This window comes from Streptomyces sp. NPDC048637, from assembly GCF_040650675.1.
Classification (GTDB): Bacteria; Actinomycetota; Actinomycetes; order Streptomycetales; family Streptomycetaceae; genus Streptomyces.
The window spans coordinates 50,553-107,797 of sequence record NZ_JBEZHQ010000020.1 but is presented as its reverse complement, the minus strand read 5'-3'; the positions used below and the strand labels follow the sequence as shown (position 1 = coordinate 107,797).

Here is a 57,245-nt window from a genome sequence, read left to right as displayed (position 1 = left end):
CAGGGTGCCGGAGCGGTCAGGACCCCCGCCGAACCGGCCGCCGCCACCGAACCGGCCGTCGGCCCGCAGCAGGCCCGAAGCACCCAGCAGGCACAGGAGGATGAAAGCAAGTGACGCGCTGCGCCGTCTACGGCACGGGGTCCTGGGGCACCGCCTTCGCGATGGTGCTCGCCGACGCGGGATGCGAGGTGACCCTGTGGGGGCGCCGCGCGGCCCTGGTCGACGCCATCAACAACGGCCGTACGAACCCCGACTATCTGCCGGGGGTCGAGCTCCCCGCGTCCGTACGGGCCACCACCGACCCGGCGGAAGCGGCGCGCGGCGCGGAGTTCGCCGTGCTGGCCGTCCCCGCCCAGACGCTGCGCGGCAATCTCGCCGAATGGGCGCCCCTGCTGCCCGCCGACACGGTCCTGGTCTCCCTGATGAAGGGCGTCGAACTGGGCACGGCCAAGCGGATGAGCGAGGTCATCGAGGAGGTCGCCAAGGTGCCCGCGGAGCGGGTCGCGGTGCTGACCGGCCCCAACCTCGCCAAGGAGGTCGCCGCCCGGCAGCCCGCCACCGCGGTCGTGGCCTGCGCCGACGAGGCGGTCGCCCGGCGCTTCCAGGCCGCCTGCCACACCCCGTACTTCCGCCCGTACACCAACACCGACGTGGTGGGCTGCGAACTGGGCGGTGCGGTCAAGAACGTCATCGCGCTCGCCGTCGGTATCGCCACCGGTATGGGCCTGGGCGACAACGCCAAGGCGTCCCTGATCACCCGGGGTCTCGCCGAGACCACCCGGCTCGGCCTCGCCATGGGGGCCGATGCGCACACCTTCGCCGGCCTGGCCGGCATGGGAGACCTCGTCGCCACCTGCTCCTCGCCGCTGTCGCGCAACAACACCTTCGGCACCAACCTCGGCCGGGGAATGACGCTCCAGGAGACCATCGCGGTCACCAAGCAGACCGCCGAGGGCGTCAAGTCCTGCGAATCCGTGCTGGATCTGGCCCGCAGGCACGGTGTCGACATGCCGCTCACCGAGACGGTCGTGGAGATCGTCCACGAGGGCAAGCCGCCGATGGTCGCCCTCAAGGACCTGATGTCGCGCAGCGCCAAGTCCGAGCGGCACTGAGAACGGCGCCGAAATGTCCCGTCCGGCGCGGTCCGCCGGGGCCCCGTCGCCCACGGCACCCCGGCGCGACGCCACCAACGGCCGCCGCAGCACTGACTCCGCGCCGGTCAGCAGGTACCCTCAACCCGATATGAGCAGCGAGACCTCCTCCCACAAGCCCCGCGTCGCCGTTGTGTTCGGCGGCCGCAGCTCCGAGCACGCCATCTCCGTGCTCACGGCCGGCGCCGTGCTGCGCGCCATCGACCGTGAGAAGTACGACGTGCTGCCCATCGGCATCACCACGGACGGCCGCTGGGCGCTGACCGCCGACGACCCCGAGCGGATGGCCATCGCGGACCGGCAGCTGCCCAGTGTGGCCGAGCTCGCCGAGTCCACCGAGGGCGGCGTGGTGCTCCCCGTCGACCCGACCAACCGCGAGGTCGTCTACAGCGAGCCGGGCTCGGTGCCCAAGGCGCTCGGCGAGGTCGACGTCGTCTTCCCCGTCCTGCACGGCCCCTACGGGGAGGACGGCACCCTGCAGGGTCTGCTGGAGCTCTCCGGAGTGCCCTACGTCGGCTCGGGCGTGCTCGCCTCCGCCGTCGGCCAGGACAAGGACTACATGAAGCGGGTGTTCGCCTCCTTCGGGCTGCCGGTCGGCCCGTACGAGGTCATCCGCCCGCGGGAGTGGGAAAAGGATCCGGCAGCCGCCCGCCGGAAGATCGTGGACTTCGCCGCGGAGCACGGCTGGCCGCTCTTCGTGAAGCCCGCCCGGGCCGGTTCGTCCATGGGCATCACCAAGGTCGACGACCTCGGCGGCCTGGACGAGGCGATCGAGGAGGCCCGCCGGCACGACCCCAAGATCCTCGTGGAGTCGCTGCTGCGCGGCCGCGAGATCGAGTGCGGGGTGCTGGAGTTCGAGGACGGCCCGCGGGCCAGCGTGCCGGCCGAGATCCCGCCGGTCACCGCGCACGACTTCTACGACTTCGAGGCCAAGTACATCGACTCGGCCGACGGGATCGTGCCCGCGCCGCTGACCGCCGAGCAGACCGCGCAGGTCCAGGAGCTGGCGGTCGCGGCCTTCGAGGCGGCGTCCTGCGAGGGCCTGGTGCGTGCGGACTTCTTCCTGCAGGACAACGGCGAGTTCGTGATCAACGAGATCAACACGCTCCCCGGATTCACGCCCATCTCGATGTACCCGCGGATGTGGCAGGAGAGCGGTGTGAGCTACCCGGAGCTGATCGACCGGCTGCTCCAGGCCGCGCTGCACCGCTCCACGGGGCTGCGCTGAGCCTCGCAGGCGGCCCGGGGCCGGTCCTGCCCTGATCCGGCGGACCGGCTCTAGATCCCTACGGGAACGGTCTTCTTCACGGCGCCCGCGAGGTCGGTGAGGGCATCGACCTCGGGGGCGTACTTCCCGGGCACCGTCACCTCGACATAGGCCTTGCGCAGTACGGTCGTGAAGCGATAGCCGTCGTCCTGCTTCTCGAAGAGCCATCGGACCCCGTTGACTTCCGCCGCGTCGGCGTAGGGGTTGTAATGTTCACTCCCGTGCGTCAGGACGTCGGGCTTCGGTACCCCGCAGCGCAGTTTCACGGCAGGATCGCCCCACATGGCAGTGAAGTCGGAGACCGGCTCGGCGGTGGCCCGCTTCAGCCCGTCCACGGTATGCGGCAACTCCTCGTGGAGCGCCTTGCAGTACCGCGCCGCCGCACCTTTGGGGGAGGGGACGGCCACGTCCTCGGAAGGGGAACAGCTCACCGCGGCGAACAGCACGGTGAGCGCGGGCAGGGCCAGGTGCCGACGGCGCGCAGAGATCACCCGGCCGAGGATACGGGGGAGCTAGAGATGCACGACCGGGCAGGTAAGGGTGCGGGTGATGCCTTCCACTTGCTGGACTTTCGCGACCACCATGCGACCCAGCTCATCGACGGTGCCGGCCTGTGCGCGCACGATGACGTCATAGGGCCCGGTCACGTCCTCGGCCTGCAGCACGCCTTGGATCTTGGAGATCACCTCAGCTACCGCCGAGGCCTTGCCGACCTCGGTCTGGATCAGGATGTAGGCCTGTACCACGGAACCTCCAGGGCGGCTACGAGGATCATGTGGGAAGAAGGGACGCCACGGTACCGCGTCACCGAGCGGAGCGGGGAGACCCGCGCGGTGAACTCGGCAAGTACGGCACAGTCGTCAGCCACGTACGGACCGTCCGTACACATGGGAAGGGCAACAGCATGAAGGGCACCGTGGGCGAGCTGGGGGAGTTCGGGCTGATCAGGGAGCTCACCTCCCGGCTCACCTCCACTCCGGCCGTACGGATCGGGCCGGGTGACGACGCCGCGGTGGTCACCGCGCCGGACCGGAGGGTGGTCGCCAGCACCGACATCCTCCTGGAAGGCCGGCACTTCAGGCGCGACTGGTCCACCGCCTACGACGTCGGCCGCAAGGCCGCCGCGCAGAACCTCGCCGACATCGCGGCGATGGGCGCGGTGCCCACCGCGATCCTGCTCGGCCTGGTCGTCCCCGCGGAACTCCCCGCGACCTGGCCGACCGAGCTGATGGACGGGCTGCGCGACGAGTGCCAGGTGGCGGGCGCCGCGGTCGTCGGCGGGGACGTCGTACGCGGCGACACCATCACCGTCGCCATCACCGCACTCGGCGACCTGCGCAACCAGGAGCCGGTCACCCGGGCCGGCGCCCAGCCCGGCGACGTGGTCGCCGTGACCGGCTGGCTCGGCTGGTCCGCCGCCGGGCACGCCGTCCTCTCCCGCGGCTTCCGCTCGCCGCGCGCCTTTGTGGAGGCCCACCGCCGCCCCGAGCCGCCGTACCACGCGGGACCGGCGGCGGCCGGACTCGGCGCCACCGCCATGACGGACGTCAGCGACGGGCTGGTCGCCGACCTCGGGCACATCGCCGAGGCCAGCAAGGTCCGGATCGATCTGCGGTCCGCGGGCATCGACATCCCCTCGCAGATGTCCGACATCGGCACCGCCGTCGGCGTGGACCCGATGCAGTGGGTGCTCAACGGCGGTGAGGACCATGCGATCGTGGCCACCTTCCCGCCCGATGTGAAGCTGCCCGCCCGGTGGAAGGTCATCGGTGAGGTGCTCCACCCCTCCGCGCTGCCCCAGGTGACGGTGGACGGCGCCCCGTGGGTGAAGGCCGGCTGGGACCACTTCGGAGACAACGGGGACGCCGAATAGTCCCGTGAGGGATACGGGCGGCACGATACGGGCGCCCGCAGGACCGAGGTGTGCCGCCGAGTAGATTCGGCGGTATGCACATACCTCCACGCGTCCTGACCGTCGCCGGGTCCGACTCCGGCGGCGGCGCGGGCATCCAGGCCGACCTGAAGACGATGCTGGCGCTCGGCACCCACGGCATGAGCGTGCTCACCGCCGTCACCGCGCAGAACTCCCTGGGCGTGCAGGGCGCGTGGGAGCTGCCCGCCGAGGCCGTACGGGCCCAGTTCCGCAGCGTCGTCGACGACATCGGCGTGCAGGCGGTGAAGACCGGAATGCTCTCCTCGGCCGAACTCGTCGAAACCGTCGCGGAGCTGCTCGCCGGACTGCGGGTCCCGGTCGTCGTCGACCCCGTAGGGGTCTCCAAGCACGGTGATGCGCTGCTCGCCGCCACCGCCCTGGACGCGGTCCGCGGCGCGCTGCTGCCGACGGCCACCGTTGCCACCCCCAACCTGGACGAGGTCGCCCAGCTGACCGGCGTACGGGTCGAGGAGGAGGCCGACATGCGGCGGGCGGCCGCCGCGATCCTGGACTTCGGGCCGCGCTGGGCGCTCATCAAGGGCGGCCATCTGACCGCCGGCCACGGGTCCGGCGACAGCGCCGTCGATCTGCTCACCGACGGCACCGAGGAGCACTGGCTGCGCGCGCCCCGCCACGACAACCGGCACACCCACGGCACCGGCTGCACCCTCGCCAGCGCACTGGCCGCGCAGCTCGCCCAGGGGGACACCGTCCCGCAGGCCGCCGCGGCGGCGAAGGCCTATGTCACCGGCGCCATCGCGGCCGGTTTCCGGCTGGGCGCGGGGATCGGCCCCGTGGACCACGGCTGGCGCTCGCGCGGCGCGCACTGACACCGCGCACGGCGGCGCTGCGGCCCGGCGCCGCCGGGGCCGGGCCCGCCCCCGGAAAGGCAGAAGCCGGTCCACCCAGAAGGTGGACCGGCTTCGCAAGCAACCGGCTGGGCTGCGCTACGGCTAAGACGTCAGCGCGAGACCTTGCCGGCCTTGATGCACGAGGTGCAGGCGTTCAGCCGCTTCGGCGTGCGCCCGATCACTGCACGCACCGTCTGGATGTTGGGGTTCCAACGACGGTTGGTACGGCGATGCGAGTGCGAGACACTCTTGCCGAAGCCCGGCCCCTTGCCGCAGACGTCGCAGTTGGCAGCCACGGGTCACTCCAAAGACTTCAGATGCACTTACGGTGAAATCCCAACGAGCCGAGTGCATTGCCCTACCGGCACCGTCAGGAGAGGAATGGCCCGATTCTCATCGGGCAACCGGAGCAGCATACAACGACCGCTCCCGTAGAACGAAACTACCACGCACCCCCGGGCCCCCGCCCCGGCCGCCCTGCCGGAGCGCGGCTACTGTGCGGTGCATCCCGCGACCCAGGAGGACGACGTGCCGTACCCGCTCGACGCCGCCGCGGTCCGCTCCTGGTGCGGGCTGGCTCTGGAGGCGCTCGGCCGGGAACGCGAGCGGATCGACGCGATCAACGTCTACCCGGTGGCCGACGGCGACACCGGCACCAACCTCTATCTGACGCTCGAATCCGCCGCCCGCGCGGTCGAGGCCGCCTTCGACGGGCACACCTCGGCCGGCACCGCCCCCTGCCTCGCCGACGCGATCGGCGCCATGGCCCACGGCGCGCTCATCGGGGCGCGCGGCAACTCCGGCACGATCGTGGCGCAGCTGCTGCGCGGGATGACGGAGGTGCTGGCGGCCACCGACGGTTCGGCCGACGCGCTGCGGCGGGCGCTGCGCCGGGCCGCCGCAGCGACGTACGAGGCCGTCGCCCACCCCGTGGAGGGCACCGTCCTGACGGTCGCGACCGCCGCCGCCGACGCCGCGGAGCGGGCCGCCGACGGGGCCGCCGGTGCCGCCGGGGTCGCCCGCGCCGCCCACGAGGGCGCCCGCACCGCGCTGCAGGCGACCCCCGGCCAGCTCGCGGTCCTCGGCCGGGCCGGTGTGGTGGACGCCGGCGGCTGTGGCCTGGTCGCGCTGCTGGGGGCGCTCGCCGACGCGCTGTCCGGGGAGGTCTCGGCGACACCGGTCGCCGTACGGGCGGACGCCCCGCTCCCCGAGGCGGCCGGCTGCGAGGTCGCGGACGGGGGGGCGGCGGACGGCTGCGGGGATCCGGAGGGTCCCGCCTTCGAGGTGATCTACCTGCTGGAGGCCGGGGACGCGGCGGTGGCGCGGCTGCGGACCCGGCTCGACGGGCTCGGCGACTCCCTGGTGGTGGTCGGCGGGGACGGCCTGTGGAACGTCCATGTCCATGTCGACGACGCGGGCGCCGCGGTGGAGGCCGGCATCGAGGCGGGCCGCCCGTACCGGGTCCGCATCACGCACTTCGGCGGCGCCTCCCGCACCAAGGAGCCGGCGATGACGGCGCGGGCCGTGGTCGCGGTGGTGCCGGGCGCCGGGCTCGCCGGCCTGTGTGCGGAGGCCGGTGCGACACCGGTCGCCGTACGCCCGGGGGAGCCGCCCGCCAGCGGCGAACTGGTGCAGGCGATCCGGCAGGCGCACGCCCGCGAGGTGATGCTGCTGCCGAACGACCCCGATCTGCGGCACACCGCGGCGGCCGCCGCCGAACAGGCCCGCACCGAAGGTGTCCGGGTCGCGCTCATCCCCACCCGCTCCGCCGTGCAGGGCATCGCGGCGCTGGCCGTGCACGAACCGGAGCGCAGCTTCGACGAGGACGTGGTCGCGATGACCGCGGCGGCGGGCGCCACCCGCTACGCCGAGCTGGCGGTCGCCGAGCGGCAGTCGTGGACGATGGCCGGGGTCTGCCAGGCCGGGGACGTCCTCGGCCTGATCGACGGCGATGTCGTGGTGATCGGCTCCGACCTCCTCCGCACCGCGATGACCGTGCTCGACCGGATGCTGTCCGCGGGCGGGGAGATGGTCACCCTGGTCCTCGGCGCGGAGGCGCCCGACGCGCTCGCCGAGCGGCTGGAGCGCCATGTGCGCGAGCGTCATCTCGCCGTGGACACGGTCGTCTACGAGGGCGGCCAGCACGCGGCGCCGCTGCTCATCGGCGTGGAGTGAGCGCCCCGGACCGGTGAGTGAGCCCCGATTGTCACAGGTGTGGTGTGCAATGGATGCGTGGCAGCGCTCGACGAACCCCTGAAGAAAATCCTCGGTGGCACCACCGCGAAGGTGCTGGCCGAGCATCTCGACCTGCATACGGTCGGCGACCTGTTGCACCACTATCCGCGCCGCTATGCCGAGCGTGGTGAACTGACCCGCCTCGCGGACCTCCCGCTGGACGAGCACGTCACGGTCGTCGCGCAGGTCGCGGACGCCCGGGTGCTGAAATTCAACGGCGGCCGGGGACAGCGCCTGGAGGTGACGCTCACCGACGGCAGTGGCCGGCTCCGGCTGGTCTTCTTCGGCAAGGGCATTCACAAGCCCCACAAGGAGCTGCTCCCGGGGCGCCGCGCGATGTTCGCCGGCAAGGTCTCGGTCTTCAACCGCAAACTGCAGCTCGCCCACCCCGAATACGAACTCCTCGACCGCACGGCCGAGGACGGCGACGACGCGGTCAGCGCCTTCGCCAACCAGCTCATGCCGATCTACCCGGCCTGCCAGCAGATGGCGTCCTGGAAGATCGCCAAGGCGGTCGACGCGGTACTGCCCAGTGCGCAGGACGCCGTCGACCCGCTGCCGGAATCGCTGCGCGAGGGCCGGGCGCTGGTCCCGCTCACCGAGGCGCTGCTGAAGATCCACCGTCCGGCCACCAAGGCCGATATCGCCGATGCGCGGGCCCGGCTGAAGTGGGACGAGGCCTTCGTGCTGCAGGTCGCGCTCGCCCGGCGCCGCCGCGCCGAGACCCAACTCCCCGCCGTGGCACGGACCCTGGCCGAGGGCGGCATCCTCGACGCCTTCGACGCCAAGCTGCCCTTCACGCTCACCGAGGGCCAGCAGAAGGTCAGCCAGGAGATCTTCGACGACCTGGCGACCGAGCACCCCATGCACCGCCTCCTCCAGGGCGAGGTGGGCTCCGGTAAGGCCCAGCCGCTGGACGCACTGGTGCTGACGCCGCGCGGTTTCCGTCCCATGGGGGAGATGACCGTCGGCACCGAAGTGGTGGTGCCGAGCGGGGAGCGCGCCGTGGTGGACGGCGTCTTTCCGCAGGGCGAGCGGGAGGTGTGGCGCCTCGTGCTGGCCGACGGGAGCACCGTCGAGTGCGACGACGAGCATCTGTGGATCGTCGGGGCCCGCGGCACGGGGGAGCGGGTGCTCACCACGCGTGAGCTGCGGGGCGATCTGCTGCGGGCCGACGGCCGGCCCAAGTGGTCCATCCCCCCGGCCACGCCGGTGGACCTGGAGGGCGGTGCGGCCCGGCCGCTCGACCCCTACGCGGTGGGCAGGGCACTGGGCGACGCCGGCGGCGACCGTCCGGCGGACCGGGTACCGGCCGGGTACCGCAACGCCCCGCTCAAGGACCGGCTGGCCGTGGTGCAGGGCCTGATGGACGCCGGAGGCATGCCCGCGGGGGGCGCCGCGCTGTACCGCGCGGCGGCCGCCCCCCTGGCCCGTGACCTGGCCTGGCTGGTGCGTTCCCTGGGCGGCCGGGCCCAGCTCCATCCCCTGCGGGACGGCGCGTACGACGTCTCGGTGGCGTTGCCGGCCGGGTATCCGCCCTTCCGCGACCGGGCCCGTGACCATGCGGCGCCGCGCGGATCCGACGGCCGCCCGGAGGACGGCGCCGGTTTCCGGCGCCCCATCCACGCCATCGAGTACGTCGGCCGCAAACCCGTCCAGTGCATCAGCGTCGGACACTCCAGCCACGCCTATGTGACCGACCACTTCACTGTCACGCACAACACCATGGTCGCGCTGCGCGCCATGCTCGGCGTGGTCGACAGCGGCGGCCAGGCCGCGATGCTGGCGCCGACTGAGGTCCTGGCCCAGCAGCACCACCGCTCGATCACCGAGATGATGGGCGAGCTGGCCGAGGGCGGCATGCTCGGCGGCGCGGAGCGCGGCACCAAGGTGGTGCTGCTGACCGGCTCCATGGGCGCCGCCGCCCGCCGCCAGGCGCTGCTCGATCTGGTCACCGGCGAGGCCGGGATCGTCGTCGGCACCCATGCCCTGATCGAGGACAAGGTGCAGTTCCACGACCTGGGGCTGGTCGTCGTCGACGAACAGCACCGGTTCGGCGTCGAGCAGCGGGACGCGCTGCGCAGCAAGGGCAAACAGCCCCCGCATCTGCTGGTGATGACGGCGACGCCCATTCCGCGCACGGTCGCCATGACCGTCTTCGGCGATCTGGAGACCTCCGTCCTGGACCAGCTCCCCGCCGGACGCTCGCCCATCGCCAGCCATGTGGTGCCCGCCAAGGACAAGCCGCACTTCCTCGCGCGCGCCTGGGAGCGGGTCCGCGAAGAGGTGGCGGCCGGGCACCAGGGCTATGTGGTGTGCCCGCGGATCGGCGACGAGGAGGACGCGCCCAAGGGGGCGAAGAAGGGCGCGGCAGGCTCCAAGGGTGCGGCGGCCAAGGAGAGTTCACCGGAGGACGTGGCGGAGAAGCGACCGCCGCTGGCGGTGCTCGACATCGCCGAGCAGCTCACCACGGGGCCGCTCGACGACCTGCGGGTGGCGGTGCTGCACGGCCGGATGGCGCCGGACGACAAGGACGACGTGATGCGCCGGTTCGCCGCGGGCGAGCTGGATGTGCTGGTCGCGACGACCGTCATCGAGGTCGGGGTGAACGTGCCGAACGCCACCGCCATGGTGATCATGGACGCGGACCGCTTCGGCGTCTCCCAGCTGCACCAGCTGCGCGGCCGGGTCGGCCGTGGCACGGCGCCCGGCCTGTGCCTGCTGGTCAGCGAGATGCCCGAGGCCAGCCCGGCCCGCGCCCGGCTCGCCGCCGTGGCCGGCACCCTCGACGGCTTCGAACTCTCCCGTATCGATCTGGAACAGCGGCGCGAGGGCGATGTCCTCGGCCAGGCCCAGTCCGGCGTCCGCTCCTCGCTGCGGATGCTCGCGGTCATCGACGACGAGGAAGTGATCGCGGCCGCCCGCGACGAGGCCACCGAGCTCGTCACCGCCGACCCCGAGCTGGCCGGATATCCGGAGCTGCGGATCGCCCTGTCCGCCCTGCTGGACGACGAACGGGAGCAGTATCTGGACAAGGGATGAGAGACGCCGCGGCGAGGGCGGGGCGGGGCGGAGGGGGCCGGCGGCCCGCCGCCACGTGAGATCGATCACCGCACGTCGCGCTCCCCGGACGCTCCGGCCGGGCCTCGGCCGTCGGCTGACGGAATATCGTGGAGGTGCGGAGCCTGCCCGGCTCCCCCTCAGTACACCGACCACGCGCAACGTAAGGACGGGCCCATGACCCGCGTGATCGCCGGTACGGCCGGCGGCCGCCGCCTGGCCGTACCACCGGGAAACGGCACCCGCCCCACCTCCGACCGTGCGCGCGAGGGCATGTTCTCCACCTGGGAGTCGCTCGACGGACCGCTGGCCGGTGCCCGGGTGCTCGATCTGTACGGCGGTTCCGGTGCGGTCGGCCTGGAGGCGCTCTCCCGCGGCGCCGCGCATGTCCTGCTGGTCGAGGCCGATGCCCGCGCCGTGCGCACCATCCGGGACAACGTCCGTGTGGTCGGCCTCCCCGGCGTCGAGGTCCGGGCCGGCAAGGCCGAGCAGACCGCCGCCGTACCCGCCCAGGGCGAGCCCTACGACATCGTCTTCCTGGACCCGCCCTATGTGGTGACCGACGTGGAACTCTGCGAGATCCTCCTCACACTCCGTGGTCAGGGGTGGCTTGCGGAGCAGGCACTCGTCACCGTGGAGCGGAGCACCAGAGGCGGCACGTTCCCATGGCCGGACGGATTTGAAGCGATCAAGGCCCGTCGCTACGGCGAGGGGACGCTTTGGTACGGTCGCGCCGCTTCGACGTCCGCCGAATCGACGTCAGCAAGCGTGTCATGACCGGATCGGAGAGCGAGGAAACCGAGTTGCGCCGCGCCGTCTGTCCGGGGTCATTCGACCCCATCACCAACGGGCACCTGGACATCATCGCCCGTGCCTCCAAGCTGTACGACGTCGTCCACGTCGCCGTGATGATCAACCAGTCCAAGCAGGGGCTGTTCACGGTCGACGAGCGGATCGACCTGATCCGTCGCGCCACCGCCGAGTACGGCAACGTGGAGGTCGAGGCCTTCCACGGCCTGCTCGTCGACTTCTGCAAGCAGCGCGACATCCCCGCGATCGTCAAGGGGCTGCGGGCCGTCAGCGACTTCGACTACGAGTTGCAGATGGCCCAGATGAACAACGGCCTGTCCGGGGTGGAGACGCTCTTCGTCCCCACCAATCCGACCTACAGCTTCCTCTCCTCCAGCCTGGTGAAGGAGGTCGCCGCCTGGGGCGGCGATGTCTCCCACCTGGTCCCGCCGTTCGTCCTCGAAGCCCTCACCGAGCGCCTGCGGAAGAAGGACTGATCACCGCACTCGGCGCACCCCTGCGCGATGCCGGAATGATGGGGCATCAGCGGTGTCGGGCGGAGGGCCGGTGGACGTACAGTCGTCCCGTTCCGTCGTTCAAAACCCTTCAGAGAGTGGCGAGTCCAAGGTGGACGTGCAGAAGAAGCTCGACGACATCGTCGCGACCGTCGGCGGTGCCCGGTCCATGCCCATGTCGGCCTCGTGCGTGGTCAACCGCGCCGAGCTGCTCGCCATGCTGGAGGAGGTGCGCGCGGCGCTGCCGGGCTCCCTCGCACAGGCGCAGGAGCTGCTCGGCGGGCGGGAGCAGATGGTCGAGCAGGCGCGGGCGGAGGCGGAGCGGATCATCGAGACCGCGCACGCCCAGCGCGGATCGCTGATCTCCGACACCGAGGTCGCCCGGCAGTCCCAGGAGGAGGCGGACCGGATCCTGGCGGAGGCCCGCCGGGAGGCGGAGGAGATCCGCGCCGAGGCCGACGACTACGTGGACAGCAAGCTCGCCAACTTCGAGGTCGTGCTCACCAAGACCATCGGGTCCGTCGACCGCGGCCGCGAGAAGCTGCTTGGCCGCGGCCCGGGGCTCGACGAGCAGGGCTACGAGGACACCGAGGCCCCGGAGCGCAGCGGCGACCCGGAGACCCTCAAGCAGCGCGCCGATGCCTATGTGGACACCAAGTTCGGGGCGTTCCAGGCCGTGCTGACCAAGACGCTGGAAGCGGTCGGCCGGGGCCGCGACAAGCTCCAGGGCGCCCGTGCGATCGATGAGCTGGCCGTCCATCTGGCGGCGCAGGGCGATCCGCGGTCCGGGCATCCGCAGGCCGACGCCGACTACCTCGCCGGACTGGCGGACATCGGCGCCGACCAGGCCCCCCAGGCCCCCCAGGCACCGCAGGCCCCCCAGGCCCCCCAGCCGCCCCAGGTGCCCCCGATGCCCCAGACACAACCCCAGCACCAGCAGCCTCTCCAGCCCCAGCTTCAGCAGCAGGGCTACTACACCGACCCCGCGGCCTACCCGCAGCAGGACGTCTACGGCTATCAGCAGCAGCCGCAGGAGGCGCCCTACGCCCAGGACGCCCAGCACCAGAATCCGTACTGCTACGACTGGCAGCAGCAGGCCCAGCAGCAGGCCCAGCAGCAGGGCTACGACCCCCACGCGTATCTCCAGCAGCAGGTGCCCCAGCAGCCCCAGCACGCCCCGCACGACCCCGCCGCCCAGCCCGGTGCGCTGGACGAGACCAGCCTCTTCGACACCAGCATGATCGACCTGGATCAGCTCCGGCAGTACGAGGAGCGGCGCCAGTAGGCGGCCCTGCCCGCGGGACCGGGGGGACGGCCGGGAGCGGATTGGGCCTATCGGGGCCCGTCCAGTATCCTGGCTCTTCGGTCGCGCCTATTTCCGCGATCTCTGCTGCCCGAATCCTGCACAGCCGGAATACGGGCGGCGCGTAAACCCCGTAGAAAGCAGGAAGCCATCAACGCCCGCCTCGACCACCGTTCCCCTCTCGTGTTCGACACGCGCGAGCTGGGCCGGCGTCCCGGCGCGCTCAAGAGGGTTTCCCGCTCCGTCGAGGCCCCCCGGGACCTCGGCAACGAGGTCATCGGTGTGCCCGAGGGCGCACCGATCGAGCTCGACCTCCGCCTGGAATCGGTCATGGACGGGGTGCTTGTCACAGGCACCGGCCATGGAACCGTCAAGGGGGAGTGCGTAAGGTGTCTGGAGCCGCTGGAGCGAGAGCTCGACGCGGACTTCCAGGAGATGTTCACCTACCCCGACGCCGATGCCCGGGTCCGCGAGGCGGACGCCGGCGACGACGCCGAGGATGAGGAGGACACCCTCTTCCTCGAGGACGACCTGTTCGACCTCGAACCCGTGCTGCGTGACGCGGTGGTGCTTGCACTGCCGATGCAGCCGGTGTGCCAGGACGACTGCCCGGGTCTGTGCTCCGATTGCGGAGTGCGGCTGGCGGACGACCCGGACCACCACCACGACGCCGTCGACATCCGTTGGGCGGCACTGCAGGGACTCGCCGGGACCGTCAAGGACGGCGAGAAGGACAACATGGGCGGCGCCGAAGCGGGCGTCGACGAGAAGCAGGAGAAGTAGCCGTGGCTGTTCCGAAGCGGAAGATGTCGCGCAGCAACACGCGCCACCGCCGGTCGCAGTGGAAGGCTGCGGTCCCCACCCTGGTGGCATGCGCTAGCTGCCACGAGCCGAAGCTGCAGCACATCGCGTGCCCGAGCTGCGGCACCTACAACAAGCGTCAGGTCCTCGAGGTCTGAGCGGCTGGTGACAGGCTCCATGTCAGACGCCAATTCGACTTCCCGCAAACGCGGGGATGAACCGACTCCGGCGGACACAGCCTCGTCCCACACGCTTCTGGAAGGGCGGCTCGGGTACCAGCTCGAGTCCGCCCTTCTGGTGCGTGCGCTGACACACCGCTCGTACGCATACGAGAACGGCGGTCTGCCCACCAACGAGCGGCTCGAATTCCTCGGGGATTCGGTGCTCGGCCTGGTGGTCACGGACACGCTGTACCGCATCCACCCCGATCTCCCGGAAGGCCAGCTGGCCAAGCTCCGGGCCGCGGTGGTCAACTCGCGTGCGCTTGCCGAGGTGGGCCGCGGCCTCGACCTCGGCGCCTTCATCCGCCTCGGACGGGGCGAAGAGGGCACGGGCGGCCGGGACAAGGCCTCCATCCTCGCCGACACCCTTGAAGCGGTGATCGGCGCGGTCTATCTCGACCAGGGCCTCGACGCGGCCGGCGAGCTGGTGCACCGGCTCTTCGACCCGCTCATCGAGAAGTCCTCCAGCCTGGGCGCGGGCCTGGACTGGAAGACCAGCCTCCAGGAACTCACCGCGACCGAAGGCCTCGGCGTTCCGGAGTACCTGGTCACCGAGACCGGCCCCGACCACGAGAAGACCTTTACTGCTGCCGCCCGCGTCGGTGGTGTCTCGTACGGCACCGGCACCGGCCGCAGCAAGAAGGAAGCCGAGCAGCAGGCGGCCGAGTCCGCGTGGCGTGCGATTCGCGCCGCGGCGGACGAGGCGGCCAAGGCGGCGGCTTCCGGCGACGAGGTGTCGCCAGAACCCGGTGCAAGCACCGGCTCCACCGGAGCGGCCACCGCCGCGCAGCCTCCTTCGGCTCCGGCCGCCGGTGACGGTTCGTCGTCGGCACACTGAAGTACTGATTCTGACCCCGTCCGGGGCGGCCGCGCGTCGCCCCGGACGGGGTCAGAAGTCTTTCGCCCCACCGTCGTTCCCAAGGAGCCCTTCGTGCCCGAGCTGCCCGAGGTCGAGGTCGTACGCCGCGGACTGGAGCGCTGGGTCAGCGGCCGCACGATCGACGCCGTCGAGGTGCGGCATCCGCGGGCGATCCGCCGGCACACGGCCGGGGCGGCCGATTTCGCGGCCCGGCTCAAGGGGCTGCGCCTCGGTACGGCGTGCCGGCGCGGCAAGTACCTCTGGCTCCCGGTGACCGGTGGCGGTCCGGCCGCCCAGAGCGCCGCGGAGGGCATCACCCCGAGGGTCACGCCGTCCGTCACCCACGGGCTGGCGATCCTCGCCCACCTCGGTATGAGCGGCCAGCTGCTGGTCCAGCCGCAGGACGCCCCCGACGAGAAGCACCTGCGGATCCGCATCCGCTTCGCCGATGACCTGGCCACCGAACTCCGCTTCGTCGACCAGCGCACCTTCGGCGGCCTCTCGCTGCACGACACCGTCCCCGGCGACGCCGACCACCTGCCCGACGTCATCGCACACATCGCCCGGGACCCGCTCGATCCCGCCTTCGACGACGCCGCGTTCCACGACGCGCTGCGCCGCCGCCGGACCACCGTCAAGCGTGCGCTGCTCGACCAGACGCTGATCAGCGGCGTCGGCAACATCTACGCGGATGAGGCGCTGTGGCGCAGCAAGCTCCACTACGAGCGGCCGACCGCCACCTTCACGCGTCCGCGCACCGCCGAGCTGCTCGGCCACGTACGGGACGTGATGAACGCCGCGCTCGCCGTCGGCGGCACCAGCTTCGACAGTCTCTATGTCAACGTCAACGGTGAGTCCGGCTACTTCGAGCGCTCCCTGGACGCCTACGGCCGCGAGGACGAGCCCTGCCGCCGCTGCGGCACCCCGATCCGCCGCCGTCCCTGGATGAACCGCTCCAGCTACTTCTGCCCCCGCTGCCAGCGGCCGCCGCGCGCCTGAGCGCGGGCCCGCGGCTCACCCGCGGGGCCGCGGCTCACTCCGCCGTGCGTTGTGCGTCGTAGCGCTCGCGGGCCTGGAGGACCTGCGGCATCCGGTCCTCCACCAGGTCGATCAGCATCCGTAGTTGACGGGCGACCTGGTCGCCCAGGGGCGTCAGCGCGTAATCCACCCGGGGCGGGTTGGTCTGCTGTGCCTCGCGGTGCACGAGTCCGTCCCGCTCCAGTGCGTGCAGGGTCTGGGCCAGCATTTTCTCGCTCACCCCTGCCACCCGGCGCCGCAGTTCGTTGAAGCGGAAGGTCCCGTCGAGCAGTGCGCCGAGCGTCAGGCTGCCCCATCGGTCGGTGATGTGCCGGAGCGCGTCACGGGACGGGCACTCGCGCGCGAAGACGTCGTAGGCCAGGTCGTCCGTACAGCCGGGGGTGGGCTCCCCGGCCGTCTCGCCGGTGGTTTCGGTCGCCATGGGCACACCATACCCTCGCGCAGCGCTAACCAATGGGTTGCGCTTTCTAAAAGTTAGTGCTTCTCTTTCCCTCATCGCAGCCCGGCGTTCCCGGGCGCCGACCGTCCCGGGATGCCGTGACCTTGAGGAGAACCGCCGTGACCACGCCTGCCCTGCCCGCCCCTGTCGTCTCGCTCGCGTACCACTCCGGCTACGGCCACACCGCCGTACTGGCCGAGGCCGTCCGGGCCGCCGCCGCCGAGGCCGGCGCCACCGTTCACCTGATCAAGGTCGACGAGATCACCGAAGCCGAGTGGGAGCAGCTCGACGCCTCCGACGCGATCGTCTTCGGCTCGCCGACCTACATGGGGACGGCGTCCGGCGCCTTCCACACCTTCGCCGAGGCGACCGCCAAGCGCTGGGCGACCCGTGCCTGGCAGGACAAGCTCGCCGCCGGCTTCACCAACTCCGCCTCCAAGAGCGGGGACAAGCTGCACACCCTGCAGTTCTTCACGGTGCTCGCCGCTCAGCACGGCATGAGCTGGGTCAGCCTCAACCTGCTCCCCGGCTGGAACTCCTCCACCGCCTCCGAGAACGACCTCAACCGGCTGGGCTTCTTCCTGGGCGCCGCCGCCCAGTCGCCCAACGATCAGGGTGCCGAAGGGGTCCACAAGGCCGATATCGCCACCGCCGAGCACCTCGGACGGCGTATCGCCGAGCAGGCCCGCATCGTCGTCGCGGGCCGCGCCGCCCTCGCCGTCTGACCGGCGCACCACGGGCCGCAGACCGCCGGGCCCGGTACGCAGAACGCCCGCGCCGCCCCGTGATCCGTCACGGGGCGGCGCGGGCGTGCGTGCGGACGCGGCGGGGTCACCGCCGGGCGGGCTGCCTCAGAAGCCGAAATTCAGAAGCCGAAATCCTGCGTCCACCACGGGCCGCCCGACCCGAAGTGGGCGCCGACGCCGAGGGTCTTGTACTCGCAGTTGAGGATGTTGGCGCGGTGGCCGGGGCTGTTCATCCAGGAGTCCATGACGGACCGGGCGTTGGCCTGGCCGCGGGCTATGTTCTCGCCGCCGAGGTCGTCGATGCCCGCGGCGCGGGCGCGGTCCCAGGGGGTGTCGCCGTCCGGGTCGGTGTGGTCGAAGAAACCGCGCCGGGCCATGTCGTCACTGAAATCCTGTGCGAGACCGGCCAATTCCTTGTCCGCCGTCACGGGGGAGCAGCCGGCCTGGGCGCGCTCCTGATTGACCAGGGACAGCACCTGGGTCTCCGCGGACGACTGGGCGTCGGGGGTCTTCGACGCCGCCGCGGTGCGCTCGGGCGCGGCCGAGGACGGCCGCTCGGCGGGGCCGGCGGACCGGTGCGAATCGGTCTTTTCGGTGGGGGATTTGGACGGCCGGTGCGGAGTCGGGGACGCCGAAGGGGTGGTGGCGGAAGAGGCACGGCCGGCGCCGGGGGCCGTGGGGCGGGCGCTGCCGCGGCTCACCTCGTCCGTGGCGCGGTCGGTCGGGGACGCGGAGATGCCGCCCAGCGGCCGGCTGGCCTCCGGCAGCGCTCCGGCCCGGACGCGGTCCTGGTCGCCCGTGCCCCCGTCGAACTGGCCGTTTCCGGGGATCAGTCCGGAGGCGACCGCCACGGCTCCCATCGCCATCGCCGCCGAGACGCCGAGCAGTCCGGTGCGGACGGGCGTCATACCGCGGCCGCGCGCCGCGCGATGCCCGCGGTGCCGCGTCGTGGCCGGCACGCCGTGCCGTTCCGCCGTCGGTGCGTCAACAGGCCCTGCACCGGGGGCTTCGGGGGCATGGGGAGCAGAGCGTCGATGGCGGCCCATCCGCTGTCTTCCTTCCGTCCTCAGCGTCAAGACGGCTCACCCATACGAGTGAGCCTCGCTGTCGGGGGACTGTACGCGATGGCGCAAGGGGCAGAAGTGACCCCTGAGCAATTGGCCGGTTAGCGTGCACACATGAATGAAGCTGTCCGAGTGACCGCGTGGGTGCGTGGTCAGGTCCAGGGCGTCGGGTTCCGCTGGTTCACCCGGGCCAATGCCCTTCGCATCGGCGAACTCGCCGGATTTGCCGTCAATCTCGGTGACGGCCGTGTCCAGGTGGTCGCCGAGGGCCCGAAGGATCACTGCGACCAGTTGCTCGACTGGCTCCGCACCGGAGACACGCCCGGGCGGGTCGACGGAGTCACTGAGATCTGGGACACGCCCCGCGGGGGTTATGACGGCTTCGAGATTCGCTGATCCGGCCCGCCGGAACGGTCCGGACGGCCGTCAAAGGCGATCTTTCGGATGCGTCTTTGTCAGCTGCTTACGGGAGATAAGGCCTGGTGGTTGCCAACTCGGCCGACCCGTGCAAGGCTGCCGCTGTACGGATGATCTCTACGCCCCCGCGGGACCTTTCTGGGGAGTCGGCGCAGCGCCCTCGCGGCCGCGCACTCTCAGGTGCCCGAGGATACGGGGTGTGATCGTGTTGACCGTCAAACCGTTTGGTGAGACTCTGGAATCCCCGCGCACCTTAGCTGTTTGGCATTGAGTACACCAGAGAATGACAAGCACCGCGGGTGCGAATCCCTCACGACCCACACCGCTTCGGTCGGTCACTCATTGTGGAGGACCATCCATCATGGCAAAGGCGCTTCTCGGTTACGTCGGCGGCTCCGACCCCCGAGTCCTCTCCGAGATGCGACGGCTTCAGCAGCGCGTCCAAGACCTTGAATCCGAGCTTATTCGGATGCAGGCCGAAAACGACATGCTGTCCGCTGCCGCACGTCGCGACGACTCGATGCTCGACATCGACGTACCCCAGGCGGAGCCCGCGCTCACCTGACCCCAACCTCAGGGCCGGTAGGGCTGCTCGCCAGCCGCTTGAGGCACCGCTCTCTTCAAGATCTGCAAGGGACGCTTCGGCGTCCCTTCGTCGTTCCCCGGCTCTTCGTCCTGCGGCTTTCCTGCGAACCACGCGGTCACTTCGGCCTTGCCGGCCCTCCCTTACCGCATGATGTGCCCTGCACTTTCGGTAATGAAACCGAAAATGAACGGCGCGGTATACCCAGGGGCCGTACGGGTCCGGGGAGCGGCCCGGAATGTTGGGGTCACCCGCCGAGGAGCGGCCGGTAGAGTCCAACGGCGTGCACCTCAAGAGTCTGACCCTGCGAGGTTTCAAGTCCTTCGCCTCCGCCACGACGCTGCGCTTCGAGCCGGGCATCACCTGCGTCGTGGGTCCCAACGGCTCCGGCAAGTCCAATGTCGTGGACGCGCTGTCCTGGGTCATGGGCGAGCAGGGCGCCAAGTCGCTGCGCGGCGGGAAGATGGAGGACGTCATCTTCGCCGGGACGACCGGGCGGCCGCCGCTCGGCCGCGCCGAGGTCTCGCTCACCATCGACAACTCCGACGGTGCACTGCCGATCGAGTACGCCGAAGTCACCCTCACCCGGATCATGTTCCGCAACGGCGGCAGCGAGTACCAGATCAACGGTGACACCTGCCGGCTGCTGGACATCCAGGAACTGCTCTCCGATTCCGGTATCGGCCGGGAGATGCATGTCATCGTCGGGCAGGGCCAGCTCGACTCCGTGCTGCATGCCGACCCGATGGGGCGCCGGGCCTTCATCGAGGAGGCGGCCGGCGTCCTCAAGCACCGCAAGCGCAAGGAGAAGGCGCTGCGGAAGCTGGAGGCGATGAAGGCCAATCTCGCCCGGGTCCAGGACCTGACCGACGAGCTGCGGCGGCAGCTCAAGCCGCTGGGGCGGCAGGCCGCGGTCGCCCGGCGTGCCGCCGTCATCCAGGCGGACCTGCGCGACGCCCGGCTCCGGCTGCTCGCCGACGACCTCGTCACCCTGCGCCGGGCGCTGCAGGCCGAGATCGCGGACGAGGCGGCGCTCAAGGAACGCAAGCAGGCCGCCGAGGACCGGCTGCGCACCGCCCAGCAGCGGGAGGCGGCGCTGGAGGAGGAGGTCCGTACGCTCACGCCGCGGGTGCAGCGCGCGCAGCAGACCTGGTACGAGCTGTCACAGCTCGCGGAGCGGGTGCGGGGCACGATCTCGCTGGCCGAGGCGCGGGTCAAGAGCGCCACGGCGGCCCCGCCGGAGGAGCGGCACGGGCGCGACCCCGAGGACATGGAGCGGGAGGCGGCCCGGATCCGCGAGCAGGAGGCGGAGTTGACGGCCGCGCTGGAGGCGGCGAGCCGGGCGCTGGAGGACACCGTTGAACACCGTGCCGGGCTGGAGCGGCAGTTGGCGGACGAGGAGCGGCGGCTGCGGGACGTGGCCCGCGCCATCGCCGACCGCCGCGAGGGCCTGGCCCGGCTGAGCGGACAGGTCACCGCCGCCCGTGGGCGGGCCGCCTCGGCGCAGGCGGAGATCGGCCGGCTCGCCGAGGCCAGGGATGCCGCCCGGCGCCGGGCGGACACCGCCCAGGAGGAGTACGAGCAGCTCAAGGCCGAGGTCGACGGGCTGGACGCGGACGACGAGGAGATCGCGGAGCGGCACGAGGCGGCCCGCCGGGAGCTGGCGGAGACGGAGACCGCGCTGACCGCCGCGCGCGAGGCGCTGAGCGCGGCCGAGCGCAAGCGGGCCGCGACCGCCGCACGGCATGATGCGCTGGCGCTCGGGCTGCGCCGCAAGGACGGGACCGGTGCGCTGCTGGCCGCCGCGGACCGCCTCACCGGACTGCTCGGGCCGGCGGCGGAACTGCTGACCGTCACGCCGGGCTTCGAGATCCCGGTGGCGGCGGCGCTCGGCGCGGCCGCGGACGCCGTCGCCGTCACCGGCCCGGCCACCGCCGCCGAGGCCATCCGGCTGCTGCGGAAGCAGGACGCGGGGCGGGCGGCGATGGTGCTGGGGGGAAGCGGGGGCCGGAGCGGGACGGGAACGGTGCCCGCGCCCGCACGGGCCGTGGAGGCTGCCGGGGGTGGCGGAGCAGCGGATGCCGTGGGGGCCAGTGATGCTGCCGGGATGTCGGCGTGGGGTGGGGCTGGTAGGGCTGAGGGGGCTGAGGCGGTTCGTGGGGCCGGTGGGGCCAGCGCGGCTGGTGCGGCTGGTGCGGCCGGTGGGGGTGAAGGGGGCACGGGAGCGGTCGAGAGGGCCGTGGTGGACGTGTGTGAGGGTGCGGCCGGGGTGCCGGGGGTGGCCGAATCGGCCGGGCACCGTGTCCCCGGGCCCCGTTCGGAGCCCGTACCGGCGGCGGAACTGGTCCGGGGGCCCGGGGATTTGACGGCCGCCGTGGCCCGGTTGCTGCGGGATGTCGTGGTCGTCGGGACGCTGGAGGACGCCGAGGACCTGGTGGCCGCGCGGCCGGAGCTGATGGCGGTGACCGGTGCGGGCGATCTGCTCGGGGCGCACTTCGCGCAGGGTGGTTCGGCCGGTGCGCCGAGCCTGCTGGAGGTGCAGGCGTCCGTCGACGAGGCGGCGGCCGAGCTGGAGGAACTGGCGGCGCGCTGCGAGGAGCTGGCGGAGGCGCAGCGGGCCGCGGCGGAACGCCGTACGGCGGGCGTCGCGCTGGTCGAGGAGTTGGCCGGGCGGTGGCGGGCGGCGGACCGGGAGAAGTCGAAGGTCGCCGGGGACCTGGGCCGGCTCGGCGGGCAGGCGCGGGCGGCCGCGGGTGAGGCCGAGCGCTGTGACGCGGCGGCGGCCAAGGCCGAGGAGGCGCTGCTGCGGGCCACCGAGGAGGCCGAGGAGCTGGCCGAGCGGCTGGCGGTGGCCGAGGAGGAGCCGGGCGTCGGCGACGAGGAGCCCGATACCTCCGTACGGGACCGGCTGGCGGCCGACGGTGCCAATGCGCGGCAGACCGAGATGGAGGCCCGGCTCCAGGCGCGTACGCACGAGGAGCGGGTGAAGGCGCTCGCCGGGCGGGCGGACTCACTGGACCGGGGAGCGCGGGCCGAGCGCGAGGCGCGGGCGCGGGCCGAGCGTCGGCGCGTCCGGCTGCGGCACGAGGCGGCGGTGGCCGGGGCGGTCGCTGCCGGTGGCCGGCAGCTGCTGGCGCATGTCGAAGTGTCGGCCGTACGGGCCGAGGAGGAGCGGGGCGCCGCGGAGCGGGCCAAGGCCGAGCGGGAACAGGCGCTGGTGGCCGAGCGCAACCAGGGCCGGGAGCTGAAGTCCGAGCTGGACAAGCTGACGGATTCGATGCACCGGGGCGAGGTGCTGGGCGCGGAGAAGCGGCTGCGGATCGAGCAGCTGGAGACCAAGGCGCTGGAGGAGCTGGGGGTGGAGCCGGCCGGGCTGATGTCCGAGTACGGCCCCGATCAGCTGGTCCCGCCGTCGCCGCCCGCCGAGGGCGAGGTGCTGCCGGACGACCCGGAGCATCCGCGCCACCAGCCGGTGCCCTATGTACGGGCCGAGCAGGAGAAGCGCCTCAAGGCCGCCGAGCGGGCGTATCAGCAGCTCGGGAAGGTGAACCCGCTGGCGCTGGAAGAGTTCGCGGCGCTGGAGGAGCGGCACAAGTTCCTGAGCGAACAGCTTGAAGACTTGAAGAAGACCCGGGCCGACCTGATGCAGGTGGTCAAGGAGGTCGACGAGCGGGTGGAACAGGTCTTCACCGAGGCGTACCACGACACCGCGCGGGAGTTCGAGGGCGTCTTCGCACGCCTCTTCCCGGGCGGTGAGGGACGGCTGGTGCTCACCGATCCGGGCGACATGCTGTCGACGGGGGTCGATGTGGAGGCGCGCCCGCCCGGGAAGAAGGTCAAGCGGCTGTCGCTGCTGTCGGGCGGTGAGCGGTCGCTGACCGCGGTGGCGCTGCTGGTGTCGATCTTCAAGGCGCGGCCCAGTCCGTTCTATGTGATGGACGAGGTGGAGGCCGCATTGGACGACACCAATCTGCAGCGGCTGATCCGGATCATGGAGGAACTCCAGGAGAGCTCCCAGCTGATTGTGATCACCCATCAGAAGCGGACGATGGAGGTCGCGGACGCGCTCTACGGGGTATCGATGCAAGGTGACGGTGTATCGAAGGTCATCAGCCAGCGGCTGCACTGACCGCGGTCGTGCGGGCGGCTCGCGCGGCGGCCGCAGGCCTTTGCTGACGGGCCTGGCGGCCGTTCTCGGCCCCTCTGATGATCGCCCGGAGTGTCCGATACCCCATCAGTTCACAACTTGAACGAACGGTTCCCAGGGTGTCCGAGAAACAAATTCATTACGCCCTATTGACTTCGAAACTTGAAGGCATAGTCTCTGCAACGTTGCTTTTACCTTCAAGTGGTGGGTACCCCCAACCTATGCACCACTAGAAGGGCCAGCCCCCTACGCCCGGCAGCGCAGCCGGGCCACTGGAGTTCACGTTGACCAGCACCGCGCAGCCGACGGTCCCGGAAGGCCGCAAGGCCCATCCCGACCACCTCGGCCATGTCATCTTCATCACCGCGGCTGCCGCGATGGGCGGCTTTCTCTTCGGCTATGACAGCTCCGTCATCAATGGTGCCGTCGAGGCGATCCGCAGCCGTTACGACGTCGGGTCCGCCGTCCTCGCCCAGGTGATCGCCGTCGCGCTGATCGGCTGTGCCATCGGCGCCGCCACCGCCGGCCGGATCGCGGACCGCATAGGCCGCATCCGGGTGATGCAGATCGCCTCGGTGCTGTTCACCATCAGCGCCGTCGGCTCCGCTCTGCCGTTCTCCCTCTGGGACCTCGCCTTCTGGCGGATCATCGGCGGTTTCGCCATCGGTATGGCCTCGGTCATCGGCCCGGCCTACATCGCCGAGGTCTCGCCGTCCGCCTACCGCGGCCGCCTCGGCTCGTTCCAGCAGGCCGCGATCGTCATCGGTATCGCCATCTCCCAGCTCGTCAACTGGGGCATCCTCAACCTCGCCGACGGCAACCAGCGCGGCACCCTCGCCGGCCTGGAGGCCTGGCAGTGGATGCTCGGCGTGATGGTCGTCCCGGCCGTCCTCTACGGTCTGCTCTCCTTCGCGATCCCCGAGTCGCCGCGCTACCTGATCTCCGTCGGCAAGGTCACCCGCGCCAAGGAGGTGCTCGGCGAGGTCGAGGGCCACTCCGTGAACCTCGACACCCGGGTCGCCGAGATCCAGGACGCGATGCGCCGCGAGCACAAGTCCTCGTTCAAGGACCTGCTCGGCCGCAAGAGGGGCTTCCTGCCGATCGTCTGGGTCGGTATCGGACTGTCGGTCTTCCAGCAGCTGGTCGGCATCAACGTCGCGTTCTACTACTCCTCGGCGCTGTGGCAGTCCGTCGGCATCGACCCGAGCGCCTCGTTCTTCTACAGCTTCACGACGTCGATCATCAACATCATCGGCACCGTGATCGCGATGGTCTTCGTCGACAAGATCGGCCGCCGTCCGCTGGCGCTGATCGGCTCGGCCGGTATGGCCATCGCGCTCGCCCTGGAGGCCTGGGCCTTCTCCGCCAAGACCGCGGCCGGCACGCTGCCGCCCACCGAAGGCACCGTGGCGCTGATCGCCGCCCACGTCTTCGTGCTCTTCTTCGCCCTCTCCTGGGGCGTCGTGGTCTGGGTCTTCCTCGGCGAGATGTTCCCGAACAAGATCCGCGCCGCCGCGCTGGGCGTCGCCGCCTCCGCGCAGTGGATCGCCAACTGGGCCATCACGGCCAGCTTCCCGAGCCTGTCCGACTGGAACCTCTCGGGTACGTACATCATCTACGCGGTCTTCGCCCTGCTCTCGATCCCCTTCGTGCTCAAGTTCGTGAAGGAGACGAAGGGCAAGGCGTTGGAGGAGATGGGCTAACCCCCCGCCAGTCCGTCTCCTCAGCACTGGGTACTGCCCCGGGTCATCAGGGACCCCGGGCAGTACCCCTTTTTTGTGCCCGAGTCGCCGGCCGGGTCCGGGGGCCGTTTCAGGGGCGGCCGGCGCCCTGCCCGGTGCGGCGGATGCGGAACGCCCGCCGGTACGCCGCGGGCGTGGTGTGCAGGGCCTGTTGGAAGCGCCGGCGGAAGTTGGTCGCCGACGACAGGCCGACGCGCAGCGCGATCGCCTCGACCGGCAGATCGGTCTCCTCCAGGAGGGCCCGGGCGGCGGTGATACGGCGGCCCAGCAGCCACTGGCCGGGGCTGGTGCCGAGCTGGTCGGCGAACCGGCGGGCCAGGGTGCGCGAGGAGATCCGCAGCCGTCCGGCCATGTCCTCGACGGAGACCGGCGCGGACAGCCGGCCGCCCACCCACTCCAGCAGCGGCGCCAGCGACTGGTCCATGGCGAGCGTGGGGGCGAGCCGGTCCGCCGGGGGCGGGGCCGCGTACTGGGCCTGGCCCCCTTCGCGGTGCGGGGGCATGACCATGTGGCGGGCGATCCGGGCGGCGTGGGCCGCGCCGTGGTCGCTGCGGACGAGATGCAGACAGAGGTCCACCCCCGCGGCCGCTCCGGCGCTGGTCGCGAGGTCACCGTGGTCGATGTACAGCACGTCCGGGTCCACCTCGACGCGGGGGAAACGCTCCGTCAGGGCGGCGGCCAGGCTCCAGTGGGTGGTCGCCCGGCGGCCGTCGAGCAGCCCGGTCTGTGCCAGGGCGAACGCACCGGAACAGATGCTGACCAGCCGGGCGCCCCGCGTATGCGCCCGCCGCAGCGCCCGGCGGACGGCCGGGGCGAGCGGTGCGTCGGCCGGTGTCCAGCCCGGGATGACGACGGTGTCCGCGGCCTCCAGCGCCGCCAGGCCGGCCGTCACCAGCATGTCGTAGCCGGCGGTCGTCCGTACGGGGCCGGGGTGCGGCGTACACACCCGGAAGTCGTAGTGGGCGGGCAGTCCGGGGCGCCGGGTGCCGAAGACATCGGCGGCGCAGCCGAGTTCGAAGGTCGACTGGGGTGGGCGCACCAGCGCCACCACGCGATGCGGAGAGTCGTGCGGCGGTGGGTGCCGCGGAGGTCCGGCCATGGCAGGAAAGTACCCCAGGGCGTCATTTCTGACACTGGGGGAGTGCGGAGCGCTCGGCCAGGGTGGAGTCATGAGCGCTACGGATATGAGCACAGCGGCCACCACGGACCCGACGACGCCGAAGCCCGCGGCCACGGGCCCGGCGGGGGAGGGACAGCGGGCGCCGAGCGGGCCGGACGCCGGCGGGGTGGGCGGCACCGCGGGCTATGTATGGACCGCGGTGGACGACGCCCCGGTCGAGGAGGTGTTCCCCGGGATCCGGGTCAGGCCGTTGTGGACCGGCGCCGACGGAGCGAGGGCCCTGGTGCTGGAGATGGACCCGGGCAGCCGCTGGGAGGGTATCGATGTCCATGCCCCGGGACCCGAAGAGGTCTTCGTGGTCTCCGGCGTCTTCAACGACGGTGACGGTGACCATCCGGCCGGGTCCTTCCTCCATGCCCCGGCTGGTTCCTGGCACATCCCGCAGTCGGCGGCGGGCTGCCGTCTCTTCGTCTTCTATCCGGAAGGCTGAGGCCCGTTCTATCCGGAAGGCGGAGACCGTCGGTCCGTGCTGAGGCCTGTCATTCCTTGAGGCGGGGCAGCACCCGCTCGGCGAACAGATGGAGCGAGCGCCAGCCCTCGTCGACCGGCATTCCGCCGCACAGCGGATGGAGGATCAACGAGCCCCGGTCGCCCGTCCGCCGGGCGAGCCGGAGGCAGTCGTCGGGGGTGATGACGCGGTAGACGCCCTCCTTGCGCAGCGCCGCGACGTCCTGCGCGGACGAGCGCACCGCGGAGCGGATACCGGCGGACTGCCAGGAGGCGTACATCCGGGCCTCGTGCAGCAGATGGCCGCCGTACTCGGCCCAGGTGCGGTCCGGGTCCTCGGAGAGGTGGAGGAGCGCGGTCCGCTCGGGCGGCTGCATCACCCAGCCGTCGGTGCCGAAGGCGGTGCGCTGCTCGTGGTAGTAGGCCTCCAGTCCGGGGAGGTGAGCACTGGGGAAGAAGGGGAGCCCCAGGCGGGCCGCGCGGCGGGCCGCGGCCCGTGAGCTGCCGCCGATCAGCAGCAGCGGATGCGGCTGGGTGTACGGGCGCGGGGTGACCTGGACCGTACGCCCCTGATAGGTGAACGGTTCCCCGGTCCAGGCGGACAGCAGGGTCTCCAGCACCTGGTCCTGGAGCGGGCCCCGGCCCGGCCAGTCCTTGCCGTGCGCCGTGTACTCCTCGGGCCGGTAGCCGAGGCCGGCGACGGTGACCAGCCGGCCGCCGCTGAGCAGATCGAGCGAGGCGAGGTCCTCGGCCAGCCGCAGCGGATCGTGCAGCGGGGTGATCAGCGCGGAGACGGTGACGCCGATCCGGCGGGTGGCGCCGAAGACGGCGCCCGCGAAGGTGAGCGGGGAGGGCATCCAGCCGTTGGTGGTGGCGTGGTGCTCCTCGGTCTGGACCATGGTGAAGCCGCGGTCGTCGGCGAACGCCGCCATCTCGACGGCGGCCCGGTAGCGCGCGGACAGCGTCGCGGGCGTGGGTGCGGGGTCGACGAGGTTGATCCGCAGGACCGTGACAGGCAGGGCGGGCAGGGCAGACATCACAAACGTCCCCTTCGCCAAGGCAGTTGGCGAAGGGGACGTTAGCTGACGTTGCGTCAGATCACTAGAGGAGGATTCCGGTCTGCCGGGGAGCCGGTCAGCCCACCTCGACCGGCTGCCGGGCCCCGTCCGCCGTCTCGTCCGCCCTGTCCGCCGGGGTGGACTCCGCGGGCGACGGCAGAACGGCGAAGACCAGCGCGGCGATCGCGATGGTGGCCGCCCAGCCCAGACCGTTCTCGCCGATCCAGGTGGTGGCCAACGGGCCGGTGAACCACTGGACCTTGGTGAAGCACAGGCCCGCGACGAGCGCCACGCCCCAGGCGGTCATGGCCTGCCAGCAGAAGCCGCCGACGTACCAGTAGCGGCTGGTGCGGCCGGTGTTCATCAGGCTGTCGGCGTCATAGCGCACCGCCAGCTTGCGCCGCCGGGCCATGTCGACGCCGTAGACGCCGATCCACGCGGAGAAGGAGACCGCGAGCAGCGTCAGGAAGGCGATGAACTGTCCGATGAAGTCCTTGGCCACCAGCATCATGAACAGGCCGCCGACCAGGCTGATGACGGCGTTGATGCTCACCGCGAGGGCACGCGGCAGCTTGACGCCCATGGTCTGGGCCGTGAAGCCCGCGGAGTACATCGACAGGCTGTTGATCAGCACCATGCCGACCAGTGCGGTGACCAGGTACGGCACCGCGAGCCAGGGCGGCAGGATGGTGCCCAGGAACGACATCGGGTCGGTGTTCTGACCGGCCAGCTTCGGGTTGGAGACGGCCATCACGCCGCCCATCAGCACCATCGGCAGCAGCACCAGGGCCGCGCCGGACACGGTGGTGCCGACGATCTTCTTGCCGGACGCGGAGTGCGGGAGGTACCGCGCGAAGTCGGGACCGGTGGGCACCCAGCTGATACCGCCGGCCGCGATGGTGCCGATGCCCGCGATCACCATGGCGGTGGTGCCGGCCTTCTTGGCGAAGATGGCGTCCCAGTCCATCGTGGCGACCAGGTAGGCCAGCACCATGATGCTGAACAGGCCGAACAGGTACGTCGAGTACTTGTTGCAGACGTTCAGCGCCTTGCGGCCCAGACCGCTCACCAGGTACGTGACGGCCACGAAGGCGAGCAGGGTGCCGACGACGAGGACGTTGTTGCTCTCGATGCCCAGCAGCAGATGCAGCACGGTCAGCACCGCATAGGCGCCGGTGACCGCGTTGATCGTTTCCCAGCCGAAGCGGGCGACCCACAGGATCGCGCCGGGGAAGTAGTTTCCGCGGACGCCGAAGGTGGCCCGGGAGAGCATCGCGCCGGGCGCGCCGCCCCACTTGCCCGAGACCGACAGCACGCCCACCATGCCGAAGGCGACGGACGCGGCGATCGCGGCCACCAGCAGGACCTGCCAGAAGTTCAGTCCGTTGCTCACCACGAGCGAGGCGCCCATGGTGAGCAACAACACGCTGATGTTGGCGGCGACCCAGGTCGGGAAGAGTTCGCGGACGCGGCCCTGGCGTTCGTTGTCGGGAACGGGCTCGATGCCGCGGATCTCGACGGCGCCCTCGGGTGCGGGAGCGGAAGTGGAGGACGTGGTGCCCATTGGTGCAGGTATCTCCGTGCGGGGATCTGGACGCACCCCCACGGGGGAGGGGGTGCAGGCAGCGGCTGTGATGCCTGGCCAGAATTGATTGCCAGGACTCTACGCGCGTTGCGCGGCCGTCGACCATCGTACTTTGATCCAACTTGTGCCGGTACGCACTGTTGGACCCCACGACGAGGAAGAGTGTCGCCGAACCTCGTCGAAGGGTCCAGTCGAGCCCCTCCGGTCAGGCAGAAGACGACGCGTCCTGCCGCGTGCCGACCCGGTGGTCGGCACGGCGCAGCAGCTCCTGCGGATCATCGACGGGCGGGGAGATCCAGGTCTCGTTGATGGCCTGTTTGAGCTCCTTGGCGAAGCCCTCGGGGCCCTCGCGCAGTGTCCGGTTCCAGCCGGCTGTGGCCACCGCGCCGGCCGCGCCGAGATCGAGACAGGTGCGGTACGGGTCGGGCGCGAAGTCCACCGGCGGCAGGCCGAGCAGACCGGCCGCGGCGTTGTGGCCCGCCACCTTGCCCAGCGGGATGGCGTGCTGACAGCTCTGCAGGACGGGGTGATCGTCCTCGGCCAGGGCGGCGGCGGTGTCCCCGGCCGCGAAGAGCCCCTCGATACCGCGTACCTGGAGCCCGCTGTCCACGGCGAGCCGCCCCAGCTCGTCCCGGGGCGCGGGGATCTGCGCGGTCAGGGCGCTCGCCCGCATCCCCGCGGTCCACACGGCCGTACGGGCCGGCACGGCGGTGCCGTCCGCGAGCTGCACCGAGCCCCCGTCCAGGCCGGTGACCGTGGTGCCGAGGCGCCGCTCGACGCCCAGCGTGTCCAGCGCCCGGGTGATCACCGGCCGGGCCGCCGCACCGAGCCCCGCGCCGACCACCGCCGCGCGCTCGACCAGCACCACCCGCACCTCGTCCGCCGCGCCGTACGGAGCGGCCAGCGCGCGCAGCCGGCCGGCCAGCTCGGTGGCGATCTCCAGTCCGGTGAAACCGGCGCCGACCACCACCGCGGTCCAGCGCCCGGGCCCGTCCGGTGCCGCGGGCAGGGCCCGCAGATGCTCTTCCAGGCGGACCGCGGCCGGGAGGGTGTCGATGTCGTGCAGCAGGGCGGCGCCGGGCAGCTCGGGCCGCACCACCGCGCTCCCGGTGGCCAGCACGAGGCGCCGGTAGGTCACCTCGGTGCGGCTGCCGCCGGACGTGAGGGCGGTGACCCGGCGCCGTCCGCTGTCCACGGCGGTCGCGGTGGCGGCGATCCGCCGCACCCCGACCGGACCCAGCATCCGGTCGAGTGGCACCCGCATCCGCGCCGGGTCGGCCTGGTAGAGGCGCGGGCGGAGGACCAGATCGGGGTGGGGGGTGAGCAGCGCCACGGAGTGTCCGCTCCCCTGGGCGCGCAGTAGCCGGGTCGCCGCGGAGGCGCTCCACAGACCGGCGAAACCGCCGCCCAAAACCAGGACATCAATCATCCGGATTCCCCTCCTGATGCTCCACGGGCCGGTCCCGGGAAGTGAATCCGGATACTACACATCCAGATTTCATTCAGGACACTGCACATCCAGGTTCGGCGCGTGCAGTCCCCACGAGCGGAGCGTGGCTGATACTGGAGGAGTTATGGACATCGTCATCCTTGCTGTAGTCATCGCCGTGGTCGTGCTCGGCGCGATCAGCGGGCTCGTCATCAGCAGCCGCAAGAAGAAGCAGCTGCCGCCGTCCCCGCCGGCTGCCCCGAAGCCCTCCGTTACCGCGCCTCCCGCCGAACCGCAGGTCGGCGAGGAGGCCGAGACCCCCCGCGACGAAGAGCGTCGCACCATCGAAGAAGTCACGCTGCCGACCGCCGAGGCCCCCGCGGCCGAAGCGCTGGCCGCCGAGCCGGAGGCGCCCGCCGCCCCCGCGATCGAGGTTCCCGAGCCCACCGCGGGCCGGCTGGTCCGGCTGCGCGCCCGGCTTTCCCGCTCCCAGAACACCCTGGGCAAGGGCCTGCTGACCCTGCTGTCCCGCGAACACCTCGACGAGGAGACCTGGGAGGAGATCGAGGACACCCTGCTGACCGCCGACGTCGGCGTCGCCCCCACCCAGGAGCTGGTCGACCGGCTGCGTGAGCGGGTCAAGGTGCTCGGCACCCGCACCCCCGAGGGCCTGCGCGAACTGCTGCGCGAGGAGCTCCTCGCCCTCATCGGCACCGACGCCGACCGCACCGTGCACACCGCCAATGGCATCGGCAACGGCGGCGACGAGATCCCCGGCGTCGTCATGGTCGTCGGCGTCAACGGCACCGGCAAGACCACCACCACCGGCAAGCTTGCCCGGGTTCTGGTCGCCGACGGCAAGTCCGTGGTCCTCGGCGCCGCCGACACCTTCCGCGCCGCGGCCGCCGACCAGCTCCAGACCTGGGGTGAGCGGGTCGGTGCCCGTACGGTCCGCGGACCCGAGGGGGGCGACCCCGCCTCCATCGCCTTCGACGCGGTGAAGGAAGGCATCGCCGAGACCGCCGATGTCGTCCTGATCGACACCGCGGGCCGGCTGCACACCAAGACCGGTCTGATGGACGAGCTCGGCAAGGTCAAGCGGGTCGTCGAGAAGCACGGCCCGGTCGGCGAGGTGCTGCTCGTCCTGGACGCCACCACCGGCCAGAACGGCCTGGTCCAGGCCCGGGTGTTCGCCGAGGTCGTGGACATCACCGGTGTGGTGCTCACCAAGCTCGACGGCACCGCCAAGGGCGGCATCATCGTCGCCGTCCAGCGCGAACTCGGCGTCCCCGTCAAGCTCGTCGGCCTGGGCGAGGGAGCGGACGACCTGGCTCCGTTCGAGCCGGAGGCCTTTGTCGACGCCCTGATCGACTGACGCGGCACCACGCCCGGACCGTCACCGGCCCCCGGACCCGCACTCGGCGGGCACCGGGGGCCGGCCCATGTCCGCCCGGCGCCTTCTCGGCCCGGTGACGGCCGGCCCCGCACCGCAGCCGCACCCCGGTACACCGGAGCCGCCGCCGTCCCCGCACTCCCCGACCGGCGTCCGGCGACCCGTATGCCCTCCGGCGGACGACGGCCGTGCGGTGCGGGCAGGAGAGCTCAGACCGCCGAGCGGTTGCAGGCATACGCCAGGGTGCCCACCATCAGCCGTGCCTGCGGCGGCCGGTCGGCGGTGTCCAGGGCCGGCGGGCGCAGCCAGCGCATCGGGCCGTGGCCACCGAGGTCGGAAGGGGGCGCGGTGAGATGGTCACCGGGGCCCAGGGAGCGCAGGTCGAGCGAGGCGTCGTCCCAGCCCATCCGGTAGAGCAGATCGGGGAGTTGCCCGGCCGCCCCGGGCGCGACGAAGAACAGCGCACGGCCGGTCGGGGTCACCGCGACCGGGCCCAGCGGCAGGCCCATCCGCTCCAGCCGCGCCAGGGCGTTGCGGCCCGCGGCCTCCGGCACGTCGAGGAGGTCGAACGACCGGCCCACCGGGAGGAGGATGGCGGCGCCCGGTGTCTCGGCCCACGCCACGGCGGCCTTCTCCCAGCCGGCACCGGCCGTCAGCTCCTCGCCGAAGGCCAGCGGATGAGCACCGGGGGAGGAGCAGTCGGCGGCGCCGCACGAGCAGTCCGTATGGCCGCTGCCCGCGCGGACCGCCCGGGCGCCGGGGACGACATCCCAGCCCCACAGCCCGGTGTACTCCGCCACCGCCGAGATCTCGGTCGAGCGGGCGCGGCGCCGGGAGCTGGAGCGCATCTCTCGGATGCCGCCGATCGTGAAGCCCATGCCCCCTCCAACGGGTGGTGCGTGCCAGTGGTTACGAGTCGGCGGGTTGACGGTCCGGTGCCGTGCACGCTCCGCCGACGGCCCGTGGTGCGGTGGTGTGACGTGGTGTGCCGGGTGGTGCGGTGTGCCGCGTGAGCCCTTCTGTGCTCCGTTCCGCCCGGCGTTCTTCGGCCTGTGTCAAGTCAATCGCGAGAGCTGGGCGGGGAGTTCATTCGAAGGGGTGGCGAATGGTGGCGTTTCCGCGATCGCCCTCGCGGCAGGCGTGATCGTAGGATTACTTTCGGTTCGCGAACCCCGGAGAGGCACCCTTCGCACGGGTATGCCGGTGGCAACGCACAGGTCGAGCACAGGCCAAAAGGTGTGGCCGGAAACCGTGATCGGGTAGATGTACCCCGGACAGGCGTCGTAACTGACGGCGGCCTGTGGGTGGTTCGCAGACGCACCAGGCACCAGGCACCAAGGCAGCTATCGGGATGGGGGCTTCCAGTGGGCGGCAACGGCGGCACGGGCGGCACCGACGCCGTCAAGCAACCCAACGCACAGTTGGGTTCGTGGTTCATGCGCAGCGGCTGGTCCAAGGGCGAGCTGGCCCGGCAGGTCAACCGCCGGGCGCGTCAGATGGGCGCCCATCACATCAGCACCGACACCTCGCGGGTGCGCCGCTGGCTCGACGGTGAGCAGCCGCGCGAGCCCATCCCGCGGATCCTGTCCGAGCTGTTCTCCGAGCGCTTCGGCTGTGTGGTCGGCATCGAGGAGCTGGGCCTGCGCTCCGCGCACCAGTCCCCGTCCGTCTCCGGCGTGGACCTGCCCTGGGCCGGGGCCCAAACGGTCGGTCTCATCAGTGAGTTCTCCCGCAGTGACCTGATGCTGGCGCGCCGCGGCTTCCTCGGCACCTCCCTCGCGCTGGCCGCCGGGCCCAGCCTCATCGAGCCGATGCAGCGCTGGCTGGTCCCGGTGCCCGCGGGCCAGGGCGGCGAGGAGGAGCCCGACCGGACCCGCCGGCCCGCGCGGCTGTCGAAGCCGGAGCTGGATCTGCTGGAGTCGACGACCGCGATGTTCCGCCAGTGGGACGCACAGTGCGGCGGCGGGCTGCGGCGCAAGGCGGTGGTCGGCCAGCTTCACGAGGTCACCGACCTCCTCCAGGAGCCGCAGCCGGAGCCGGTGGCCAAACGGCTGTTCAAGGTCGCCGCCGAACTCTCCGAACTCGCCGGCTGGATGAGCTACGACATCGGTCTGCAGCCCACCGCGCAGAAGTACTTCGTGCTCGCGCTGCACGCCTCCAAGGAGGCCAGCGACCGGCCCCTGGGCTCGTACATCCTCTCCAGCATGAGCCGGCAGATGATCCACCTCGGCCGGCCCGACGACGCACTGGAGCTGATCCACCTCGCCCAGTACGGCAGCCGGGAAACCGCCACCCCCCGCACCCAGGCCATGTTGTATGCGATGGAGGCCCGCGCCTACGCCGGCATGGGCCAGCCGAGCAAGGTCAAGCGGGCCGTCCGGATGGCCGAGGACACCTTCTCCGACGTTCTGCCCGGTGAGCCCGAGCCGGACTGGATCCGCTTCTTCTCCGAGGCCGAGCTGAACGCCGAGAACGCTCACTCCTACCGCGATCTCGCCTATGTCGCCGGCCGCAGCCCCACCTACGCGTCGCTCGCCGAACCCGTCATGCAGCGCGCCGTGGAGCTCTTCGGCAAGGACCCCGAGCACCAGCGTTCGTATGCGCTCAACCTGATCGGGATGGCCACCGTGCATCTGCTGCAGAAGGAGCCCGAGGCCTGCGCGGCGATGGCGCAGCAGGCGATCCCGTTCGCCCGGCAGGTCCGCTCGGAGCGGGTCAACACCCGGCTGCGCAAGACCGTCGACAACGCGGCGCGGGAATTCGGCGGCGTCGCCGAGGTGATCCGGCTCAGCGACGAGCTCAGCCGCCAGCTGCCCGAATCCGCGGAGGCCGTCTGACGGCACCCCGCCCCAGAACTCCGGCCGCGGCCACCGCCCCGTACAGCCCGACTCGGCTCCCCCATGCCAGGTCACGCGGGCGGCAGCCGCGGCCGGGCTCGCCTTTGGGCCTGAACCGGCGCCGCTTTCGCGGAGGTGGCTGGGCGCCGTGGGGGTTGCTCAATGAGTGGTTTCGGTGGGTTGAACGGGTGATGTGGGGCTGATCTGGTTGTTCATCGGGGCGTAACACGGGGGCCTTCTTCGTCACTGCGGTGAAACACCCGCAAGGTTTGGCCGAAACCGCGCTGCGACAACCTCAACGCGAAGTCGGCCCACCAGAAACACGCCCGCACGGGCCGCATCGACGACGAGGAGACGCCGATGCCCCCAGGCATCCTGACGCTCGCAGCAGACAAAGCGACACTGAGCCCGGCCAACACCGGGTTCATGCTGATCTGCTCCGCATTGGTGATGGTCATGACACCCGGTCTCGCCTTCTTCTACGGAGGCATGGTCCGGGTCAAGAGCGTGCTCAACATGCTGATGATGAGCTTCATCAGCCTGGGCATCGTGACGATCCTGTGGGTCCTGTACGGCTTCGGGCTCGCCTTCGGCACCGACCAGGGCGGCTTCATCGGCTGGGACGGAAACTTCGCCGGGCTCAGCGGCATCGGCCTGACGGAGCTGTGGGGCGCCACCACCATCCCGGTCTATGTCTTCGCGGTCTTCCAGCTGATGTTCGCGATCATCACGCCGGCGCTGATCAGCGGTGCGCTCGCCGACCGGGTGAAGTTCACCGCCTGGGCGCTGTTCATCGCCCTGTGGGTCACCGTCGTCTACTTCCCCGTCGCCCACTGGGTGTGGGGCGAGGGCGGCTGGCTGTTCGAGCTGCAGGTCATCGACTTCGCGGGCGGTACGGCCGTGCACATCAACGCCGGTGCCGCGGCGCTCGGCGTGCTCCTCGTCGTCGGCAAGCGCATCGGCTTCAAGAAAGACCCGATGCGGCCGCACAGCCTCCCCCTGGTGATGCTCGGCGCGGGCCTGCTGTGGTTCGGCTGGTTCGGCTTCAACGCTGGCTCCTGGCTCGGCAACGACGACGGCATCGGCGCGGTCGCCTTCGTCAACACCCAGGTCGCCACCGCCGCCGCGATGCTCGGCTGGCTGGCGTACGAAAAGCTCCGGCACGGCTCGTTCACCACGCTCGGCGCGGCCTCCGGCGCGGTCGCCGGACTCGTCGCGATCACCCCGGCCTGCGGCGCGGTCAGCCCGCTGGGCGCCATCGCGGTCGGTGCGATCGCCGGTGTGCTGTGCGCCATGGCCGTCAACCTGAAGTGCAAGTTCGGCTACGACGACTCCCTCGACGTCATCGGCGTCCACCTCGTCGGCGGTGTCGCCGGATCGCTGCTGATCGGCCTGTTCGCCACCGGCGGGGTGCAGAGCAAGGCCAAGGGCCTGTTCTACGGCGGCGGCTTCGAGCAGCTCGGCAGGCAGGCCGTCGGTGTGGTCTGTGTGCTGCTGTACTCCCTGGTCGTCTCGTATGTCCTTGCCAAGGCGATCGACCTGGTGATGGGCTTCCGGATCGGCGAGGACGAGGAAGTCGCCGGCATCGACCAGGCCGCGCACGCGGAGACCGCATACGACTTCACCGGCGCGGGCGGCGGCACGGTCGGCCGCAAGGGACCGGCACTCGGCGAGGCCCTGACAAAGAAGGTGGACGCGTGAAGCTCATCACGGCAGTAATCAAGCCGCACCGGCTGGACGAGGTGAAGGACGCCCTGCAGGCATTCGGTGTGCACGGCCTGACGATCACCGAGGCCAGCGGCTACGGCCGACAGCGCGGGCACACGGAGGTCTACCGCGGCGCCGAGTACACCGTCGACCTGGTACCGAAGATCCGTATCGAGGTGCTGGTCGAGGACGCCGACGCCGAGGAACTGACCGACGTCATCGTCAAGGCGGCCCGCACCGGCAAGATCGGCGACGGGAAGGTGTGGAGCATCCCCGTCGACGACGCGGTACGGGTGCGGACCGGGGAGCGGGGGCCGGACGCGCTGTGAGGCGCCACGGCCGGGCTCCGGCTCCGGCCCCGGGGCGGCTGTCCGCCCTCGGGGACCCGAGCCGGGGCGCGGCCGCCCCAGCGGCGGATGGCCGCCCGCCCCCCGGCGGCACAGACTGATCGTGCGGGGCGGGCGCACGGGGAGACGGCGGGGGACGACAACGACCAAGGAGCGCGCGAGGTGACGGAAAGCGTCGACGAAACGGCAGGACCGGCCGGAGCCCGGAGCCCGGGGAACACGCCCGCGCCCGCCCCGGAAGGGGGCTATCCCGCGGCCCGGCTGCGGCTCCTCCAGGACGAGACCGCCGCCGGACCCGACCGCCGCGCCACCCTCGCCCGGCTCACCGACGACTGGCTGGCCGGCCTGCTGGCCCGGCACAGCGCCGCCGCCGGCCTGTCCGGCACCGCCCTGGTCGCCGTCGGCGGCTACGGCCGCGGCGAGCTCTCCCCGCGCAGCGACCTCGACCTGCTCCTGCTGCACGACGGCCGCGCCGACGCCGGCGCCCTCGCCGCACTCGCCGACCGCCTCTGGTACCCCGTATGGGACCTCGGCCTCGACCTCGACCACTCCGTACGCACCCCCGCCCAGGCCCGTAAGGCCGCCCGCGAGGACCTGAAGGTGCAGCTCGGGCTGCTCGACGCCCGCCATCTGGCCGGTGACCCGGAGCTGACCGCGGCACTGCGCACCACCGCCTACGCCGACTGGCGCGAGAGCGCCCCCAAACGGCTGCCCGAACTCCACGACCTGTGCCAGGAGCGCGCCGAGCGGCAGGGCGAACTCCAGTACCTCCTGGAACCGGACCTCAAGGACGCCAGGGGCGGCCTGCGGGACGCCACCGCGCTCCGGGCCGTCGCCGCCTCCTGGCTCGCCGACGCCCCGCGCGGCGGCCTGGAAGCCGCCCGCACCCGGCTGCTCGACGCCCGCGACGCGCTCCACCTGACGACCGGCCGCGCCACCGACCGGCTCTCCCTCCAGGAACAGGACCAGGTCGCCACCGCCCTCGGCATGCTGGACGCGGACGCCCTGCTGCGGCAGACCTACGAATCCGCCCGCACCATCTCCTACGCGGCCGATGTCACCTGGCGCGAGGTCGGCCGGGTGCTGCGCGCCCGCTCCGTCAAGCCCACGCTGCGCGGACTGCTGCACGGCCGTACCGCGGGCAAGGGCGAGCGCTCCCCGCTCGCCGAGGGCGTCGTCGAACTCGACGGCGAGGCGGTGCTGGCCCGCACCACACGCCCCGAGCGCGACCCGGTACTGGTGCTGCGCGCCGCGGCCGCCGCCGCCCAGGCCGGGCTGCCGCTGGCCACCCACGCCATCCGCCGCTGCGCCACGGCCATCGCCACCCGGCCGCTGCCCGTGCCCTGGCCCGCCGAGGCCCGCGAGCAGCTGGTGACGCTCCTGGGCGCGGGCACGCACACCGTGCCCGTGTGGGAGGCCCTGGAAGCCGAAGGCATCATCACGCGGCTGCTGCCCGACTGGGAGCGCGTCCGCTGCCGCCCCCAGCGCAACCCCGTCCACACCTGGACCGTCGACCGCCACCTGGTCGAGACCGCCGTACGGGCCTCCGCCCTGACCCGCCGGGTGCACCGCCCCGACCTGCTGCTGATCGCCGCCCTGCTGCACGACATCGGCAAGGGCTGGCCCGGCGACCACTCGGTGGCCGGCGAGACCATCGCCCGCGATATGGCGGCCCGGCTCGGCTTCGACGCCCGGGACACCGCGGTGATCGCCACGCTCGTACGGCACCATCTGCTGCTCATCGAGACCGCCACCCGGCGCGATCTGGACGACCCGGCGACCGTCGGCGCGGTCGCGGAGGCGGTCGGCAGCACCCGCACCCTGGAACTGCTGCACGCCCTGACCGAGGCCGACGCACTGGCCACCGGGCCCGCCGCCTGGAGCGCCTGGCGTGGCGGTCTCGTCGCCGACCTGGTCAAACGGGTCGCCGCGCGACTCGCGGGGGAGCCCGACACGGAGATGCGCGGCGCCGGCGAGCCGACCGCGGAACAGGAGCGGCTGGCGATCGAGGCCCGGCGCACCGGCGGCCCGGTCCTGGCCCTGCACGCGCGCGCTGAGGCCCCCACCGGCGCCGACACGGGGCCGGAGACACCGGCGCCCGCCCAGGAGCCGGTCGGGGTGGAATTGCTCATCGCCGTCCCTGCTCACCCGTCGCCCGGCCGCCGCCCCTCAACGAGCCCTGCGGGCGCCCCTCCGACGGGCGTCCTGCCCGCCGCGGCCGGTGTGCTGGCCCTGCACCGGCTCACCGTCCGCGCCGCCGACCTGCTCCTCCTCGACCCCGTTGACGAGGGCCCGGTCCTGGTACTGAACTGGCGGGTGGCCGCCGAATACGGCTCGCTGCCGCAGGCCGACCGGCTGCGCGCCGACCTGCTCCGCGCCCTGGACGGCTCCCTCGACATCCCCGCCCGCCTCGCCGAGCGCGAACGCGCCTACGCCCGCCGCGCCCGGGCCGTGCTCGCCCCGCCACCCCGGGTCACCGTCGCCGGCGGCAGCTCCGACACCGCGACCGTCATCGAGGTCCGGGCCCAGGACGCCCATGGCCTGCTGCACCGCATCGGGCGCGCCCTGGAGGCGGCCGGCGTCGCCGTCCGCAGTGCCCACATCAGCACCCTGGGCGCCAACGCGGTGGATGCGTTCTATGTCACGGGAGCGGACGGGGCACCCCTCACGGACGCCGCGGCGCACGAGGTGGCGGCGGCCGTGGAGCGCGCCCTTCAGTAGCGGCCGGAATACAGGGCAGGAACGGTTTGCTTGCGGAGGCCGATACCCTAGAAGCCGACTGGACCCCGCCCCCGACCCCGAGGATCGACGACCGCCGTGTTCGATACGCTTTCCGACCGCTTGGCGAGTACTTTCAAAAACCTCCGGGGCAAGGGCCGCCTGAGCGAGGCGGACATCGACGCCACGGCGCGCGAGATCCGGATCGCGCTGCTCGAAGCCGATGTCGCCCTGCCCGTGGTCCGCGCCTTCATCAAGCAGGTCAAGGAGCGCGCCACCGGCTCCGAGGTCTCGCAGGCGCTGAACCCCGCCCAGCAGGTCATCAAGATCGTCAACGAGGAGCTCATCGGCATCCTCGGCGGCGAGACCCGCCGACTGCGGCTCGCCAAGACCCCGCCGACCGTGATCATGCTGGCCGGTCTGCAGGGTGCCGGTAAGACCACCCTCGCCGGAAAGCTCGGCCGCTGGCTCAAGGGCCAGGGCCACGCCCCGCTGCTGGTCGCCTGTGACCTCCAGCGCCCCAACGCCGTCAACCAGCTCTCCGTCGTCGCCGAGCGCGCCGGCGTGGCGATCTACGCGCCGGAGCCGGGCAACGGTGTCGGTGACCCGGTCCAGGTCGCGAAGGACTCCATCGAGTTCGCCCGCGGCAAGCAGCACGACGTCGTCATCGTCGACACCGCGGGCCGGCTGGGCATCGACCAGGAGCTGATGCAGCAGGCCGCGGACATCCGCGACGCGGTCAGCCCCGACGAGGTCCTCTTCGTCGTCGACGCGATGATCGGTCAGGACGCGGTCAACACCGCCGAGGCGTTCCGCGACGGCGTCGGCTTCGACGGTGTGGTGCTCTCCAAGCTCGACGGTGACGCCCGCGGTGGTGCCGCGCTGTCCATCGCGCATGTCACCGGCAAGCAGATCATGTTCGCCTCCAACGGCGAGAAGCTGGACGACTTCGACGCGTTCCACCCGGACCGCATGGCGTCCCGCATCCTCGGCATGGGCGACATGCTCAGCCTGATCGAGAAGGCCGAGCAGACCTTCAGCCAGGCCGAGGCCGAGAAGATGGCGGCCAAGCTGGCGAAGGGCCCCAAGGAGTTCACCCTCGACGACTTCCTGGCCCAGATGGAGCAGGTCCGCAAGATGGGCTCCATCTCCAAGCTGCTCGGCATGCTGCCCGGCATGGGGCAGATGAAGGACCAGATCAACAACCTCGACGAGCGCGAGGTCGACCGCACCGCCGCGATCATCAAGTCCATGACCCCGGCCGAGCGCCAGGAGCCGACGATCATCAACGGCTCGCGCCGGGCCCGTATCGCCAAGGGTTCCGGTGTCGACGTCAGCGCGGTCAAGGGCCTGGTCGAGCGGTTCTTCGACGCCCGCAAGATGATGTCGAAGATGGCCCAGGGCGGCGGCATGCCCGGGATGCCGGGCATGCCGGGGATGCCGGGCATGGGCGGTGGCGCCCGCAAGAAGAAGCAGGTCAAGCAGGCCAAGGGCAAGCGCAAGAGCGGCAACCCGATGAAGCGCAAGGCCGAAGAGGAGGCCGCCGCCGCGCGCCGCGAGGCCGCCCAGGCCGGCAACCCGCTGGGCCTGCCGCAGGGCGGCCAGGACCCGCAGAACTTCGAACTCCCCGAGGAATTCAAGAAGTTCATGGGCTGACCCGCCCAGCTCCGCTCCGCGAGCCCCCGGCCCTCACGATGCGGCCGGGGGCTCGCGCATGCCGGACCGAGGGCCTCGGGGATGCCGAACTGGGGGCTCGCGCGTACCGAAACCGAGCATCTACACCCGCCCACCCCCCGAAGGGGGGTGGGCGGCGGGGAAAAACCGGCGGGGAAAACTCAGGGCACCGGATACCGCTGAAAGCCCGCCGCACGCCCTCGCGGGCTCGCTGCATGCCTTCGGCGGACCCGCTGCATGCCTTCGGCGGGCTCGCCGCCCGCCCCCCCCCGGGGCCCGCCGCCCCTCCCCGGCCCGCCGCCGCCCGGGGCGCTACCTCGTCCGCGCAATCAGATAGCGGAACACGTTCGGCATCCACACCGTCCCGTCCGCCCGCTGATACGGATGCAGCGCCTCCGCGAGCTCCTTCTCCACCTGACGATGCTCGGCCACCTCCAGCGCCGCGTCGAACAGCCCCGTCGACAACAGCCCCCGCACCGCGCTCGCCAGATCCGCGTACCCGAACGGGCAGGCCACCCGCCCCGAACCGTCCGGCCGCAGCCCGGCCCGGTCCGCCAGGTCCTCCAGGTCGTCCCGTCCGCTGGGCCGCCACCCGGCGGAGCCGACGACGTAGTCGCCCGGGGGATCCGCCAGCCGCTGCGCCACCCGCAGTACCCCGGCCGTGGCGCACCGCTCCACCGGGCCCCAGCCGCCCAGCACCACCGCGCTGCCGCGCTCCGCCAGCCCGGCCGCCGCGGTGAGCGACGCCGTCAGCCCCTCGACCGTGCTCACACAGCCGACCGGGTGGAACGCCGTGACCACGTTGAACGCGGCGTCCCCGGGCGCCGCGGCCTCCAGACCGCCGCTGACCACCCGGGTGTGCTCCGGCATGCCGTCCGGCGTGAGCCGCTCACGCGCCAGCTCCAGCCGGGTCTCGTCCGCATCCACCCCGCTGACCTGCGCGCCGCGCGCCGCCGCGAGCAGCAGCGCCAGACCGGACCCGCAGCCCAGCCCCAGCAGACGGGTACCGGGACCGACCCCCAAACGGTCGTACGCGGCTTCGTACAGCGGCACCAGCATCCGCTCCTGGATCTCGGCCCAGTCGCGGGTGCGCGCCCGCGACCGGGCCGGAGCGGGCGGGTCGTCGCAGCGCGTGGATCCGGAGTGCGGAAGCTGGTGCCGCACGAGCGTCGGTGACATCGATAGCGCCCCTATTCGCCGAGAACCCGAAGCTGTTCCGTACCGATCGCCCCCGTGTTCGCGCGTGGTGCGCCCCCGCAATCCAGACAACTGCGCATTCGCCCAGGCGTCCAGGGGATGCGCTGGGGTTGTCTCCCGCGCGCCCCCGTGTGCGCCCGGCCCGCTCCCTGGAGCGCCGTTCCAGGGTGCCCCGGCCGGTGCCGTTCCGCCACGGCAGCGCCCGCCGCCCGGTTCTCCGGACGCCCGCGTCCGACGGGCCTACGGTGGGGTTCGAGCCGGTGCGGCCGGGCACAGGTACGCCCCGTACCATCGCCGCCATGATCGTTGCCCCGGGATACGACCGGATGCAGTCGGCTACGCCATGCGGCGTACGCGGGGATACGTACCGGCTTGAGGGCTGCTGGGCGCCTTCTGCGCAGATCTGCGCACCCGCCCTCGGCACGACTCATGACCGGAAACTGACTGGTACGTGCAAATTATTTGAGATGCCCCGGAATCGGAACACTCGGCGACCCCGGCTCGTTGTCACGACGTGAGCACGACACCGCCTGTCCTCGCCGCCGAGCTGGCGCTCGCCTGGGCCGATATTCAACGGCACCACCCCGAGCTGCCGGATCTGGCCGCGCCCGAGTCCCTGATCGGAGAGTCCTCGTCCGCCTGCGGCGCGGAACTCTCCTTCGAACGGCTGCTTCATGAGGCAGTCCACGGCATCGCCGCCGCCCGCGGCGTCCGCGACACCTCCCGCGCAGGCCGCTACCACAACCGCCGATTCCTCGCGATCGCCGAGGAGTTGGGCCTGGACCACATCGACGAGCCGCACCCCAGCAGCGGCTTCTCCCTGGTCACCCTCAACCCCGAAGCCAGAAGGCGCTACCGCTCCACCATCGAACGCCTCGCCAGAGCCCTCAAGGCGCACACCGCCGCCACCGCCACCGACACCGCCCGCAGCTTCCGCGGTCCGGCCGCCCGGCACGGCTCCTCCGGAGGCGGCGTCCGCGTCAAGGCCGTCTGCGACTGCGGGCGCAATGTCCGCGTCGTGCCGTCCGTGCTCGCCCAGGCGCCGATCGTCTGCGGCGGCTGCGGGAAGCCCTTCCGTATCCCCGAGGTGGCCGCGGTCGGCTGACCCGGGGGCGTGTGGCACAATGGCTAGCTGTACTCGACAGTCGCATAGGACCCCTCTCTCCTCCGGCTGACGCGTCCATCGGGCACCCCGAGTACCGCAACCCCACGTGGCATCCCGTTGTGCCCCACCACGTCAAGACCAGGAGACACCACTCCCGTGGCAGTCAAGATCAAGCTGAAGCGTCTGGGCAAGATCCGCGCGCCTCACTACCGCATCGTCATCGCCGACTCCCGTACCCGCCGTGACGGCCGGGCCATCGAGGAGATCGGTCTGTACCACCCGGTGCAGAACCCCTCGCGCATCGAGGTCGACTCCGAGCGTGTCCAGTACTGGCTGGGTGTCGGCGCGCAGCCGACCGAGCCCGTCATGGCCATCCTCAAGGTCACCGGCGACTGGCAGAAGTTCAAGGGCCTGCCCGCCCCGGCGCCGATGAAGGTTGCCGAGCCGAAGGCCGACAAGCGCGCTCTCTTCGAGGCCGCCGCCAAGGCTTCCGGCGACGAGCCGAAGGGTGAGGCCATCACCCCGAAGGCGAAGAAGGCTGACAAGAAGGCGGACGAGGCTGCGGCCGAGTCCACCTCCGAGTCGACCGAGGCCTGAGCATGCTCGAGGAAGCCCTCGAGCACCTCGTCAAGGGCATCGTCGACAACCCCGATGACGTGCAGGTAGCCTCGCGCACCCTGCGCCGCGGGCGCGTGCTCGAGGTCCGGGTTCACCCCGACGACCTCGGCAAGGTGATCGGCCGTAACGGCCGGACTGCCCGCGCGCTGCGGACCGTCGTGGGCGCCATCGGCGGCCGTGGTATCCGCGTCGACCTCGTCGACGTGGACCAGGTCAGCTGACAAGTTGAACACCGGCTCGGGCCGGGGAGGGCCCTCGGGCCGTCCCCGGCCCGAGTTCGTTGGCGATCGTTGATCCACGACCGTCACCCATCACATGAGGAACCACAACGGTCCTCGGCCACCTCCGCGACAGCGGCGGCGGTTCAGCCGCAAAAAAGGGGAGTAGACAGCGTGCAGTTGGTAGTGGCACGGATCGGCCGCGCCCACGGCATCAAGGGCGAGGTCACGGTAGAGGTACGGACCGACGAGCCCGAACTGCGGCTCGGCCCGGGCGCCGTCCTCGCCACCGAACCGTCCTCCGTCGGACCGCTGACCATCGCAACCGGCCGGGTACACAGCGGCCGGCTGCTGCTGCGCTTCGAGGGCGTCGCGGACCGCACGGCCGCCGAGGCGCTGCGCAACACCCTGCTGATCGCGGAGGTCGACCCCGAGGAAGTCCCCGAGGACCCCGAGGAGTTCTACGACCACCAGTTGATCGACCTCGATGTCGTCACCCCCGACGGCACCGCCGTCGGCCGGATCTCCGAGGTCTCCCACCTGCCCTACCAGGACCTGCTGATCGTCCAGCGGCCCGACGGCAGCGAGGTCATGATCCCGTTCGTCGCCGAAATCGTTCCGGAGATCGACCTCGAGGAGCAGCGCGCGGTCATCGACCCGCCGCCCGGCCTCCTCGACGACAGCCAGGCCGAGATCGCCACCAGCCGCGAGGACAGCTGATGCGGCTCGATGTCGTCACGATCTTCCCCGAGTACCTCGAGCCGCTGAACGTCTCCCTCGTCGGCAAGGCCCGCGCCCGCGGACAGCTCGATGTGCGCATCCACGACCTGCGCGAATGGGCCCACGACAAGCACAACACCGTCGACGACACCCCCTACGGCGGCGGCCCCGGCATGGTCATGAAGCCCGAGCCATGGGGCGAGGCGCTCGACGAGATCCTCGCGTCCGGTGACGGGGAGCCGGTGATCGTCGTCCCCACCCCCAGCGGCGCCCCCTTCACCCAGCAGCTCGCCGTCGAACTCTCCGCCAAGCCCTGGCTGGTGTTCACCCCGGCCCGCTACGAAGGCATCGACCGCCGCGTCATCGAGGAGTACGGCGACCGCGTCGACGTCCGCGAGGTCTCCATCGGCGACTACGTCCTGGCCGGCGGCGAGGCACCGGTCCTGGTCATGGTCGAGGCGGTGGCCCGGCTGCTGCCGGGTGTCCTCGGCAACGCCGCCTCCCACCAGGACGACTCCTTCGCCCCCGGCGCGATGGCCGACCTCCTGGAGGGCCCCGTCTACACCAAGCCCCCCGAGTGGCGCGGCCGCGGGATCCCCGACGTCCTGGTCAGCGGCCACCACGGCAAGATCGCCCGCTGGCGCCGGGACGAGGCGTTCCGCCGGACCGACCTCAACCGCCCCGATCTGATCGAGCGCGCCGACCCCGCCGCGTTCGACAAACACGACCGAGCGATACTCGCCGCGCTCGGCTGGTCGGCGGGCGACGACGGCCGATTTGGGCGGACGAGCGGGGCCGTGGAAGAATAGGCCGCTGCTGTGTGCGTCCGGCGCGCGCCCCTGCCACAGGGGGAACGACGCCCGCCCGACGGAACGGCATCCGAAACATCCTTCCCATATCCCGTTGATGACCTGTGGCATCAGCGAAGAAAGCAGTAGGTCATGCACCTTCTCGACTCCGTCGACGCCGCGTCGAAGCGCAGCGACATCCCGGCCTTCCGCCCGGGTGACACCGTCAACGTCCACGTCCGCGTCATCGAGGGCAACCGCTCCCGTGTGCAGCAGTTCAAGGGCGTTGTCATCCGCCGTCAGGGCGCCGGCGTCCGCGAGACCTTCACGGTCCGCAAGGTCAGCTTCTCCGTCGGCGTCGAGCGCACCTTCCCGGTGCACACCCCGATCGTCGAGAAGATCGAGGTCGTGACCCGCGGTGACGTCCGTCGCGCCAAGCTGTACTTCCTGCGTGAGCTCCGCGGCAAGGCCGCGAAGATCAAGGAGAAGCGCGACAACTGAGCCGGGCCGTCCCGGGGCACGATTTTTTGCGCCGGGGCAACGCAAACCCACGCTCGCGTACGGCGCCCGGACCCGGCCGGATAGGCTCAGGGCCCGATGGACACCGACGCACAGCTCACGGAGCGCGACCCCTCTCCCACCCCCGACCAGGGGCCGGAGCAGGGGTCGCGCTCCGCGCGTTTCCTCACCCGTGCGGCCGGTCTGCGCCACCGGCCGGTCACCCTGCTCGCGCTCTGCCTGGCCTTTGTGCTGCTGCTCAGTGCGTTCATCGCCCAGCCTTTCCTGATCCCGTCCTCCTCCATGGAAAACACCCTGCAGATCGGGGACCGGGTGCTGGTCAACAAGCTGGCGTACCGTTTCGGCAGCGAGCCGGCGCGGGGCGATGTGGTGGTCTTCGACGGCACCGGGTCCTTCGTTCACAGGGAGCAGGGGGAGAATCCCGTCACGGGACTGCTGCGCGGCGCCGGAGCGGCGCTGGGCCTGGCCCGGCCCGCCGAGACCGACTACGTCAAGCGTGTGATCGGCATCGGCGGCGACCATGTGACCTGCTGCGACAAACGGGGGCGGATCGAAGTGAACGGTGAGCCCGTGAGCGAGGCGTATCTCCACCCCGGGGACGCGCCGTCCTCGGTGGAATTCGACATCGTGGTGCCGGAGGGCAAGTTGTGGGTCATGGGGGACCACCGCGCCAGATCCAGCGATTCCCGCGACCACCTCGGTCAGCCGGGCGGCGGCACGGTGCCGGTCGACAAGGTCATCGGCCGCGCGGACCTGATCACCTGGCCGGTGAGCCGCTGGCGCACCTTCGACGCCCCAGGGACCTTCGACCGGATACCCGCCGCGGCAGGCCCCCGTGGGTAGCCGCGGACGCCCCCGCCACGGGAGCCCGGAAACCGGCCGGCCGAAGCGGAGCCGGGCGCGGGGCACCGACCGGCCGGGGCAGGGCGGGGAGGACGCGTACGGCGGCTCCGGTGCGCGCGGCGGTCCTCAGGAGGCGGGCGGGCGCGGCGGACGGCGGGGCGGCCGCGCCGCGACCGGCGGGCGTGCCGAGCGGCGGCGCCAGGCGCGGCGCATCAAGCGCCGCAGACAACGCTCCTACCTGAAGGAAATCCCGATCCTCGTGGGCGTGGCGCTGGCCATCGCCCTCGTCCTGAAGACCTTCCTCGTGCAGGCGTTCGTCATCCCGTCGGGCTCCATGGAGCAGACGATCAAGATCGGTGACCGGGTCCTGGTGGACAAGCTGACGCCGTGGTTCGGCTCCAAGCCGGAGCGCGGTGACGTCGTTGTCTTCAAGGACCCCGGAGGCTGGCTCAAGGGCGAGCAGACCAAGCCCGCCGCCGACGGGGGCGCCTTCCAGCCGGTCAAGGACGCCATGACCTTCATCGGGCTGCTGCCGTCGGCCGACGAACAGGACCTGATCAAGCGCGTTGTGGCGGTCGGCGGCGACACCGTCAAGTGCTGCGACAAGCAGGGCCGGGTCACCGTCAACGGCGCACCGCTGACCGAACCGTATGTCCATCCGGGCAACCCGCCCTCCACGATCAAGTTCACGGTGGCCGTTTCCACGGGACGGATCTTCGTGATGGGCGACCACCGCTCCGACTCCGCGGATTCGCGCTTCCACCTGGACGAGCCGTACCGTGGCACGGTCTCGGACGAGAATGTCGTGGGCCGGGCCGTCGTGATCGCCTGGCCGTTCAGCCACTGGCGGCGCCTCGAAGAGCCGGACACCTTTACGACCGTGCGCGACGCGCCGGGCGCCAAGGCGTCCTCGGCAGGCACGCCGCATAAGCTGTCGTCCGAGAGTTTGACCGTACTCCCGACCCCTGCGGAACTCCCGCTCGTTATGGGAGTGGTGGGCCTGCACCGGTTGACGGGCGGGCGAGTGCGTGGAGTGAGGAGCAGATGTGGGGGACTTGGCGGTCGGCGCACGGTCCGGAACCGAAGAGCCCGAAGAGCCGGCAGGGCGTGGTGAGACCGCGGGACCGGCGACGAGTTCCGTGCATCAGTCACCAGCACAGTCAGGGGCACAGGCGCAGCGTTCGGCCCCGGCCGACGCATCGGACACGTCCGATACGTTGGACAGGTCAGCGGGCGAGGAGGTGAGCGGCGGCATGAAGAAGGCGAAGAAGCCGCGTGCCTTCTGGAAGGAGCTGCCGATCCTCATCGGGATCGCTCTGATCCTGGCGCTGCTGATCAAGACGTTCCTGGTGCAGGCGTTCTCGATCCCGTCCGACTCGATGCAGGACACCCTGCAGCGCGGGGACCGGGTCCTGGTGGACAAGCTGACACCGTGGTTCGGCTCCAAGCCGCAGCGCGGTGAGGTCGTGGTCTTCCACGATCCGGGCGGCTGGCTGAACGAGACGCCGACCCCCGAGCCCAACCCCGTCCAGAAGGTTCTCAGCTTCATCGGGCTGATGCCTTCGGCCGAGGAGAAGGACCTGATCAAGCGGGTCATCGCGGTCGGTGGCGACACCGTCGAGTGCCATGGCACCGGCCCGGTCAAGGTCAACGGCAAGGCCCTCAAGGAGGACTCGTACATCTTCCCCGGCGTCACCCCCTGCGGTGACCGCGCGTTCGGCCCGATCCACGTCCCCGAGGGGCGGATCTGGGTGATGGGCGACCACCGCGACGACTCCCTCGACTCCCGTTACCACCAGAACCTCAAGGGCAACGGAACGGTCTCGGAGGACGAGGTCGTCGGCCGGGCGTTCACCATCGCGTGGCCGATCAACCGCTGGTCGACCCTGCCGGTACCGGACACCTTCGACCAGCCCGGGATCAACAAGGCAATGGCGGCGGCTCCGGCCGCCCTGGGCCTGGCCGGTGCGGTGCCGATCGTGCTGTGGCGCCGCCGGAGGCTGACCGGAGCGCGTAACCCCAGGTAAGGTGCCGTCCCGGATCTTCGACGCGGGCCGGTTCCGCGGGGTGGGAGCGCTGGGATGAGCAGCAGTACCGAACGCAGGACCGACGGCCGCGGCCGGACCACGGGCAGTGTGCTGTCCGGTCTGGCCGTGGCCGTCGGCTGTGTGCTGTTCCTTGGCGGCTTCGTATGGGGGGCGCTGATATACCGCCCCTATACGGTGCCGACCGATTCGATGTCGCCGACGATCGCGGCCGGTGCCCGGGTTCTGGCCGAGAGGGTGGAAGGCTCCGAGATACGCCGCGGCGATGTCGTCGTCTTCAAGGACTCCGTCTGGGGCGATATGCCGATGGTCAAGCGCGTCGTCGGCGTCGGCGGCGACAAGGTCACCTGCTGCACCAAGCAGGGCCGGCTGACCGTCAACGGAACCCCCGTCGAAGAACCGTATCTGCAGGGCAGCGGACCCGCCTCCCCCGTCGGCTTCAAGGCCAGGGTCCCCGCCGGACAGCTCTTCCTGCTCGGTGACCACCGCAACGACTCCCTCGACTCCCGCGTCCACCTCACCGACAGCGACCACGGCTCGGTGCCGCGCAGCGCCGTCAACGCCCGGGTCGACGCGCGCGCCTGGCCGCTCGGCAGCGTCGGTGTGATGCAGCGCCCGACCAGCTTCTCCGCCCTTCCCGGCGGCATCTCGCAGCCCGGCCCGGTGCAGCCCATCACCCTCGCCGTGGTCGCCGGTGCGGTCCTCATCCTTGCCGGTGCGGCCTACGGGCCCCTCGCTCGACGTACGGCGCGCAAGCGTGGCTGAGGGACGGGAACGGGGACGGGGCGCCGCGGAGCCCACGGGGCGCGGGGCGGCTACCGGCACCGGGCCCGGCGGGGGCCGTGCGGCCGCTGAGGAGACGGCCGGGCGCCGTGCGGCGGCCGACGGGCGGGCCGAGCCCCGAGAGGTGGCGGCCGCCGACGCAGCGGAGACGACCGGTGTGCGCCAGGTCTCCCGCATCGTGCTGCTCGACCCCGACGACCGGATTCTGCTGCTCCACGGCTTCGAACCGGACCGCCCCACCGACAGCTGGTGGTTCACCCCCGGCGGCGGCCTCGAAGGCACGGAGAGCCACGAAGAGGCGGCCCGCCGCGAGCTCGCCGAGGAGACCGGCATCACCGAGGCCGTCCTCGGCCCCGTCCTGTGGAAACGTCGTTGCGCCTTCCCGTTCGACGGGCGGCGCTGGGAGCAGGATGAGTGGTACTACCTGGGAAGAACCGACCGGACTGCCACCCACACCGGCGGGCAGACGGATCTGGAGCGACGCAGCGTCTCGGGACTGAGGTGGTGGACTTTGGAGGAACTGTCCGCATCCCATGAGACGGTGTATCCGACCAGACTCGCCGAGCTGCTGCGCACGCTGCTCGACGAAGGGCCCCCCGATGCGCCGGTGCTCCTGGAGACCGAGCGGGTCTGACGCACAATGGGGGGACGCACGGCTGAAGGGGATCTGCCATGAGCGCCGAGGACCTCGAGAAGTACGAGACCGAGATGGAGCTGAAGCTCTACCGGGAGTACCGCGACGTCGTCGGACTGTTCAAATATGTGATCGAGACCGAGCGCCGCTTCTACCTCACCAACGATTACGAGATGCAGGTGCACTCGGTCCAGGGCGAGGTCTTTTTCGAGGTGTCGATGGCTGACGCCTGGGTCTGGGACATGTACCGCCCGGCCCGCTTTGTCAAGCAGGTGCGGGTGCTGACGTTCAAGGACGTGAACATCGAGGAGCTCAACAAGAGCGATCTGGATCTTCCGGGGAGCTGAGGCGGCCGGGGGCTGCGGCGCGGCAGGCCCCCGGAATCGGCCCACGTGCCCCGGACGGGTGAGCGGGTTATCCACAATCGGCTCGCTGTCCACCAAGATCCAACAGGTCGGGTCGGGGGCGTCACAGTCGGTGCCGGAGGTGGTACCGCATGAATGCCATGCAGGCCGGCCGGCAGGCCGGGAAGAACGCACCGATCACGGAGGCGCCACCGAGGACGCGCTCCGCAAGGGACCGGAACGCGGCACGGGGAACGAGCTCGGCAAGCGCGCGGGACGAGGCGCTCGGACCGGGCCCGACGAGCGGCCCGGACGAGGCGCGAACCGGCTCCGGCTCGGTCGGCAAGGGGATGCGCGACACCGGTTCGGGGCAGGCCGCGAAGGTCACGCCGGCCAACTGCCGCAAGGGCGGAGCGCCCCCAGGACGTAAGCCCCCGGCGGCCGGGCGGGCCGCCGCCGAGCCGCCGGACACCGACCCGGGAGGTACCGGCCCCACGGCGGTGAAACCGGCCGACACCCGGCGCCGTGCCCTCGGCCGCTACGGCGAAGACCTGGCCGCCCGGCGGCTCATCGAGGCCGGCATGCGGATCCTGGACCGGAACTGGCGCTGCCGCGACGGAGAGATCGATATCGTCGCGGCCGACGGCGACGCCCTGGTGGTCTGCGAGGTCAAAACCCGCCGCGCCGGCTGGTACGAACACCCCATGGCGGCCGTGCGCCCCGAGAAGACCGCCCGGCTGCGGCTGCTGGCGGAGCGCTGGCTGGAGCGACACGGCGGCCCGCCACCCGGCGGCGTACGGATCGATGTCATCGGCGTCCTGCTGCCGGCCCGCGGCGCCCCGGTCGTCCAGCACGCACGAGGGGTGGCCTGATGGGATTCGCTCGCACCTGCTCCGTCGCCCTGGTCGGCGTCGAAGGTGTCGTCGTCGAGGTCCAGGCCGACCTGGAACCCGGCGTCGCCGCCTTCACCCTCGTCGGACTCCCCGACAAGAGCCTCATCGAATCCAGAGAGCGAGTGCGCGCGGCCGTCGTGAATTCCGGCGCCGAATGGCCGCAGAAGAAGCTCACCGTTGGCCTCAGCCCGGCCTCCGTACCCAAAGGCGGCAGCGGCTTCGACCTGGCCGTTGCCTGCGCGGTCCTCGGTGCCGCCGAACGCCTGGACCCCCGCGAACTCACCGACCTGATGATGATCGGCGAACTGGGCCTGGACGGCCGCGTCCGCCCCGTACGCGGAGTGCTGCCCGCCGTACTTGCCGCCGCCGATGCCGGATACCGCCAGGTCGTCGTCCCGGAACAGACCGTCGCCGAGGCCTCGCTCGTCCCCGGCATCTCGGTCCTGGGCGTGCGCAGCCTGCGCCAGCTCATCGCCGTCCTCGCCGACGAGCCCGTGCCCGACGAGGAGGACCCACGGGAAGAAGGCCGCCCCGACCCCTCGCTCGCCGGGCTGGTCGTGCCCGGAACCGGCGTCGGCGCGGGCCTGCCACCCGGCGACCACACCCCCGACCTCGCGGACGTCGCAGGCCAGCACAGCGCCCGCCGCGCCCTCGAAGTCGCCGCCGCCGGACGCCACCACATCTTCTTCAAAGGCCCGCCCGGTGCCGGCAAAACCATGCTCGCCGAGCGTCTCCCCGGGTTGCTGCCGCCCCTGTCGCCCAAGGAATCCCTGGAGGTCACCGCCGTTCATTCGGTCGCCGGCACCCTCCCGCCGGGCCAGCCGCTCGTCCACCGGCCGCCCTACTGCGCCCCGCACCACTCCGCGACGATGGCCTCCCTCGTCGGCGGCGGCACCGGACTGCCCCGCCCCGGGGCCGTATCGCTCGCCCACCACGGCGTGCTGTTCGTGGACGAGGCCGCGGAGTGCAGCCCACGCGTCCTGGACGCGCTGCGCCAGCCACTGGAGTCCGGTCATGTCGTCGTCGCCCGCGCCGCGGGCATGATGCGTATGCCCGCCCCGCATCCTCCTCGCCCTCGCGGCCAACCCCTGCCCCTGCGGTCGGCACGGCACCGTTGGCGGCGGCTGCGAATGCCGGCCGTCGTCCATCCGCCGTTACCGGGCCCGGCTCTCCGGACCCCTGATGGACAGAGTCGACCTGCGGATCGCCGTGGAACCGGTCGCCCGCGCCGAACTGATCGCACTCGGCCGCGGCGCGGAAACCACCAAGGCCGTGGCCGAACGCGTGCAGACCGCCCGTGATCGCGCCGCGGCCCGCTTCGACGGCACACCGTGGCACACCAACAGCGAGGTACCCGGGCACGAGCTGCGCACCCGCTGGCAGGTCCACCCCGGTGCGCTGGCCCAAGCGGAACGCGACCTCGAATGCGGCCTCCTCACGGCCCGTGGCTTCGACCGGGTCCTCCGCGTCGCCTGGACGGCTGCCGACCTGGCCGGTCGCGACCGCCCCACCAGGGAAGACGTCAACTGGGCCCTGGAACTCCGCACCGGCGTACGCCGCGGCGCGCTGACGGTGGCCGGCAGCGGAAACCACCACGAGACCGCGACCGCCCGGCCGCCGCACCAGCAGAGGCGACCATGAACGGGACCGACGCATGGGGCTTCGCCACCGACGGGCCGCAGCCGGCCGGGAAACACCGGGATCGCACGCCCGACCCGACGGCCGGGCCGATCCATGTCATTCCCACGACGACCGAGCCCTGCCCCGCGACGTCCGAGACCCGCCCCGCGACCGCCGGCCCACTGCCCGCCGCGGGCGAGGCACCCGAACCACAGCGCACCGCCCGAGCGGCCCTCACCCGCATCCTCGAGCCAGGCGATGAAACCGCCGGCCGCTGGCTGCGCGACATGGGCCCGGAGGCCCTGTGGCACACCCTCTCCGACGACGATGCGGACCTGCCCACGGGTGCAAGCCCGGCCAAGGTCGCGGGCCTGCGGCTGCGCGCCGCCCGGGCACGCCCCGCCGCGGACCTCGACGCTGTCACCGCGCTCGGCGGCCGGTTCATCTGCCCCGGGGACGACGAATGGCCCCGCCAGCTCGACGACCTCGGCGACGCCCGCCCCATCGGCCTGTGGGTACGCGGCACGGCCAACCTCAGGCTGTGGGCGCTGCGCTCGGTCGCCGTCGTCGGCGCCCGTGCCTGCACCGAATACGGAGCCCACCTTGCCACCACCCTCAGCGCCGGACTCGCCGACCGCGGCTGGACCGTCGTCTCCGGAGCCGCCTACGGCGTGGACGGCGCCGCCCACCGCGGCACGCTCGCCGCGGAGGGCGCGACCATCGCCGTCATGGCCTCCGGAGTCGATCACCCCTACCCGCGCGGCCACACCGAGTTGATCGGCCGGATCGGCGAACAGGGGCTGGTGGTGGCCGAGTTACCTCCCGGCGACCACCCCACCCGCAGCCGTTTCATCCAGCGCAACCGCGTGATCGCCGCGCTCACCAGAGGCACCGTCGTCGTGGAGGCCGAACTCCGCAGCGGCTCACTCGTGACCGCCCGGCGGGCGCAGACCCTCGGACGCTTCACGATGGGCATGCCGGGCCCCGTCACCAGCGGCCTGTCCGCCGGTGTGCATCAACTCCTGCGCGGCGAGGCCGCGGTGGTCACCGACGCCGACGAGGTCATCGAGCTCGTCGGCAGCATCGGCGACCTCGCCCCCGAACGACAAGGGCAGACCCGCATTCGCGACCTTCTGGACCCCGTAGCGACCCGCGTACTGGAGGCGCTGCCCGCGCGCGGCACCGCGGACACCGGCCATCTGGCCCAGGAAGCCGGCGCGCCCCGCGATGTCACCCGCGCCAAACTCTTCGAGCTGCTGTCCCTCGGATTCGTTCAAAGGTGCGGTGACCGCTGGGAGTTGGCGCGACGCGCCGAGACGACCGGGGGTTCCCGGCGAGGCGGTACTTGACCTGGGGCGAACGGGTGAAAGGGTGAGGGGAATGACCGCAGAATCCAGGTTTGCCGTGCTTCGTGGCACGGGCCCGACCCGTGGGGAGACGGCGATGTGGCGCAGGGGACGCGCGAGGTCCCGCCCTTCATGTCGCCGCGTCCGCCCGCACGGCCCTCCGGGAGCCCGCGCCCGGCACCGTGTCCGGATGTCGCCACGCCGTACGAGGTAACCCTGAGGTGCGGGCAGCGGAACGTATCTGCGCACCCCCGAACCTGCCTTCCTCGCGCACCGCGACACTGTGGTCACGCTACGCTCACAGGCACATTCCACCCTCATACATCCATCCACCCGCGTCTCGGCAGAACGGCTCAAGGCGACGAATGCCCCAGCACACCTCCGGGTCTGATCGTGCGGCTGTACCACCCGCCGCACGCGGCAGCGTGCGCCCCGCTCCGCCCACCTCGCTCGACGAGCTGTGGCGCGCTTACAAGGCGTCAGGCGACGGCCGGCTGCGGGAGCAGCTGATCCTGCACTACTCGCCGCTGGTCAAGTACGTCGCCGGCCGCGTCAGCGTCGGACTGCCCCCGAACGTCGAACAGGCCGATTTCGTGTCCTCCGGGGTCTTCGGACTGATCGACGCCATCGAGAAGTTCGAGCCCGAACGCTCCATCAAGTTCGAGACCTACGCCATCACCCGTATCCGCGGCGCAATGATCGACGAGCTGCGCGCGCTCGACTGGATCCCGCGCTCCGTACGGCAGAAGGCCCGCGCCGTCGAACGCGCCTACGCCACCCTTGAAGCGCAACTGCGCCGCACCCCGTCCGAGGCGGAGGTCGCCGCGGAGATGGGCATCGGCCTGGAGGAACTCCACAGCGTGTTCAGCCAGCTGTCCCTGGCGAACGTCGTGGCGCTGGAGGAGCTGCTGCACGTCGGCGGCGAGGGTGGCGAACGGCTGAGCCTGATGGACACCCTCGAGGACACGGCCGCCGAGAACCCCGTCGAGATCGCCGAGGACCGTGAGCTGCGGCGACTGCTCGCGCGTGCCATCAACACCCTCCCCGAACGGGAGAAGACCGTGGTCACGCTCTACTACTACGAAGGCCTCACGCTTGCCGAGATCGGCAATGTCCTCGGCGTCACGGAAAGCAGGGTCAGCCAGATCCACACCAAATCCGTACTCCAGCTCAGGGCGAAGCTCGCCGACGTCGGACGTTGAGTCACGGGTTGCAGGCCCAGGGGCTTCCCACGCGGTGTTGCCATGCGGAGTGCCACGGCGGCCGCACCATCCGTAGAGTGGTGACGTGCCCAGGATTCGAGCGGCCTCCGTGGCCGAGCACCGGACGATGCAGCGCGGCGCCCTCTTGGACGCCGCCCGCACCCTGCTGTCCGAAGGCGGAACGGAAGCGCTGACCTTCCCCGCCCTCGCCGAGCGCACGGGTCTCGCGCGCTCCTCCGTGTATGAGTACTTCCGCTCGCGCGCCGCCGTCGTCGAGGAGCTGTGTGCCGTCGACTTCCCGGTCTGGGCCGCCGAGGTCGAAGCGGCGATGCAGCGCGTCGACACGCCCGAGGACAAGGTCGAGGCTTATGTGCGCCGGCAACTCGCACTGGTCGGCGACCGGCGTCACCGTGCCGTCGTGGCCATTTCGGCCGGCGAGCTGGACTCCGGTGCACGCGAGAAGATCCGCGCGGCGCACGGCGGACTCATCGCCATGATCGTCGAGGCGCTTGCCACCCTCGGCCACGAACAACCCCGGCTCGCGGCCATGCTCCTCCAGGGAGTCGTCGACGCCGCGGTCCGCCGCATCGAACTGGGCGCCGCAGAGGACCCAGGTGAGATCACGGAGGCGGCGGTGGCGATGGCCCTCCGAGGGGTTCGCGGCTGAGCTTCGGGGGGGCTTCCCCCCCCCGGGCCCCCGGCCCACCCACCCACCTCCACCACCTCCGCGCTCGTTGGCCACGCAGCACGCAGCACGCAGCACGCAGCACGCAGCACGCAGCACGCAGCACGCAGCACGCAGCACGCAGCACGCAGCACGCAGCACGCAGCACG

53 protein-coding genes and 1 pseudogene (1 of these 54 only partly in view) are annotated in these 57,245 nt (G+C 71.6%); 43 read left to right on the top strand and 11 right to left on the bottom strand.

Features of this window, described 5'->3' with window-relative positions:
• The 3 genes from AB0C46_RS24130 to AB0C46_RS24120 form a co-directional block, all read left to right on the top strand.
• Positions 1-114 carry the final stretch of a lysophospholipid acyltransferase family protein gene (locus AB0C46_RS24130; RefSeq protein WP_362830178.1) on the top strand. Its footprint begins 753 nt before the window's first position, so 114 of the gene's 867 nt are visible here — the last part of the coding sequence; its start codon lies off the left edge, out of view; its stop codon occupies positions 112-114.
• Complete coding sequence (locus tag AB0C46_RS24125) at positions 111-1,112, top strand: NAD(P)H-dependent glycerol-3-phosphate dehydrogenase (protein WP_362830176.1); 1,002 nt, start codon at positions 111-113, stop codon at positions 1,110-1,112. The genes AB0C46_RS24130 and AB0C46_RS24125 overlap by 4 nt, the downstream gene beginning before the upstream one ends.
• Positions 1,113-1,242: 130 nt before the next feature.
• Positions 1,243-2,379, top strand: a complete 1,137-nt coding sequence (locus AB0C46_RS24120; RefSeq protein ID WP_362830175.1) for a D-alanine--D-alanine ligase family protein — start codon at positions 1,243-1,245, stop codon at positions 2,377-2,379.
• Between the two features lie 50 nt (positions 2,380-2,429).
• On the opposite strand, the gene AB0C46_RS24115 is transcribed toward AB0C46_RS24120, so the two are convergent.
• Positions 2,430-2,909 carry a DUF3515 domain-containing protein gene (locus AB0C46_RS24115; protein ID WP_362830174.1) on the bottom strand — a complete coding sequence of 160 codons (480 nt, stop codon included), beginning with the start codon at positions 2,907-2,909 and terminating at the stop codon, positions 2,430-2,432.
• Between the two features lie 21 nt (positions 2,910-2,930).
• Entirely contained in the window at positions 2,931-3,164 is a 234-nt protein-coding gene (locus AB0C46_RS24110; protein ID WP_362830173.1) for an Lrp/AsnC ligand binding domain-containing protein, read from the bottom strand.
• Positions 3,165-3,322: 158 nt separating this feature from the next.
• On the opposite strand from AB0C46_RS24110, the gene AB0C46_RS24105 reads away from it, so the two are divergent.
• Both AB0C46_RS24105 and thiD read left to right on the top strand, forming a co-directional pair.
• On the top strand, positions 3,323-4,291 hold the full coding sequence (locus tag AB0C46_RS24105) for a thiamine-phosphate kinase (protein WP_362830172.1): 969 nt from the start codon (positions 3,323-3,325) through the stop codon (positions 4,289-4,291).
• Between the two features lie 74 nt (positions 4,292-4,365).
• On the top strand, positions 4,366-5,181 hold the full coding sequence (gene thiD / locus AB0C46_RS24100; protein WP_362830171.1) for a bifunctional hydroxymethylpyrimidine kinase/phosphomethylpyrimidine kinase: 816 nt from the start codon (positions 4,366-4,368) through the stop codon (positions 5,179-5,181).
• A 131-nt stretch (positions 5,182-5,312) separates the two neighbouring features.
• Here thiD and rpmB read toward each other — a convergent pair whose 3' ends face one another.
• Positions 5,313-5,498 (bottom strand): 50S ribosomal protein L28, encoded by a 186-nt coding sequence (gene rpmB, locus AB0C46_RS24095; protein WP_018087178.1) that lies wholly within the window; start codon positions 5,496-5,498, stop codon positions 5,313-5,315.
• A gap of 232 nt (positions 5,499-5,730) precedes the next feature.
• On the opposite strand from rpmB, the gene AB0C46_RS24090 reads away from it, so the two are divergent.
• The 9 genes from AB0C46_RS24090 to mutM all read left to right on the top strand — a co-directional run bounded on the left by AB0C46_RS24090 (position 5,731) and on the right by mutM (position 15,984).
• Entirely contained in the window at positions 5,731-7,377 is a 1,647-nt protein-coding gene (locus AB0C46_RS24090; protein WP_362830170.1) for a DAK2 domain-containing protein, read from the top strand.
• Positions 7,378-7,434: 57 nt separating this feature from the next.
• Positions 7,435-10,479 (top strand): helicase-related protein, encoded by a 3,045-nt coding sequence (locus AB0C46_RS24085; protein WP_362830169.1) that lies wholly within the window; start codon positions 7,435-7,437, stop codon positions 10,477-10,479.
• 195 nt (positions 10,480-10,674) lie between these two features.
• Positions 10,675-11,274, top strand: coding sequence for a 16S rRNA (guanine(966)-N(2))-methyltransferase RsmD (gene rsmD / locus AB0C46_RS24080; protein ID WP_362830167.1), 600 nt, complete (start codon positions 10,675-10,677; stop codon positions 11,272-11,274).
• Positions 11,271-11,783, top strand: coding sequence for a pantetheine-phosphate adenylyltransferase (gene coaD, locus AB0C46_RS24075; RefSeq protein WP_026169199.1), 513 nt, complete (start codon positions 11,271-11,273; stop codon positions 11,781-11,783). The genes rsmD and coaD overlap by 4 nt, the downstream gene beginning before the upstream one ends.
• 130 nt (positions 11,784-11,913) lie before the next feature.
• Positions 11,914-13,086, top strand: a complete 1,173-nt coding sequence (locus AB0C46_RS24070; protein ID WP_362830166.1) for an ATP synthase F0 subunit B — start codon at positions 11,914-11,916, stop codon at positions 13,084-13,086.
• 201 nt (positions 13,087-13,287) lie between these two features.
• A complete protein-coding gene (locus AB0C46_RS24065; RefSeq protein WP_362830164.1) occupies positions 13,288-13,887 on the top strand; it encodes a YceD family protein in 600 nt (199 codons plus the stop codon).
• 2 nt (positions 13,888-13,889) lie between these two features.
• On the top strand, positions 13,890-14,063 hold the full coding sequence (gene rpmF, locus AB0C46_RS24060) for a 50S ribosomal protein L32 (RefSeq protein WP_030087884.1): 174 nt from the start codon (positions 13,890-13,892) through the stop codon (positions 14,061-14,063).
• A 19-nt stretch (positions 14,064-14,082) separates the two neighbouring features.
• The gene (gene rnc / locus AB0C46_RS24055) at positions 14,083-14,964 is read left to right on the top strand and encodes a ribonuclease III (RefSeq protein WP_362830163.1); all 882 of its coding nucleotides are present in this window, start codon (positions 14,083-14,085) and stop codon (positions 14,962-14,964) included.
• A gap of 93 nt (positions 14,965-15,057) precedes the next feature.
• Complete coding sequence (gene mutM / locus AB0C46_RS24050; RefSeq protein ID WP_362830161.1) at positions 15,058-15,984, top strand: bifunctional DNA-formamidopyrimidine glycosylase/DNA-(apurinic or apyrimidinic site) lyase; 927 nt, start codon at positions 15,058-15,060, stop codon at positions 15,982-15,984.
• Positions 15,985-16,018: 34 nt separating this feature from the next.
• On the opposite strand, the gene AB0C46_RS24045 is transcribed toward mutM, so the two are convergent.
• A complete protein-coding gene (locus tag AB0C46_RS24045; protein WP_362830160.1) occupies positions 16,019-16,444 on the bottom strand; it encodes a helix-turn-helix domain-containing protein in 426 nt (141 codons plus the stop codon).
• 152 nt (positions 16,445-16,596) lie between these two features.
• Between AB0C46_RS24045 and AB0C46_RS24040 the strand changes: the two genes are divergently transcribed.
• Positions 16,597-17,187, top strand: a complete 591-nt coding sequence (locus tag AB0C46_RS24040) for a flavodoxin family protein (protein WP_362830236.1) — start codon at positions 16,597-16,599, stop codon at positions 17,185-17,187.
• Positions 17,188-17,327: 140 nt separating this feature from the next.
• On the opposite strand, the gene AB0C46_RS24035 is transcribed toward AB0C46_RS24040, so the two are convergent.
• Positions 17,328-18,116, bottom strand: a complete 789-nt coding sequence (locus tag AB0C46_RS24035; RefSeq protein ID WP_362830235.1) for a CAP domain-containing protein — start codon at positions 18,114-18,116, stop codon at positions 17,328-17,330.
• Positions 18,117-18,386: 270 nt separating this feature from the next.
• Here AB0C46_RS24035 and AB0C46_RS24030 point away from each other — a divergent pair, with 270 nt between their 5' ends.
• The 4 genes from AB0C46_RS24030 (at position 18,387) to AB0C46_RS24015 (ending at position 25,122) form a co-directional block, all read left to right on the top strand.
• A complete protein-coding gene (locus AB0C46_RS24030; protein WP_026169196.1) occupies positions 18,387-18,668 on the top strand; it encodes an acylphosphatase in 282 nt (93 codons plus the stop codon).
• 382 nt (positions 18,669-19,050) lie between these two features.
• On the top strand, positions 19,051-19,254 hold the full coding sequence (locus AB0C46_RS24025) for a hypothetical protein (protein ID WP_006602857.1): 204 nt from the start codon (positions 19,051-19,053) through the stop codon (positions 19,252-19,254).
• 301 nt (positions 19,255-19,555) lie between these two features.
• The gene (locus AB0C46_RS24020) at positions 19,556-23,401 is read left to right on the top strand and encodes an AAA family ATPase (RefSeq protein ID WP_362830158.1); all 3,846 of its coding nucleotides are present in this window, start codon (positions 19,556-19,558) and stop codon (positions 23,399-23,401) included.
• A gap of 302 nt (positions 23,402-23,703) precedes the next feature.
• On the top strand, positions 23,704-25,122 hold the full coding sequence (locus tag AB0C46_RS24015) for a sugar porter family MFS transporter (protein WP_362830157.1): 1,419 nt from the start codon (positions 23,704-23,706) through the stop codon (positions 25,120-25,122).
• Positions 25,123-25,231: 109 nt separating this feature from the next.
• On the opposite strand, the gene AB0C46_RS24010 is transcribed toward AB0C46_RS24015, so the two are convergent.
• The gene (locus tag AB0C46_RS24010) at positions 25,232-26,260 is read right to left on the bottom strand and encodes a helix-turn-helix domain-containing protein (RefSeq protein ID WP_362830156.1); all 1,029 of its coding nucleotides are present in this window, start codon (positions 26,258-26,260) and stop codon (positions 25,232-25,234) included.
• A 187-nt stretch (positions 26,261-26,447) separates the two neighbouring features.
• Here AB0C46_RS24010 and AB0C46_RS24005 point away from each other — a divergent pair, with 187 nt between their 5' ends.
• Entirely contained in the window at positions 26,448-26,771 is a 324-nt protein-coding gene (locus tag AB0C46_RS24005; protein ID WP_362830233.1) for a cupin domain-containing protein, read from the top strand.
• 49 nt (positions 26,772-26,820) lie between these two features.
• On the opposite strand, the gene AB0C46_RS24000 is transcribed toward AB0C46_RS24005, so the two are convergent.
• The 3 genes from AB0C46_RS24000 to AB0C46_RS23990 all read right to left on the bottom strand — a co-directional run bounded on the left by AB0C46_RS24000 (position 26,821) and on the right by AB0C46_RS23990 (position 30,860).
• Complete coding sequence (locus AB0C46_RS24000; RefSeq protein WP_362830155.1) at positions 26,821-27,825, bottom strand: LLM class flavin-dependent oxidoreductase; 1,005 nt, start codon at positions 27,823-27,825, stop codon at positions 26,821-26,823.
• Positions 27,826-27,922: 97 nt separating this feature from the next.
• Positions 27,923-29,410: a cytosine permease gene (locus tag AB0C46_RS23995; RefSeq protein ID WP_362830153.1), complete on the bottom strand. Its 1,488-nt coding sequence runs from the start codon at positions 29,408-29,410 to the stop codon at positions 27,923-27,925.
• A 226-nt stretch (positions 29,411-29,636) separates the two neighbouring features.
• On the bottom strand, positions 29,637-30,860 hold the full coding sequence (locus AB0C46_RS23990; RefSeq protein ID WP_362830152.1) for an FAD-dependent oxidoreductase: 1,224 nt from the start codon (positions 30,858-30,860) through the stop codon (positions 29,637-29,639).
• A 145-nt stretch (positions 30,861-31,005) separates the two neighbouring features.
• Here AB0C46_RS23990 and ftsY point away from each other — a divergent pair, with 145 nt between their 5' ends.
• The gene (ftsY, locus tag AB0C46_RS23985; RefSeq protein WP_362830150.1) at positions 31,006-32,235 is read left to right on the top strand and encodes a signal recognition particle-docking protein FtsY; all 1,230 of its coding nucleotides are present in this window, start codon (positions 31,006-31,008) and stop codon (positions 32,233-32,235) included.
• Between the two features lie 227 nt (positions 32,236-32,462).
• Here ftsY and AB0C46_RS23980 read toward each other — a convergent pair whose 3' ends face one another.
• A complete protein-coding gene (locus AB0C46_RS23980) occupies positions 32,463-33,131 on the bottom strand; it encodes a bifunctional DNA primase/polymerase (protein WP_362830148.1) in 669 nt (222 codons plus the stop codon).
• 558 nt (positions 33,132-33,689) lie between these two features.
• Between AB0C46_RS23980 and AB0C46_RS23975 the strand changes: the two genes are divergently transcribed.
• From AB0C46_RS23975 to ffh, 5 genes are all read left to right on the top strand, one after another.
• Positions 33,690-35,090 carry a hypothetical protein gene (locus AB0C46_RS23975; RefSeq protein ID WP_362830232.1) on the top strand — a complete coding sequence of 467 codons (1,401 nt, stop codon included), beginning with the start codon at positions 33,690-33,692 and terminating at the stop codon, positions 35,088-35,090.
• 360 nt (positions 35,091-35,450) lie between these two features.
• Complete coding sequence (locus AB0C46_RS23970) at positions 35,451-36,791, top strand: ammonium transporter (protein WP_362830146.1); 1,341 nt, start codon at positions 35,451-35,453, stop codon at positions 36,789-36,791.
• Entirely contained in the window at positions 36,788-37,126 is a 339-nt protein-coding gene (locus AB0C46_RS23965; protein WP_018087155.1) for a P-II family nitrogen regulator, read from the top strand. Before AB0C46_RS23970 ends, AB0C46_RS23965 begins: the two co-directional genes overlap by 4 nt.
• Positions 37,127-37,306: 180 nt before the next feature.
• On the top strand, positions 37,307-39,865 hold the full coding sequence (locus AB0C46_RS23960; RefSeq protein ID WP_362830143.1) for a [protein-PII] uridylyltransferase: 2,559 nt from the start codon (positions 37,307-37,309) through the stop codon (positions 39,863-39,865).
• 96 nt (positions 39,866-39,961) lie between these two features.
• Positions 39,962-41,518: a signal recognition particle protein gene (gene ffh, locus AB0C46_RS23955; RefSeq protein ID WP_362830141.1), complete on the top strand. Its 1,557-nt coding sequence runs from the start codon at positions 39,962-39,964 to the stop codon at positions 41,516-41,518.
• Between the two features lie 330 nt (positions 41,519-41,848).
• Here the strand turns inward: ffh and AB0C46_RS23950 are convergent, their stop codons facing one another.
• Positions 41,849-42,715 carry a methyltransferase domain-containing protein gene (locus AB0C46_RS23950; protein ID WP_362830139.1) on the bottom strand — a complete coding sequence of 289 codons (867 nt, stop codon included), beginning with the start codon at positions 42,713-42,715 and terminating at the stop codon, positions 41,849-41,851.
• Between the two features lie 532 nt (positions 42,716-43,247).
• Here AB0C46_RS23950 and AB0C46_RS23945 point away from each other — a divergent pair.
• From AB0C46_RS23945 to AB0C46_RS23865, 17 genes and pseudogenes are all read left to right on the top strand, one after another.
• Positions 43,248-43,838 carry a hypothetical protein gene (locus tag AB0C46_RS23945; RefSeq protein WP_018087151.1) on the top strand — a complete coding sequence of 197 codons (591 nt, stop codon included), beginning with the start codon at positions 43,248-43,250 and terminating at the stop codon, positions 43,836-43,838.
• A 156-nt stretch (positions 43,839-43,994) separates the two neighbouring features.
• A complete protein-coding gene (gene rpsP, locus AB0C46_RS23940; protein WP_006602842.1) occupies positions 43,995-44,435 on the top strand; it encodes a 30S ribosomal protein S16 in 441 nt (146 codons plus the stop codon).
• Between the two features lie 2 nt (positions 44,436-44,437).
• Positions 44,438-44,677 (top strand): RNA-binding protein, encoded by a 240-nt coding sequence (locus AB0C46_RS23935; RefSeq protein WP_030080383.1) that lies wholly within the window; start codon positions 44,438-44,440, stop codon positions 44,675-44,677.
• Positions 44,678-44,848: 171 nt separating this feature from the next.
• Positions 44,849-45,394, top strand: coding sequence for a ribosome maturation factor RimM (gene rimM / locus AB0C46_RS23930; RefSeq protein WP_362830138.1), 546 nt, complete (start codon positions 44,849-44,851; stop codon positions 45,392-45,394).
• Entirely contained in the window at positions 45,394-46,203 is an 810-nt protein-coding gene (trmD, locus tag AB0C46_RS23925; protein ID WP_362830136.1) for a tRNA (guanosine(37)-N1)-methyltransferase TrmD, read from the top strand. The genes rimM and trmD overlap by 1 nt, the downstream gene beginning before the upstream one ends.
• A gap of 132 nt (positions 46,204-46,335) precedes the next feature.
• A complete protein-coding gene (gene rplS / locus AB0C46_RS23920) occupies positions 46,336-46,683 on the top strand; it encodes a 50S ribosomal protein L19 (protein ID WP_018087148.1) in 348 nt (115 codons plus the stop codon).
• 96 nt (positions 46,684-46,779) lie between these two features.
• Positions 46,780-47,544: a signal peptidase I gene (gene lepB / locus AB0C46_RS23915; protein WP_362830134.1), complete on the top strand. Its 765-nt coding sequence runs from the start codon at positions 46,780-46,782 to the stop codon at positions 47,542-47,544.
• Positions 47,537-48,658 (top strand): signal peptidase I, encoded by a 1,122-nt coding sequence (lepB, locus tag AB0C46_RS23910; RefSeq protein WP_362830133.1) that lies wholly within the window; start codon positions 47,537-47,539, stop codon positions 48,656-48,658. The genes lepB (AB0C46_RS23915) and lepB (AB0C46_RS23910) overlap by 8 nt, the downstream gene beginning before the upstream one ends.
• On the top strand, positions 48,600-49,571 hold the full coding sequence (gene lepB / locus AB0C46_RS23905; RefSeq protein ID WP_362830230.1) for a signal peptidase I: 972 nt from the start codon (positions 48,600-48,602) through the stop codon (positions 49,569-49,571). The genes lepB (AB0C46_RS23910) and lepB (AB0C46_RS23905) overlap by 59 nt, the downstream gene beginning before the upstream one ends.
• A 54-nt stretch (positions 49,572-49,625) precedes the next feature.
• Positions 49,626-50,354: a signal peptidase I gene (gene lepB, locus AB0C46_RS23900; RefSeq protein ID WP_362830132.1), complete on the top strand. Its 729-nt coding sequence runs from the start codon at positions 49,626-49,628 to the stop codon at positions 50,352-50,354.
• 142 nt (positions 50,355-50,496) lie between these two features.
• A complete protein-coding gene (locus tag AB0C46_RS23895) occupies positions 50,497-51,006 on the top strand; it encodes an NUDIX hydrolase (RefSeq protein ID WP_362830228.1) in 510 nt (169 codons plus the stop codon).
• 38 nt (positions 51,007-51,044) lie between these two features.
• The gene (locus AB0C46_RS23890) at positions 51,045-51,353 is read left to right on the top strand and encodes a DUF2469 domain-containing protein (protein WP_003980220.1); all 309 of its coding nucleotides are present in this window, start codon (positions 51,045-51,047) and stop codon (positions 51,351-51,353) included.
• Positions 51,354-51,850: 497 nt separating this feature from the next.
• Positions 51,851-52,222: a YraN family protein gene (locus AB0C46_RS23885; RefSeq protein ID WP_362830226.1), complete on the top strand. Its 372-nt coding sequence runs from the start codon at positions 51,851-51,853 to the stop codon at positions 52,220-52,222.
• A pseudogene (locus AB0C46_RS23880) lies at positions 52,222-53,884 on the top strand (YifB family Mg chelatase-like AAA ATPase). Before AB0C46_RS23885 ends, AB0C46_RS23880 begins: the two are co-directional and overlap by 1 nt.
• On the top strand, positions 53,881-55,212 hold the full coding sequence (gene dprA / locus AB0C46_RS23875; RefSeq protein WP_362830131.1) for a DNA-processing protein DprA: 1,332 nt from the start codon (positions 53,881-53,883) through the stop codon (positions 55,210-55,212). Before AB0C46_RS23880 ends, dprA begins: the two are co-directional and overlap by 4 nt.
• 362 nt (positions 55,213-55,574) lie before the next feature.
• On the top strand, positions 55,575-56,411 hold the full coding sequence (gene whiG, locus AB0C46_RS23870; RefSeq protein ID WP_362830130.1) for an RNA polymerase sigma factor WhiG: 837 nt from the start codon (positions 55,575-55,577) through the stop codon (positions 56,409-56,411).
• 127 nt (positions 56,412-56,538) lie between these two features.
• On the top strand, positions 56,539-57,078 hold the full coding sequence (locus AB0C46_RS23865; protein WP_362830225.1) for a helix-turn-helix domain-containing protein: 540 nt from the start codon (positions 56,539-56,541) through the stop codon (positions 57,076-57,078).
• The last annotated feature ends 167 nt before the right edge of the window (positions 57,079-57,245 follow it).

What these genes read in the sequence shown, in the direction of transcription:
- AB0C46_RS24120 (WP_362830175.1), top strand. Translation starts at nt 1,243, where the DNA reads ATGAGCAGCGAGACCTCCTCCCACAAGCCCCGCGTCGCCGTTGTGTTC.
- AB0C46_RS24105 (WP_362830172.1), top strand. Translation starts at nt 3,323, where the DNA reads ATGAAGGGCACCGTGGGCGAGCTGGGGGAGTTCGGGCTGATCAGGGAG.
- thiD (WP_362830171.1), top strand. Translation starts at nt 4,366, where the DNA reads ATGCACATACCTCCACGCGTCCTGACCGTCGCCGGGTCCGACTCCGGC.
- rsmD (WP_362830167.1), top strand. Translation starts at nt 10,675, where the DNA reads ATGACCCGCGTGATCGCCGGTACGGCCGGCGGCCGCCGCCTGGCCGTA.
- coaD (WP_026169199.1), top strand. Translation starts at nt 11,271, where the DNA reads ATGACCGGATCGGAGAGCGAGGAAACCGAGTTGCGCCGCGCCGTCTGT.
- rnc (WP_362830163.1), top strand. Translation starts at nt 14,083, where the DNA reads ATGTCAGACGCCAATTCGACTTCCCGCAAACGCGGGGATGAACCGACT.
- AB0C46_RS24045 (WP_362830160.1), bottom strand. Translation starts at nt 16,444, where the DNA reads ATGGCGACCGAAACCACCGGCGAGACGGCCGGGGAGCCCACCCCCGGC.
- AB0C46_RS24035 (WP_362830235.1), bottom strand. Translation starts at nt 18,116, where the DNA reads ATGACGCCCGTCCGCACCGGACTGCTCGGCGTCTCGGCGGCGATGGCG.
- AB0C46_RS24030 (WP_026169196.1), top strand. Translation starts at nt 18,387, where the DNA reads ATGAATGAAGCTGTCCGAGTGACCGCGTGGGTGCGTGGTCAGGTCCAG.
- AB0C46_RS24025 (WP_006602857.1), top strand. Translation starts at nt 19,051, where the DNA reads ATGGCAAAGGCGCTTCTCGGTTACGTCGGCGGCTCCGACCCCCGAGTC.
- AB0C46_RS24010 (WP_362830156.1), bottom strand. Translation starts at nt 26,260, where the DNA reads ATGGCCGGACCTCCGCGGCACCCACCGCCGCACGACTCTCCGCATCGC.
- AB0C46_RS24000 (WP_362830155.1), bottom strand. Translation starts at nt 27,825, where the DNA reads ATGTCTGCCCTGCCCGCCCTGCCTGTCACGGTCCTGCGGATCAACCTC.
- AB0C46_RS23995 (WP_362830153.1), bottom strand. Translation starts at nt 29,410, where the DNA reads ATGGGCACCACGTCCTCCACTTCCGCTCCCGCACCCGAGGGCGCCGTC.
- AB0C46_RS23990 (WP_362830152.1), bottom strand. Translation starts at nt 30,860, where the DNA reads ATGATTGATGTCCTGGTTTTGGGCGGCGGTTTCGCCGGTCTGTGGAGC.
- ftsY (WP_362830150.1), top strand. Translation starts at nt 31,006, where the DNA reads ATGGACATCGTCATCCTTGCTGTAGTCATCGCCGTGGTCGTGCTCGGC.
- AB0C46_RS23980 (WP_362830148.1), bottom strand. Translation starts at nt 33,131, where the DNA reads ATGGGCTTCACGATCGGCGGCATCCGAGAGATGCGCTCCAGCTCCCGG.
- AB0C46_RS23975 (WP_362830232.1), top strand. Translation starts at nt 33,690, where the DNA reads ATGCGCAGCGGCTGGTCCAAGGGCGAGCTGGCCCGGCAGGTCAACCGC.
- AB0C46_RS23970 (WP_362830146.1), top strand. Translation starts at nt 35,451, where the DNA reads ATGCCCCCAGGCATCCTGACGCTCGCAGCAGACAAAGCGACACTGAGC.
- AB0C46_RS23950 (WP_362830139.1), bottom strand. Translation starts at nt 42,715, where the DNA reads ATGTCACCGACGCTCGTGCGGCACCAGCTTCCGCACTCCGGATCCACG.
- AB0C46_RS23935 (WP_030080383.1), top strand. Translation starts at nt 44,438, where the DNA reads ATGCTCGAGGAAGCCCTCGAGCACCTCGTCAAGGGCATCGTCGACAAC.
- trmD (WP_362830136.1), top strand. Translation starts at nt 45,394, where the DNA reads ATGCGGCTCGATGTCGTCACGATCTTCCCCGAGTACCTCGAGCCGCTG.
- rplS (WP_018087148.1), top strand. Translation starts at nt 46,336, where the DNA reads ATGCACCTTCTCGACTCCGTCGACGCCGCGTCGAAGCGCAGCGACATC.
- lepB (WP_362830134.1), top strand. Translation starts at nt 46,780, where the DNA reads ATGGACACCGACGCACAGCTCACGGAGCGCGACCCCTCTCCCACCCCC.
- lepB (WP_362830132.1), top strand. Translation starts at nt 49,626, where the DNA reads ATGAGCAGCAGTACCGAACGCAGGACCGACGGCCGCGGCCGGACCACG.
- AB0C46_RS23890 (WP_003980220.1), top strand. Translation starts at nt 51,045, where the DNA reads ATGAGCGCCGAGGACCTCGAGAAGTACGAGACCGAGATGGAGCTGAAG.
- dprA (WP_362830131.1), top strand. Translation starts at nt 53,881, where the DNA reads ATGAACGGGACCGACGCATGGGGCTTCGCCACCGACGGGCCGCAGCCG.
- whiG (WP_362830130.1), top strand. Translation starts at nt 55,575, where the DNA reads ATGCCCCAGCACACCTCCGGGTCTGATCGTGCGGCTGTACCACCCGCC.
- AB0C46_RS23865 (WP_362830225.1), top strand. Translation starts at nt 56,539, where the DNA reads ATGCAGCGCGGCGCCCTCTTGGACGCCGCCCGCACCCTGCTGTCCGAA.